Origin of the sequence: Streptomyces olindensis, from assembly GCF_040645895.1 — a bacterium.
Taxonomy (GTDB): Bacteria; Actinomycetota; Actinomycetes; order Streptomycetales; family Streptomycetaceae; genus Streptomyces; species Streptomyces olindensis.
Window position 1 is genome coordinate 56702 of sequence record NZ_JBEYZD010000012.1, and the last position, 57076, is coordinate 113777.

Annotated in this window: 49 protein-coding genes and 1 pseudogene (2 of these 50 cut by a window edge); 17 read left to right on the top strand and 33 right to left on the bottom strand. The window is 72.9% G+C overall.

The window, feature by feature from the left end:
* From ABZ948_RS10030 to ABZ948_RS10060, 7 genes are all read right to left on the bottom strand, one after another.
* Positions 1-2213, bottom strand: the 5' portion of a protein-coding gene (locus tag ABZ948_RS10030; protein WP_359758434.1) for an SAV_2336 N-terminal domain-related protein. 2251 nt of this gene lie to the left of the window's left edge; only the first 2213 of its 4464 coding nucleotides appear in the window; its start codon is at positions 2211-2213; its stop codon lies beyond the left edge, outside the window.
* Positions 2203-3213: an AAA family ATPase gene (locus ABZ948_RS10035; protein WP_359758435.1), complete on the bottom strand. Its 1011-nt coding sequence runs from the start codon at positions 3211-3213 to the stop codon at positions 2203-2205. Before ABZ948_RS10035 ends, ABZ948_RS10030 begins: the two co-directional genes overlap by 11 nt.
* Positions 3214-3281: 68 nt before the next feature.
* Positions 3282-4970 (bottom strand): VMAP-C domain-containing protein, encoded by a 1689-nt coding sequence (locus tag ABZ948_RS10040; protein ID WP_359758436.1) that lies wholly within the window; start codon positions 4968-4970, stop codon positions 3282-3284.
* Positions 4967-5305, bottom strand: coding sequence for a CU044_2847 family protein (locus tag ABZ948_RS10045; RefSeq protein ID WP_359758437.1), 339 nt, complete (start codon positions 5303-5305; stop codon positions 4967-4969). Before ABZ948_RS10045 ends, ABZ948_RS10040 begins: the two co-directional genes overlap by 4 nt.
* A gap of 80 nt (positions 5306-5385) precedes the next feature.
* Positions 5386-6726 carry a carboxyl transferase domain-containing protein gene (locus ABZ948_RS10050; protein WP_359758438.1) on the bottom strand — a complete coding sequence of 447 codons (1341 nt, stop codon included), beginning with the start codon at positions 6724-6726 and terminating at the stop codon, positions 5386-5388.
* Complete coding sequence (locus ABZ948_RS10055) at positions 6719-8164, bottom strand: acyl-CoA synthetase (protein WP_359758439.1); 1446 nt, start codon at positions 8162-8164, stop codon at positions 6719-6721. Before ABZ948_RS10055 ends, ABZ948_RS10050 begins: the two co-directional genes overlap by 8 nt.
* Before the next feature lie 49 nt (positions 8165-8213).
* Entirely contained in the window at positions 8214-9521 is a 1308-nt protein-coding gene (locus ABZ948_RS10060) for an SLC13 family permease (RefSeq protein ID WP_359758440.1), read from the bottom strand.
* A gap of 195 nt (positions 9522-9716) precedes the next feature.
* Between ABZ948_RS10060 and ABZ948_RS10065 the strand changes: the two genes are divergently transcribed.
* Positions 9717-10424: a FadR/GntR family transcriptional regulator gene (locus ABZ948_RS10065; protein ID WP_359758441.1), complete on the top strand. Its 708-nt coding sequence runs from the start codon at positions 9717-9719 to the stop codon at positions 10422-10424.
* Positions 10425-10428: 4 nt separating this feature from the next.
* Here ABZ948_RS10065 and ABZ948_RS10070 read toward each other — a convergent pair whose 3' ends face one another.
* Together ABZ948_RS10070 and ABZ948_RS10075 are read right to left on the bottom strand one after the other, a co-directional pair.
* Positions 10429-10728: a hypothetical protein gene (locus tag ABZ948_RS10070; protein WP_359758442.1), complete on the bottom strand. Its 300-nt coding sequence runs from the start codon at positions 10726-10728 to the stop codon at positions 10429-10431.
* A gap of 82 nt (positions 10729-10810) precedes the next feature.
* Entirely contained in the window at positions 10811-11872 is a 1062-nt protein-coding gene (locus ABZ948_RS10075; RefSeq protein ID WP_359758443.1) for a MerR family transcriptional regulator, read from the bottom strand.
* 147 nt (positions 11873-12019) lie between these two features.
* On the opposite strand from ABZ948_RS10075, the gene ABZ948_RS10080 reads away from it, so the two are divergent.
* Entirely contained in the window at positions 12020-12889 is an 870-nt protein-coding gene (locus ABZ948_RS10080) for an ATP-grasp domain-containing protein (RefSeq protein WP_359758444.1), read from the top strand.
* Positions 12890-12925: 36 nt separating this feature from the next.
* Here ABZ948_RS10080 and ABZ948_RS10085 read toward each other — a convergent pair whose 3' ends face one another.
* The 10 genes from ABZ948_RS10085 to pgfA all read right to left on the bottom strand — a co-directional run bounded on the left by ABZ948_RS10085 (position 12926) and on the right by pgfA (position 24755).
* The gene (locus ABZ948_RS10085; RefSeq protein ID WP_359758445.1) at positions 12926-13537 is read right to left on the bottom strand and encodes a hypothetical protein; all 612 of its coding nucleotides are present in this window, start codon (positions 13535-13537) and stop codon (positions 12926-12928) included.
* A complete protein-coding gene (locus ABZ948_RS10090; protein ID WP_359758446.1) occupies positions 13503-14330 on the bottom strand; it encodes an FkbM family methyltransferase in 828 nt (275 codons plus the stop codon). The genes ABZ948_RS10085 and ABZ948_RS10090 overlap by 35 nt, the downstream gene beginning before the upstream one ends.
* Positions 14327-14548, bottom strand: coding sequence for a Trm112 family protein (locus ABZ948_RS10095; RefSeq protein ID WP_359758447.1), 222 nt, complete (start codon positions 14546-14548; stop codon positions 14327-14329). The genes ABZ948_RS10090 and ABZ948_RS10095 overlap by 4 nt, the downstream gene beginning before the upstream one ends.
* On the bottom strand, positions 14545-15450 hold the full coding sequence (locus ABZ948_RS10100) for a hypothetical protein (protein WP_359758516.1): 906 nt from the start codon (positions 15448-15450) through the stop codon (positions 14545-14547). Before ABZ948_RS10100 ends, ABZ948_RS10095 begins: the two co-directional genes overlap by 4 nt.
* A gap of 15 nt (positions 15451-15465) precedes the next feature.
* A complete protein-coding gene (locus ABZ948_RS10105; protein WP_359758448.1) occupies positions 15466-16200 on the bottom strand; it encodes a class I SAM-dependent methyltransferase in 735 nt (244 codons plus the stop codon).
* Positions 16197-17444 (bottom strand): condensation protein, encoded by a 1248-nt coding sequence (locus ABZ948_RS10110; protein ID WP_359758449.1) that lies wholly within the window; start codon positions 17442-17444, stop codon positions 16197-16199. Before ABZ948_RS10110 ends, ABZ948_RS10105 begins: the two co-directional genes overlap by 4 nt.
* A complete protein-coding gene (locus ABZ948_RS10115) occupies positions 17441-21613 on the bottom strand; it encodes an alpha-(1->3)-arabinofuranosyltransferase domain-containing protein (RefSeq protein ID WP_359758450.1) in 4173 nt (1390 codons plus the stop codon). Before ABZ948_RS10115 ends, ABZ948_RS10110 begins: the two co-directional genes overlap by 4 nt.
* Complete coding sequence (locus ABZ948_RS10120; protein ID WP_359758451.1) at positions 21610-22383, bottom strand: class I SAM-dependent methyltransferase; 774 nt, start codon at positions 22381-22383, stop codon at positions 21610-21612. Before ABZ948_RS10120 ends, ABZ948_RS10115 begins: the two co-directional genes overlap by 4 nt.
* 8 nt (positions 22384-22391) lie before the next feature.
* Positions 22392-23543 carry a glycosyltransferase family 4 protein gene (locus ABZ948_RS10125; RefSeq protein ID WP_359758452.1) on the bottom strand — a complete coding sequence of 384 codons (1152 nt, stop codon included), beginning with the start codon at positions 23541-23543 and terminating at the stop codon, positions 22392-22394.
* 216 nt (positions 23544-23759) lie between these two features.
* Positions 23760-24755, bottom strand: a complete 996-nt coding sequence (gene pgfA / locus ABZ948_RS10130) for a cell envelope lipid trafficking protein PgfA (protein WP_359758453.1) — start codon at positions 24753-24755, stop codon at positions 23760-23762.
* A 214-nt stretch (positions 24756-24969) separates the two neighbouring features.
* On the opposite strand from pgfA, the gene ABZ948_RS10135 reads away from it, so the two are divergent.
* Together ABZ948_RS10135 and ABZ948_RS10140 are read left to right on the top strand one after the other, a co-directional pair.
* Entirely contained in the window at positions 24970-25122 is a 153-nt protein-coding gene (locus ABZ948_RS10135; protein WP_010042314.1) for a hypothetical protein, read from the top strand.
* Between the two features lie 3 nt (positions 25123-25125).
* Positions 25126-26370, top strand: coding sequence for a PucR family transcriptional regulator (locus ABZ948_RS10140; protein ID WP_359758454.1), 1245 nt, complete (start codon positions 25126-25128; stop codon positions 26368-26370).
* Positions 26371-26412: 42 nt separating this feature from the next.
* Here ABZ948_RS10140 and ABZ948_RS10145 read toward each other — a convergent pair whose 3' ends face one another.
* Positions 26413-28551, bottom strand: coding sequence for a TerD family protein (locus ABZ948_RS10145; protein ID WP_359758455.1), 2139 nt, complete (start codon positions 28549-28551; stop codon positions 26413-26415).
* Positions 28552-28789: 238 nt separating this feature from the next.
* Here ABZ948_RS10145 and ABZ948_RS10150 point away from each other — a divergent pair, with 238 nt between their 5' ends.
* Positions 28790-29563 (top strand): IclR family transcriptional regulator, encoded by a 774-nt coding sequence (locus ABZ948_RS10150; RefSeq protein ID WP_359758456.1) that lies wholly within the window; start codon positions 28790-28792, stop codon positions 29561-29563.
* On the top strand, positions 29560-30408 hold the full coding sequence (locus ABZ948_RS10155; protein WP_359758457.1) for an SMP-30/gluconolactonase/LRE family protein: 849 nt from the start codon (positions 29560-29562) through the stop codon (positions 30406-30408). The genes ABZ948_RS10150 and ABZ948_RS10155 overlap by 4 nt, the downstream gene beginning before the upstream one ends.
* A 107-nt stretch (positions 30409-30515) precedes the next feature.
* On the opposite strand, the gene ABZ948_RS10160 is transcribed toward ABZ948_RS10155, so the two are convergent.
* From ABZ948_RS10160 to ABZ948_RS10170, 3 genes are all read right to left on the bottom strand, one after another.
* Positions 30516-31916 carry an NAD(P)/FAD-dependent oxidoreductase gene (locus ABZ948_RS10160; RefSeq protein ID WP_359758458.1) on the bottom strand — a complete coding sequence of 467 codons (1401 nt, stop codon included), beginning with the start codon at positions 31914-31916 and terminating at the stop codon, positions 30516-30518.
* Positions 31917-32134: 218 nt separating this feature from the next.
* Positions 32135-33364 (bottom strand): MAB_1171c family putative transporter, encoded by a 1230-nt coding sequence (locus ABZ948_RS10165; protein ID WP_359758459.1) that lies wholly within the window; start codon positions 33362-33364, stop codon positions 32135-32137.
* Positions 33361-33969 (bottom strand): toxin-antitoxin system, toxin component family protein, encoded by a 609-nt coding sequence (locus ABZ948_RS10170; RefSeq protein WP_359758460.1) that lies wholly within the window; start codon positions 33967-33969, stop codon positions 33361-33363. Before ABZ948_RS10170 ends, ABZ948_RS10165 begins: the two co-directional genes overlap by 4 nt.
* Before the next feature lie 233 nt (positions 33970-34202).
* On the opposite strand from ABZ948_RS10170, the gene ABZ948_RS10175 reads away from it, so the two are divergent.
* Genes ABZ948_RS10175 through arfA form a run of 5 tightly spaced genes read left to right on the top strand, consistent with a single transcriptional unit; the run spans position 34203 to position 39851 of the window.
* Complete coding sequence (locus tag ABZ948_RS10175; protein WP_359758461.1) at positions 34203-35561, top strand: extracellular solute-binding protein; 1359 nt, start codon at positions 34203-34205, stop codon at positions 35559-35561.
* Entirely contained in the window at positions 35558-36499 is a 942-nt protein-coding gene (locus ABZ948_RS10180) for a carbohydrate ABC transporter permease (RefSeq protein WP_359758462.1), read from the top strand. Before ABZ948_RS10175 ends, ABZ948_RS10180 begins: the two co-directional genes overlap by 4 nt.
* Positions 36500-36501: 2 nt before the next feature.
* Positions 36502-37344 (top strand): carbohydrate ABC transporter permease, encoded by an 843-nt coding sequence (locus ABZ948_RS10185; protein ID WP_435857477.1) that lies wholly within the window; start codon positions 36502-36504, stop codon positions 37342-37344.
* Positions 37341-38309 carry an arabinan endo-1,5-alpha-L-arabinosidase gene (locus ABZ948_RS10190; protein ID WP_359758464.1) on the top strand — a complete coding sequence of 323 codons (969 nt, stop codon included), beginning with the start codon at positions 37341-37343 and terminating at the stop codon, positions 38307-38309. Before ABZ948_RS10185 ends, ABZ948_RS10190 begins: the two co-directional genes overlap by 4 nt.
* 21 nt (positions 38310-38330) lie before the next feature.
* Positions 38331-39851: an arabinosylfuranosidase ArfA gene (gene arfA / locus ABZ948_RS10195; protein WP_359758465.1), complete on the top strand. Its 1521-nt coding sequence runs from the start codon at positions 38331-38333 to the stop codon at positions 39849-39851.
* Between the two features lie 10 nt (positions 39852-39861).
* Here the strand turns inward: arfA and ABZ948_RS10200 are convergent, their stop codons facing one another.
* Entirely contained in the window at positions 39862-40974 is a 1113-nt protein-coding gene (locus tag ABZ948_RS10200; RefSeq protein ID WP_359758466.1) for a hypothetical protein, read from the bottom strand.
* Positions 40975-41065: 91 nt separating this feature from the next.
* Positions 41066-44059, bottom strand: coding sequence for a glycoside hydrolase family 35 protein (locus tag ABZ948_RS10205; protein WP_359758467.1), 2994 nt, complete (start codon positions 44057-44059; stop codon positions 41066-41068).
* Positions 44060-44367: 308 nt separating this feature from the next.
* Between ABZ948_RS10205 and ABZ948_RS10210 the strand changes: the two genes are divergently transcribed.
* On the top strand, positions 44368-45021 hold the full coding sequence (locus tag ABZ948_RS10210; protein WP_359758468.1) for a DUF4360 domain-containing protein: 654 nt from the start codon (positions 44368-44370) through the stop codon (positions 45019-45021).
* A gap of 71 nt (positions 45022-45092) precedes the next feature.
* On the opposite strand, the gene ABZ948_RS10215 is transcribed toward ABZ948_RS10210, so the two are convergent.
* Positions 45093-46202: an FAD-dependent oxidoreductase gene (locus tag ABZ948_RS10215; protein WP_359758469.1), complete on the bottom strand. Its 1110-nt coding sequence runs from the start codon at positions 46200-46202 to the stop codon at positions 45093-45095.
* Between the two features lie 72 nt (positions 46203-46274).
* Between ABZ948_RS10215 and ABZ948_RS10220 the strand changes: the two genes are divergently transcribed.
* On the top strand, positions 46275-47000 hold the full coding sequence (locus ABZ948_RS10220) for a TetR/AcrR family transcriptional regulator (RefSeq protein WP_359758470.1): 726 nt from the start codon (positions 46275-46277) through the stop codon (positions 46998-47000).
* Here the strand turns inward: ABZ948_RS10220 and ABZ948_RS10225 are convergent.
* Positions 46961-47112: pseudogene (locus ABZ948_RS10225) on the bottom strand (alpha/beta fold hydrolase); the annotation flags it as partial. The gene ABZ948_RS10220 and the pseudogene ABZ948_RS10225 overlap by 40 nt on opposite strands.
* A gap of 67 nt (positions 47113-47179) precedes the next feature.
* Here ABZ948_RS10225 and ABZ948_RS10230 point away from each other — a divergent pair.
* Positions 47180-47731 carry a YciI family protein gene (locus ABZ948_RS10230; RefSeq protein ID WP_359758471.1) on the top strand — a complete coding sequence of 184 codons (552 nt, stop codon included), beginning with the start codon at positions 47180-47182 and terminating at the stop codon, positions 47729-47731.
* Between the two features lie 105 nt (positions 47732-47836).
* Here the strand turns inward: ABZ948_RS10230 and ABZ948_RS10235 are convergent, their stop codons facing one another.
* The 4 genes from ABZ948_RS10235 to ABZ948_RS10250 form a co-directional block, all read right to left on the bottom strand.
* Complete coding sequence (locus ABZ948_RS10235; protein WP_359758472.1) at positions 47837-49720, bottom strand: caspase, EACC1-associated type; 1884 nt, start codon at positions 49718-49720, stop codon at positions 47837-47839.
* Positions 49717-50178: an effector-associated constant component EACC1 gene (locus tag ABZ948_RS10240; RefSeq protein ID WP_359758473.1), complete on the bottom strand. Its 462-nt coding sequence runs from the start codon at positions 50176-50178 to the stop codon at positions 49717-49719. Before ABZ948_RS10240 ends, ABZ948_RS10235 begins: the two co-directional genes overlap by 4 nt.
* 184 nt (positions 50179-50362) lie before the next feature.
* The gene (locus ABZ948_RS10245) at positions 50363-50545 is read right to left on the bottom strand and encodes a DUF397 domain-containing protein (protein WP_359758474.1); all 183 of its coding nucleotides are present in this window, start codon (positions 50543-50545) and stop codon (positions 50363-50365) included.
* Positions 50542-51384: a helix-turn-helix domain-containing protein gene (locus ABZ948_RS10250; RefSeq protein ID WP_359758475.1), complete on the bottom strand. Its 843-nt coding sequence runs from the start codon at positions 51382-51384 to the stop codon at positions 50542-50544. The genes ABZ948_RS10245 and ABZ948_RS10250 overlap by 4 nt, the downstream gene beginning before the upstream one ends.
* Before the next feature lie 130 nt (positions 51385-51514).
* Here ABZ948_RS10250 and ABZ948_RS10255 point away from each other — a divergent pair, with 130 nt between their 5' ends.
* The 3 genes from ABZ948_RS10255 (at position 51515) to ABZ948_RS10265 (ending at position 54527) form a co-directional block, all read left to right on the top strand.
* Positions 51515-52018, top strand: a complete 504-nt coding sequence (locus ABZ948_RS10255; protein ID WP_359758476.1) for an ATP-binding protein — start codon at positions 51515-51517, stop codon at positions 52016-52018.
* Positions 52019-52113: 95 nt separating this feature from the next.
* Positions 52114-53109 carry an arabinan endo-1,5-alpha-L-arabinosidase gene (locus ABZ948_RS10260; RefSeq protein ID WP_359758477.1) on the top strand — a complete coding sequence of 332 codons (996 nt, stop codon included), beginning with the start codon at positions 52114-52116 and terminating at the stop codon, positions 53107-53109.
* Positions 53091-54527 (top strand): family 43 glycosylhydrolase, encoded by a 1437-nt coding sequence (locus tag ABZ948_RS10265; RefSeq protein ID WP_359758478.1) that lies wholly within the window; start codon positions 53091-53093, stop codon positions 54525-54527. Before ABZ948_RS10260 ends, ABZ948_RS10265 begins: the two co-directional genes overlap by 19 nt.
* 92 nt (positions 54528-54619) lie before the next feature.
* Here ABZ948_RS10265 and ABZ948_RS10270 read toward each other — a convergent pair whose 3' ends face one another.
* Both ABZ948_RS10270 and ABZ948_RS10275 read right to left on the bottom strand, forming a co-directional pair.
* The gene (locus ABZ948_RS10270) at positions 54620-56425 is read right to left on the bottom strand and encodes a pyridoxal phosphate-dependent aminotransferase (RefSeq protein WP_359758479.1); all 1806 of its coding nucleotides are present in this window, start codon (positions 56423-56425) and stop codon (positions 54620-54622) included.
* Positions 56426-56600: 175 nt separating this feature from the next.
* Positions 56601-57076: the end of an aldose epimerase family protein gene (locus tag ABZ948_RS10275; protein WP_359758480.1), read on the bottom strand. It continues 673 nt past the right edge of the window; the window shows 476 of its 1149 coding nt (coding positions 674-1149); the start codon falls outside the window, past its right edge; its stop codon occupies positions 56601-56603.

A 57076-nucleotide genomic window follows, 5' to 3' on the forward strand; every position in this document is an offset into this window, starting at 1 on the left:
CGCGACGGCGGCCACGGGCCCGTCGAGTCCAGGCGGGTCGCGTAGCCGGCTGCCTCGGCCAGCCGGTGCCGGTCGATGAGGTCGACCAGTTCCCGGTGCTCGGCGGGCACCCGCACGCCCGCGGCCAACTGCTTGAGCAGCCACCGGAACTCGGCGAGGTCCGACTCGGCGTCCTTGCCCCGGGACTCCTCGCCCAGGGCGAACCGGCTCAGCAGCAGCGATCCGTCGGGCCGCAGCAGCAGGCCCGTCGGTCCCCGCTCCCCGCGCACCAGGCCCTGGTCGTGCAGCGCGCCGAGGCCGGCCACGCCCTGGCCGACCAGGCGGGTGAAGGTCCGGAAGTCGAGTCCCGACAGCACCTCCGACACCGACAGCCCGTCCATGAACTCCGTCACCAGGTAGGGCGTGTCGCCCTCCACCCCGAAGTCGAGCACGGGCACCACGTTGGGATCATCGATCCCGGCCAGCGCGCCCGCCTCCCTCAGGAACCGCTCCCGCGGCGCGGGCTGCTCGCGGTACCGGCGCACGATCACCTGCCGGTCGGTGACGGTGTCCACGGCCTGACGCCGCCCGATCAGCCGGTACCGCCCGGCGAACAGCGTCTCCCCGCCGAGCCGCCGCACGGTCTCCTCGCTGACCGTCGCGAACGCCGGTCCCGCGCCGCCCCGTCCGCCGTCCGCCTCGGCCCGGAACTCCCCGGCCGCGAGCCCCGCCCGCTCGTCGATGAGACCGCCGACCCGGGCGAGCAGGTCCCGGGTCCGGCCCCGGGCCGTGCGGGGCAGGGAGCGCTGCAGCAACTCCCGTACGCCGGGCCGGAACGCGTACGAGCCGGGCGGGCCCGGGACGGCGGTGAGCATGCCGCTGAGGATCACCTCGGCGAGGTGCTGGGGCCGCGGGTCGCGCTCCACGGCGCGCTGCACGAGGCGCATCACCGGCACCGAGGGGACCGCCAGCGCGAGGTGCCCGGCGAGGCGGAAGGCCTCCGGGGACGCGGTCGCGCGAAAGCGCAGGACCAGGTCCTCGGGGGCGGCGGTGGTGAGGTCGGGGGCCGGTTCGGCGGGCGGCGTGGGGGCCGGCGGCAGCCAGGCCGCGGCGCCGGGGGTGCGGGCGCCGCCCGGGTCGGCGACCAGGGCCGCCCAGTGGGCGAGCCAGGGGGCGTCGGGCTCCAGGACCGGCAGGGGGAGGGCCTGTTCCGGGGGTGGTGCGTCGTCGTACGGGGTGAAGGTGAGGCAGGCCGAGGGCGCCGCCGTGGACGGGGGCGTCAGCAGGCCCGGCTCGGCGGGCAGCGCCGTCGTGGGCCACAGGTGTTCGGGCAGCGGCTGGACCACGGCGAGCGGCATGTGGCGGGCCCAGTGGCGCAGCGTGCGGTACCAGCGCTCGCCCGCCGCGCCCGGGCGCCACTGCGGGCCCATGCAGTCGCTGACGACGAGGGTGACCGTACGGCCGTCGTCCAGGACGGGGACGTGGCGGGCGCGGCCGTCGGGGGTGGCGGGGTGCAGGGTGACCGTGCGGAAGATGCCCGACTGGGCGAGCGCCGTGTGCAGTTCGCTCACCAGGGGGCGCCACACCGGCATGGTGGGGCCGGTGTCGTGCACGAGGTTCAGGCGCAGCCAGCGGTCGGGGGCCGGGCGCAGCACGGGCAGCCACACGTCGGGGTGGGCGCCCAGCCTGGCGATGCGGTCGGCCGTCGCCCGCTCGTCCAGCACCCGGACGTGCGGGGAGGGCACCTTGCGCTTCAGCGGGCGCAGGGCGCGTTGCAGCGCGAGGGGGTGGGACAGCATCGGGGGCGCGGGAGCGAGGAGGGCGGATCCGCCGCCGCCCGGGCCGTCGTGCGGCGGCGACGGGGAGCGCGGAGCCGGGAGGGTCAGCGGGACGCGGCCGGGCGTCCGCTCCGCCGGCTGCCGCGGCGGGGAGACGGGCGCGTCCTCGGCCACGGGCGCGGCGGGCAGCCCCTCCCGCGCACCGGCGGCCCGGCCCACATCCCCGGACCGCTCCCCGCGCTCCGGCACCTCCCTATGCCGCGGCCCGGGACCCAACTGCTCGGCCAGCCACAGCAGTTCCGCGATCTCCCGGGGCGTCGGCGACCCACCCGCCGCCGTCAGGACCGCCGCGAGCCGGGCGACGGCGGACGGCCCGGGAACCTCCCGTGGTGTCGGCGAGCCGCCCGGTGCCGGCCGGGTCGTGGGGGACGGCTCGGGCTCGGCGTCAGAAGCCATCGCCGTCCGCCGCGGCGCTGAGGTACGGCATCAGCTGTTCGGCCAGGTCGTCGCGGGACTCGGCGTCCAGGCCCGCGACGCCCGTGAGGTAGAGGGCGTTCAGCAGCTGGTCCGTGGCCAGTTCGCCGCCGCCGGCCCGCTCCAGGAAGCGGGTGATCAGCCGGTCCGCGTCGCCGCCCGGGGCATCGAGGTGGGCGCGGACGATGTCGGTGAGCTGGTCCCGGTCGGGGCGCCGCAGCTTCAGCCGGACGCAGCGGCGCAGGAAGGCGGGCGGGAACTCGCGCTCGCCGTTGCTGGTCAGCACGACGAACGGGAAGGCCCGGCAGCGGACCCGGCCGCGGTGGACGGTGACCGGCGTGTCCGTGCCGTCCGCGAGGACCTCGGCCGTGCCGCCGCCGGAGTGGCGGGCGGCGCGCACCAGCTCGGGGATCTCGTACTGGCCCTCCTCCAGGACGTTCAGCAGGTCGTTCGGCAGGTCGAGGTCGCTCTTGTCGATCTCGTCGACGAGCAGGGCGCGGGGCCGGCCGTAGGGGAGCAGGGCCGTGCCGAGCGGGCCGAGCCGGAGGTGGTCCTCGACACCCCCGGCGGCGGCGTCGGAGCGGTCCCGGGCCGCGTACAGCCGGGACAGCGGGTCGTACTGGTAGAGGCCGTCGGCGAGGGTGCTGCGGCTGGTGATGTTCCAGCGCAGCACCGGCCCGAGCCGCAGCTCGCGCGCGACCGCGTAGGCCAGCGAGGACTTGCCGGTGCCGGGCGGGCCGGTGACGAGCAGCGGCCGGCGCAGGCACAGCGCGGCGTTGACGAGGCGGACGGTCTCCGGCGTGGCGACGTACGACTTCGCCCGGTGCACGCGGTCGGGGGAGACGGCCGAGGCGTCGTCGGTGTCGTCCGGCGGCGGCAGCGCGGGACCGCCGTCGAAGGCCCGCCAGGGCGGTGGGGCGGGGAGGTGGTCGATGCCGTCGTGCGGCTCGCTGTCGCCGGTGTAGACGGACCAGTGCGGCATGGGGGGTTGGTCTCCGCTTTCCGTTTCGTGCTGGGGTTCCTCGGGCGCCCGGACCGTGTCCGGGTGGGTCAGGCCACCGGCGACTCCGCGTGCGCCGGGGCGACGGCGTGCGGGTCGGTGAAGACGCGCGGGTCGTCCCACAGCAGCTGGATGCCCCGGGCCCAGTGGTCCTCCTCCGCGTCGGCCTCCTCGCGCAGCGCGAGGATGTGGCGGGGCAGTTCGGCGGGCGGCACGGCCGCCACGCAGGCGTCCAGCGCGTCGAGGAAGGCCTTGCCGGTGCAGCCGTCCGCTCCGTCGCACTCCTCCTGCCCGGAGCCGCAGCCGCCGCGCGACCACACGATCACCGGGGCCGGCGCGGTGAGCGAGGTGTCGAAGTGCGGCCGGGTCCGGGAGGCGGCCGGGGCGGTGCCGAACCCGGCGAGGCAGGCGTCGGGCCGCCGCAGCCGCATCCGCAGCCGCCCGGGCTCCTCCGGCCCGTAGCACTCCACGCGGTGCATCCGCGCGCCCGGCAGGGCGTCGAGCCGCTTCCAGGCCCGGGTCAGCACGTGCCGGGTGCTGGCCTTGCGCCGGGCGTGGTCGGTGACGACCAGCGGGTAGAGGCAGCCGAGCGGGGTGGCGTCGTCGGGGTCGCTCTCCCAGCGGTCCACGGGCCAGTCCAGCCAGTCCCGGGGCAGTGCGAACGCCACCAATTCGTCGGCGCCGGGCGTCAGATACCGGAACGCCGCCTCGATGCGGTCCCGCACGTACGCGTGCAGCCGGTGCTGCTCGACCGTGCCCGAGTCGACCGGGTGCCGCCGCCCTCCGCTGTACGCGGACACCTCGACGCGGACCAGTCCGTCGCCCGCCCCGCTGTGCCCGAGTTCGACGAGGATGGGCGACCAGTCGGGCGCCGCCGGCTCCACGGCCGGGACGTGCAGCAGCGCCTCCACCCGGTCGGCGAACCGGGCGACGGTCCGGGCGGCGCCCGGGCCGTCGAGTTCGCACAGCACGAACAGGGCCGCCGACCACAGCGAGTCGAACCCCTCCTCGGGCGGCGGGGGGTCGAACGGATCGGCCGCCGCCGTGTAGAGCCGTACCGGGTCGCAGTCGACGCCCGCGCGGGCCGCCTTCTCGACCAGGGCGCGCAGCCGGGCCCGGTCGGCGGTGGTGTGGTCGGAGGTGGGGACCAGGCTCTGCAGGCCGGGCCAGTAGCGGGCCATGACCTGCGTGGGCATCATGCGGCCGGTGCGCACGTCCCGGCCGGCGGCCGCCGCCGTGACCATGCCGACGACCTCACCGGTGTCGGCCAGGGCGACGGCGGCCCCGCTGAAACCGGGGGCCAGGGGCTGGCCGCCCGGGTGCCAGGCCTCCAGCTGGAGCCACTCCCGCTTGATCAACTGGGGTGCGGTGACGCGCTGTTCGGTGAGGGTGCCCTCGTCGAAGCCGGCCGGGAAGCCGTAGACGACGAGCTTGCGCGGTGCCGGACCGTGGGCGGTGTCGACCGGGGCCAGGGCGGCCGGGGCGATGGGCACCTCCTCGTCCAGTCGCAGCACGGCGAGGTCACCGAGGTCGGTGGCGCCGCCGGTCCAGCCGCCGTGGGCGACGACCCGGGCGGGCACGGGCGGGGTGCCGGGCCGCTCCGTGAAGGTCACCGTCAGGTCCTCGCCGTCACCGACGACGTGCGCGCACGTCAGTACCGTGCCGGGGGAGACCAGGAAACCCGCCCCGGTCACCCGGCCGCCTGACTCGATCCGGGCGTGCCACTCGGCGCTGTTCATGAGGCGGGGCTTGCCTCCGGGGCGTCCGGGGACCAGGTCAGTCTGACCACCAGGTGGCCCTCGGCGGTGCCCTTGGCGATGATCGCGCCCGTCTCGGCGGAGAGTCTGACGCCGAACTCGATCTCCACGCCGTCGGGTTTGAGGGAACCGTCGCGGAAGACGCGCAGCGCGGACTCCGCGGCGGCCCGCACCCCGTCCAGGGCGCCCTCGAAGGTGCGGGTCGCCTGGACCGTGCCGTCGCCCCGGGAGACCAGGCGGGAGCCGGACCGCTCCTCCACCGCCTCGACCGCGACCACCGCACCGTCACCGGTCCTGAACTCGACCACCCCGTCCACGGCACCCCCGTCGTCCTCGCTTTGGGCATTCCCGTTGTGACGGACGGTACTTGATGATGCGTGGGCCAGCCACCGGGAACTCACGGCCCGACGGTTCCCCGGACCACCCCCAGCTCCACCAGGTCCTGCGGCCGGATGCGGAGCCGGTCCGCCGTCGCCTCCACCTCGCGCGGCGGCCGCTTGAGGATGGCCGCCGCGAGTTCCGGGGCGATCACCGAGAAGTAACTGTCGGGCGTGGCCCAGGTATTGCCGGGCGCGGCCAGGGCCAGCGCGCCGCCGGAGCCGCCCTCGCCGATCACCAGCGAGGTCACCGGCGTCCGGGCACCCGCCACCGCGGCGAACAGGTCCGCGATCGCCGCGCCCGCGCCCTGCCGCTCCGCCTCCGCGTCGTTGGCGGCGCCCGGGGTGTCCACGAGGGTCAGCACCGGGATGCCGAGCCGGTCCGCGAGGCGGATCAGCCGTGCGGCGGTGCGGTAGCCGGCCGGGCGGGTCGCGGTCCCGGTTTGCGCGGCGTACGCGACCGTGCGGCCCCGGTGCTCCCCGAAGCCGCACAGCACGCCCTCCGGGTCGGTGCCGCCGCAGCGGTCGCCGCTGATCGCGACCCGGTGGGTGAAGTAGGCGTCCAGGTAGGCGGCGGCGCGCGGGCGCCGGGGCGAGCGGGCGCGCCGGACGGCGTCCCAGCCCGTGGCGGGCAGGACCGCGGTGTCGCCGAGCGCGTCGGGCGGCGCGGCGGGCGTGGTGGACGGGCAGGTCAGCAGCCGCAGCCACCGCCCCAGCGTCTCCCGCAGCTCCTGCGGCCGTACGACGGCGTCCGCCGCCCCCGCCGCGACCTGCGCCTCGGCCGTGTACGCCGCCGGGTCGGCGTCGGCCGGCCGCACCCGGGAACCGGCGAACCCGACCTGCGCCCCGGGCAGCGCCAGCACCACGTCGGCGCCCGCGCCCAGCGTGGCCCAGCCGCCCCCGGTCGTCGGGTCGCGCAGCACCGCCACCTGGGCGAGTCCCGCCTCCCGGGTGAGCGCCGACTGCCGTGCCACGCGCTGGAGTTGGGTCAGTGCGAGCATGCCCTCCTGCATCCGGCTGCCGCCGGTGGCGACCAGCGGCACGACCGGGAGGCGGCGCTCACGGGCGTACGCGTACGCCGCCTCCAGCCGGTCGCCGGTGCGCTCGCCGAGGGAGCCGCCGAGGAAGCCGAACTCGAAGGCGATCAGCACGGCCCGGGTGCCGCCGACGCGGGCGGTGCCGCACACCACGGACTCCTGCTCGCCGGTGCGCTCCGCGGCACGGGCGAGAGAGGCGTCGTAGCCGGGCCAGGCGAGCGGGCCGTCCGGCTTCGACGGCCGCGTGGGGGCGGGGAGTTCGTCGAAGGTCGAGTCGTCGGCGAGGGCCGTGACGACCTCGCGGGCGGAGAGGCGCTCAGCCATGGGTCAGTGCCCGCTTCATGATCTTCCCCATGTCGTTGCGGGGCAGCGCGTCGAGGTGGTGGACGACCCGGGGGCGTTTGTGCGGGGCGAGCCGCCGGGCCACGTGGTCGGCCAACTCGGCCAGGGCGGGCGGCTCTTGGGGGTTGTCCGGCACGATCCACGCCACGATCCGCTCGCCCAGGTCGGGGTCCGGCTCCCCGGTGACGGCGGCCTCGCGCACGCCCGGGTGCTCCAGCAGCGCGTTCTCGATCTCACCGGCCCCGATCTTGTAACCGCCGCTCTTGATCAGGTCGGTGGCCTTGCGGCCGACGATCCGGACGTAGCCGTCGGGGTCGCGCACCGCCATGTCGCCGGTGCGGAACCAGCCGTCGGCGGTGAAGGCGGCGGCGGTGGCGTCGGGCCGGTTGAGGTACTCGGTGAACAGGTTCGGGCCGCGCACCTGGATCTCGCCGACGGTCTCCCCGTCGTACGCGGTGACCTCCGAGCCGTCCTCCTCGACCAGCCGCAGCTCCACGCCCGGCAGCGGCACGCCGACCGTGCCCGGGCGGGCCTCGCCGTCGGCGCGGACGCTGGTGTTCATCAGCGTCTCCGTCATGCCGTACCGCTCGATCACCCGCCGCCCGGTCGCCGTCGCGATCCGCCCGTGGTCGTGCACGGGCAGCGCGGCGGAACCGGAGACCAGCAGCCGCGCCCCGGTGAGGGCCTTCACCAGCTCCGGGTCGCTCGTCACGGCCTCCGCGATCCGGTGGTACATCGTCGGCACGCCGAACAGCATGGTCGCGCCCGTGTTCAGCTCGCGGGCCACGCCCTGGGTGCTGAACCGGCCCAGGTGCCGCACCGAGCCGCCGCGCCGGAGCGGGCCGAGGGTGCCGAGGACCAGGCCGTGGACGTGGAACAGCGGCAGCCCGTGCACGAGGACGTCGTCGCCGGTCCACTGCCAGGCGTCGGCCAGCGCGTCCAGGGTCGAGGCGATCGCCCGGCGCGGGATGACGGCGCCCTTGGGCGGGCCGGTGGTGCCGGAGGTGTAGACGATCAGGGCCGGATCGGCGTCGTCGGCGTGGTCTCCGGGGACGGGGCCGCCCGCGTGCACGTCGACGTCGACGCGGGGGAGGCCGTCGAGGGGCCCGGGGAGCTGGTCGTCCGGGGCCGCGAGCACCAGCCCGGGCGCGCTGTCGGCCAGGATGTGCCCGAGTTCCTTCTCGCCCGACTTCGGGTTGAGCGGCACGGCGGGCACGCCGGCCAGCAGCGCGGCGACGACGGCGACGGCCGTCTCCATCGTGGGCGTCGCCCAGACGGCGACCCGCGTGGCCCCGCCGAGGCGGTCCGTGAGCGCTCCGGCCGCGGCGGCGAGCTGCGCGTAGGTCAGGGAGCGCTCACCGAACCGCAGGGCGGGCCGGTCGGCCGGGGCGTCGGTCAGGGCCGGGAAGAGAGGGGTCACGCGTCACATCTCCTTGAGCGTTGCGTCCGGTTGCCGGTGCACGGCCGGGTCACCCCCAGCCGGGTACGACCATCACGAGCCAGGCCGCCGCCGGTACGACGGCCACCACGATCCCTCCGTACACCATCAGCTGCCGGAAGAAACGCTCGCGGTCCACGTCCGGGGCGGCGGCCAGGACGAGTGCGCCGTTGGTCGAGAAGGGGCTGACGTCCACGACGGTCGCGGAGACCGCGAGGGCCGCGACCATGCCGACCGCTCCGATCTCGCCCCGCTCCAGGAACGGCACGGCGAGCGGGATCAGGGCGCCCATGATCCCGACGGAGGAGGCGAACGCCGAGACCAGGGCGCCGATGTAGCAGAGCAGGACGGCGGCGAGCAGGGGGACGCCGATGCCGCCCACGCCCTCGCCGGCCCAGGTGATGGTGCCCATCTCGTCGAGGACGCCGATGTAGGTGAGGACGCCGCAGATGAGCAGGACGGTGGGCCAGGCGATCTGGCCCACGGCCTTGCGGCTGTCTTCGGGCCAGAGAGTGCTCAGGACCACCGCGAGGGTGATGGCGGTGAGGCCTGCGTCCAGGTCGAGGACCAGGACGGCGATGACCAGGGCCAGGAGGGAGGTGAGGGTGGCTGTGCGGGCGGCCGTGAGGCGGGTGGTCCCCGGTGCGCTCACGCCGCCCGGGGCGTTCACGTGGCCGTCGGTGCCGTCGGTGCCGTCGGTGCCGTCGTCGCCGGGCTCGTCCACCGCTCCCCGCGCCCACAGCTTCAGCCCCCCGCACACCACGAACACCACCCCCGCGATCACCAGGTTCGCCGCCAGTGACGCCAGGAACAGCACCAGCTCGTTTCCGGGGAGCTTCTCGCGTTCCACGATGCCGTTGACGATCGTGCCGTAGATGCTGATCGGGGAGAAGCCGCCGGCCTGGGCGCCGTGGACGACCATCGCGCCCATCAGCAGCGGGCTGATCCCGTACCGCGCGGCGAAGCTCAGCGCGATCGGGGCGACGATCGCCACCGCGGCCGGGCTGACCGCGCCGATGGCCGTGAGAGCGCCGGTCAGGGCGAACATCACCCAGGGGATCAGCGCCACCCGCCCCCGCACGAGCCGGACGGCGGCGTGCACCAGCCAGTCGGTGGTGCCGTTGGCGCGGGCGATCGCGAAGAGGTACGTGACGCCGACCAGGACGACGAACAGGTCACCGGGGAAACCGGCGAAGATGCCGTCCGCGTCGAGGTCGGCGACCAGTCCCCCCACCCCGAAGGCGGCGGCGAAGGCGAGCGCGCCCATGTTCACGGAACGGGTGGTGGCGATGACGAACACCACGACGAGGACGAGGATCGAGATGAGTTCGGGGGACATACGGGCTCCCGTCGTTGGGCCCCGGAGCGGCTGGGAACACCTCGGCAGTGGACGAGTGGCTGAGCCACTTGAGGTGCGTTGGTCGAACAGCGTGGGCGCGGGCCGGGCGCCCGTCAAGGGGGTGCGCAGGAATTGGCTCAGCCACTCCGCCACTGTGAAGGTCCGGTGTTACGCTCCCGGCGAGAGGGGGACCCCGTGACCGACGCCCTGCGCCCCATGACCAAACAGCGCCTCTACGAGCAGGTGCTGGAGCGGCTGCGCCAGTACGTCGCCGAGGGCGGTCTGCGCGCCGGCGACCGGCTGCCGCCCGAGCGGGACCTCGCGCAGCGGCTCGGGGTCAGCCGCGCCTCGGTGAAGCAGGCGATCGTGGTGCTGGAGGTCCAGGGCCTGGTGGAGGCCCGGCACGGCGGAGGCACCTACCTCGTGCGGGACAGCCTGGAGACCGAGCCGGTGGAGCGGATGGTGGAACGCCGCCGGCGCCTGCCCGACGTCCTGGAGGCGCGGGAGGCGCTGGAGACGAAGCTCGCCGAACTGGCCGCCGAGCGGCGCACGGAGGAGGACCTGGCGGCGATGCGCTCGGCGCTCGCCCACATGACGGAGGAGATCGAGGCCGGCGGTCACGGCGTGGAGGGTGACCGGCTGTTCCACGCGGCGGTGACGGCCGGGGCCCACAGCAGCCTGCTCGCCGAGTTCATGCGCTCCATCGCCGAGCAGATCGCCGAGAGCCGCACCGAGTCCCTCCGCCAGCCCGGCCGCCCGTCCCGCTCCCTGGCCCAGCACCGGGCCATCCTCGACGCGATCGCCGCGCGGCAGCCCCGCCAGGCGGCCGCGGCCATGCGCCGCCACGTCCGCACGGTGGCGAAGGTGCGGCTGCTGGACTGGGAGCCGGAGGACGAGGGGTAGGGGCTCAGGCGCCCCCGCCCGTCCCCGGCGGGATGAACCGCCGGTGGGCCGGGGAGAACGTGACGTCGGGTTGGCCGGCGAGCCCGACCTCCTGCACGGCCGGGGCGAGCCGCTCGGCGAAGAACCGCCGGAAGTCCTCTTCGGCGTTCCACACGTCGTGCACGTGCAGGCCGTCCGCCTCGAACCAGGCGACGTGCAGGACGAGACCGTCCGGCACCCGCTCCTCCCAGCGCACCGTGTCCAGCATCGCGTCGTACTGCTCGGGCGTGATGCCGGCCCAGCGCAAGGACAGCACTACAGCCATGGGAGTCCCTTCCTTCGTGCGGCGTCCCTGCCCAGTAGACCGGCAGGCGACCGCCGCGGCCCCCGGTCCTGGGCCGTCCGGGTCAGACCTCCACCACGTCCGCCACCACACCGCTGACGTTGTCCGGTCCGCCGGCCTCGTTCGCCGCCGCGACCAGGGCCGCCACCGTCTCGTCGGGTGAGGCGGGCGAGGCGAGGAGCTCCCGGATCCGGTCCTCCGCGACGACCCCGTACAGCCCGTCGGAGCACAGCAGGTAGCGGTCGCCGGGGTGGGCGTCGTGGAGGCGCAGGTCGGGGACGGCGTTCGTGCCGTCGCCGGTCAGCGCCTTCAGGAGCAGGGCGCGCTGGGGGTGGGACACGGCCTCCTCGACGGTCAGGCGGCCCTCGTCGATCATCGACTGGACCATCGTGTGGTCGTGCGTGATGCGGAACAGCTCGCCGTCGCGCAGCAGGTAGGCGCGGGAGTCGCCGATGTGCACCAGGGCCAGCCGCGAGCCCGTCCACAGCAGCGCGGTCAGGGTCGTGCCGGCGTCCTCCGAGCCGGAGGCGGCGTCCCGGACGGCCTGCTCGGCGCCCCGCACCGCGTCCTCCAGGAGGTTCAGGACGCCCCCGGCCGGGATCTCGTCCGTGTCCAGGAAGCGCAGGGCCTCCACGGCGGCGCCGCTCGCGGGCGCCCCCGCCGGTCCGAAGCCGTCGGCCACGGCCAGCAGCCGGGTGCCCGCGTACGCCGTGTCCTGGTTGGCGGGGCGGACGCGGCCGGTGTCCGAGTGGGCGGAGTAGCGCAGTTCCAGCATGGCGGTGTCCTCTCCGGACCCTTCGGGGTCCGTCGTCAGGTGATCGACCAGGAACGCGGCGAGGTCCCGCCGTACCGCCGTCTCCGCCTCGACCCGCGCCCAGTAGGCGCGGATCTCGCGGGCGGCGGCCGCCGGGTCGAGGGCCACCGTCCGGCGGATCTCGGCCAGCGGCATGCCGAGCCGCCGCAGCCACGCCACCAGGCGGGCCCGCTCCAACTGCGCCACCGCGTAGTACCGGTAACCCGTGTCCGGGTCCACCCGGGCGGGCCGCAGCAGGCCCAGCTCGTCGTACAGGCGCAGCGCCTTGGGCGAGAGCCGGCAGGCCTTCGCGAACGCGCCGATCGTCAGCATGTCCCGGGGCACCTCACCACCTCCCTCCGGTTCCGTCACCGATGCTGGGGCTTCACCGAAGGTGAAGGTCAAGCGGGCTGTCCTGGTTCCGGCAGCGGTTGTTAGCCTGCCGGTCGATCACCCGATCGAACGAAGAGGGAGCCCATCGTGCCCCGTATCGCCCTTGTCACCTACGACTCCGGCCCCGAGCCCAGCAAGGACCGGGACCTTCCGCTGCTGGTACGGGCGCTGCGGGAGGCCGGTGCCGAGGCCGCCGCCGTGCCCTGGGACGACCCCGGCGCCGACTGGGGCGCCTTCGACCTCGCCGTGATCCGTTCGACCTGGGACTACAGCTGGCGGGCGGAGGAGTTCGCGGCGTGGGTGGAGCGCTGCGGGAAGCTGACGCGGCTCGCCAACCCGCCCGCGGTCGTGCGGTGGAACGCGGACAAGCGGTACCTCGGGGACCTGGCGGCCGCCGGCGTGCCCGTCGTCCCCACCCGGTACATAGCCCCCGGCGAGCCCGCCGACCTCACCGACCACCCCGAGTACGTCGTCAAGCCCACCTCCGGCGCCGGCGCCCGTTTCGCCGCCCGCTACACGCGCGACGAGCACGACACGGCCGTACGCCAGCTCGAGCGGATGCACGCCGAGGGCTTCACGGCGATGGTGCAGCCGTACGTGCGCAGCATCGACACCGCCGGCGAGCGGGCCCTGCAGTTCTTCGGCGGGAGCCTGCTGCACGCCGGCGTCAAGGGCGCCGTCCTCGCGCCGGGCACGCCGTACGACGCGGACAAGGTCGCCCACCCCGACCTGCGGCCCTGGCAGCCGACCGCCGCCGAACTGGCCGTCGCACAGCGGGCGCTGGCCGCCGTGCCCGGGGGCGCGGAGCTGCTCTACGCCCGGGTGGACCTCGTCACCGGGCCGGACGGGGAGCCGTGCGTGATGGAGCTGGAGCTGATCGAGCCGAACCTTTTCCTGTGGCTGCACCCCGACTCCCTGCCGCGGGTCGTGCGGGCGGTGCTGGCCGCCGCCGGGTGACCGGACCGCTCGCACCCCGGCGGGCCGGTGGATGGGTCACGCCTCCGCCCGGCCGGTGACCGCCACACGCTGCAGCAGCCCCCAGGTGAACTCCGCGACGACCTCCCACCGCACCCCCTCCGCGTCCGGCGCCGCGAACCTCAGCCCCCACCGGGTCGGAGCCGTGCCCTCCAGGGGGCGGGCCGGGGCGAAGGCGCGGGACGCCTCGTCGACCGTGCAGGACCAGGGCGTGAGGTCGTCCAGGGTGCGCAGGCCGGGGCCCTTCGCGCCCGGGGCGCGGACCAGCCACTCGTTCCACACGGCGCCGGTCGGGGCGGTCAGGACCTCGAAGCGCAGGTCGGGCCAGAGGGGCACGGGCCAGAGCCAGGCCTCGCAGTCGAGGTCGCCGATCCGGCGGGCGGTACGGGACTCGGGGTCGCCCAGCACCTGGCGGTAGCGGGACAGGGGCGCGCGGGAGCGCGGGGAGCGGACCATCGCCTGCCACCGCTTGTTGGCCTCGCGCATGTCGGCGATCGAGACGCCCAGCTCACGGCGGGCGTCCTCCACCGGGCCGGGGTTGTGGTCGGCCATGCGGCGCAGCAGCACCAGCTGGAAGTCGAGCGGGGTGAAGGGGCTAGCGGGGCGCTTCGCGGAGGGCATGGGACCCATCGTCGCCCACCCGGGCCGGTCCGGGGCGGCGCCCGTCGGGCAGGAACAGCACGGAGTTGACGTAGCGCGGCCCCCTGAGCAGCGGGGACGGCAGGACGCGGCGGAGCAGGCCGTGCGAGACGACGTACGAGGCGCCCGCCTGGTGGTCCTCCAGGGGGAACTTCGCCAGCGGCACCCAGTCGTCGCCGGGCAGCACCCAGCCGTCGTAGCCGAGCAGGGACAGGTACGTCACCACCGGCGCGATCGGCTGGATGCGGGACTCCAGTTCCACGAACAGCGCCGGCCGGTCGCGGGCCAGCAGGCCCGTCGCCCCGCGCAGCACCGCCGGCTCGTTGCCGTCCACGTCGATCTTGATGAAGCCGACGTTCCGCAGGCCCAGCTCGTCCAGCGTGACGCAGGGGACGTCCAGGGCCCGGCCGTGGATGTCACGGCGGACCAGCGAGGACACGCCCCGCTCGCCGGAGTCGTCGGACGGCAGCCACAGCCGGGCGATGCCCGGACGGTCCGAGGCCGCCGCCCGGATCACGCGCACATTGGGCGGGGCCGCCGCGGCCAGCAGCCGGGCCAGACGGGGCACCGGCTCGATCGCCACGACGTGCTCCGCGCGGCCGGACAGCCGCCGCGTCCAGGGGCCGTACCAGCCGCCGACGTCCACGGCCGTACCGCAGTCGGACGGGCACAGCTCCGCCAGCCGGGCCAGCTCCGGCTCGAACCGGGGGTAGAGCGCCCGGGCGGTCGCGGCCACCAGGCGGGCGGGCAGGAAGGGCGCGAGGCGCGCCGCCAGGCTGGTCACGGTGCCATCCTCTTCAGGAGTTCCTCGTGCACGTCGTCCGGGACCTGCTCGCCCGAGGACGGCAGCAGCTGCGGGATGCCGTCGACGATCGGGTAACGCCGGTGCAGGCGCGGGTTGTACAGCGCCTCCTCCTGCCCGTCCTCCTCGGCCAGCAGGTGCAGCGGGCCCTTGTCGAGCGGGCAGGCCAGGATCTTCAGCAGCGGGTCGTCGGGCTTCATGGCGATGCCAACTCCTTGGCTGGTGCGGGGGGCTGGGGAGCGGAGTCGTGTTTGGGCATGGTGAGCAGGACGGCGACCGCCAGGGCCGTGCCCGCCACGCGCAGGGCGAGCCGCAGCGGCTCGTCGGGCAGCGCCTCGCCGAACGACAGCGTGCCGAGGACGGCCGTGAACAGCGAGGTCACGGTCGTGCACACGGGCACGATCAGCGAGGCCCGGCAGCGCTGCAGCGCCGCCTGCGACATCACCAGGCCGAACACGCCGGTGAACAGCAGCAGGTACGGGTACGGGGAGCCCAGCAGGTCCAGGACGGCGCCGCCGATCCCGTCGGTCGTCAGGTGGCTGGAGACGCCCTTGATGGCCAGCGAGCTGACGCCGTACAGCAGGCCCACGGCGACGCCGTACTCGACGCCGGTCGTCGGACGCCGGTGCCGGTTGCGGGCGCGCCGCTCGGCGGAGCCGTACAGCCACAGTCCGGCGGCCAGCGACGGCACGCACACCAGCAGGATCAGCGGGTAGGGCGCGTCCTGGCTGACGGTGTCCGAGCCCTCGCGCAGCGACAGCACCACCATGAGCAGGGCGAGCAGGATCGCGCCCAGCGCGTACCGCTCCCGGCCGCTGGTCTCCTCGCCGAGCAGCCGCGCCGACAGCAGCACGAGCAGCACCAGGCCGGAGACGAAGATGCCCTGCGCGGCGGCGATCGGCAGGGTGCGGTAGACGACGAGCTGTGCGGCGAACCCGGCGGCGAGGGCGAGGGAGCCGCCGATCCACAGCGGGCTGCCGAGGACGAGGCGCAGCAGCCGGGCCGGCTGCCGGATGCTCACCTCGGGCAGTGCGGTGAGCGCCCGTTTCTCCAGCACGAAGCCCAGGCTGTACAGGGTGTTCGCCAGCAGGGCCGCGGCCACTCCCCACCACATGGGCTACGTCCTCCTGGCGTGCAGCAGCAGGATCGACGCCAGTTGCGGCCGGGCGCAGGCCAGCCGGTCCAGCGGCCGCAGCGGGCGCGGCACGCCGTGGAAGGGGGCGCCTTCGAGCCGTACGACCGTGAACCCGGACGCGGCGACGAACTCCCGCAGCGCGCGCGGGGTGTAGAGCCGCAGGTGGCCCACGACCTCCTTGCCCGGGCGGCCGTGGATGCCGCGCAGGCTGACCTCCGAGAAGACGGGCTGCACACCGGCCAGCAGCAGGGCGCGGTTGTACCAGGCGGCCAGGTTCGGGGTGGACAGCATCAGGTGGCCTCCGGGGCGCAGGATCCGCCGGATCTCGTCCAGCGCGGCGTCCGGGTCGACGAGGTGCTCGATGACCTCGCTGAACAGCACGGCGTCGGCCGCCCCGGAGGCGAACGGCAGCCCGCCGCCGGTGAGTTCGCCGCGGACGGCGTACGGGATGCGGGTGCGGGCGCGGCGCAGGGCGTCCTGCGACCAGTCGACGCCGATGACGCGGTGGCCGGTCAGCAGGGGCGCGGCGGTGGCGGCGGCGGTGCCGTCCCCGCAGCCGATGTCGAGGACGGTGCCGGGACGGCCGCCGGCCGGACCGAGGGCCCGGGCCAGCATGCGGGCCTGGCGGAGGCTGCGCGGGGTGCCGGAGGCGACCGGCACGGCCGGGTTCTCGTAGAAGTCGCGCAGCTCGCGGGGTTTCACCGGGGAGGTCGTCACGGGGTGGCCTCCGTGGTGTGCAGATGGTGCTCGAACAGGTCGCGGAGGTGGGCGCCGTCGCCGGGGCCGAGCAGGGACCGGGACCAGCGCAGGGCGAGGTGGAGGCGGCCGGCCGTGGAGGCGGTGGTCACGGTCAGGCCGCGCGGCATGCGGGCCGGGGCGGAGAACCAGACCGCGTGCGCGCGGCCCGTCTCCTCGCCGAAGTCCAGGGGGTAGGGGATGCGGCCGATGTTGCTGAGCAGGGTCGTCGACGTCCAGGGCGCGGCGGCTCTGCGCAGGGCGCGGGTGAGGGCGGCGCGGGCGGCGACCGGGGCCCAGGGGGCGGTGAGCAGGGCGGCGCCGTGCCCGAGCTGCGGCCGGGGCAGGGACTTCAGGGCGCGGGTCCGCTCCGCGGTGCGGCGCAGCAGGGCGGGCAGGTCCGGGTCGGTCAACTCGCCCGGTGGGAAGGGTACTTCCACCAGCCGGGTGCCGTTTCCGATGGGCATGCTCGCGTCGCGGGGGCGGTCGTCCACGGGCATGGTGATGCGCAGCGGGCGCGGGCGGGCGCCGTGTTCCCTGTTCCAGTGGGCGATGGTCAGGGCCGTGGCGACCATGAGCTGGTCGTTGACCGTGTAGGGGGATCCCTTGGGGCGGTGGGGGAGGGGGAGTTCGGTGACGAGCATGCCGTTGCCTGGTGAGGGGTCGGGCGTGCCGTGCGCCACCCGGGCCGGGGGTGACCAGTTGGCCGGGGTGTCCGGGGGTTCCTGCCGGGGCTCCGCGGGGCGGACCGGGGGCGCCGCGGGGGAGTTGTCCCGGCCGCCGTAGAGCTCCGCGGCCGTCGCCAGCACGCGGAGGCAGGCCGGGCCGTCGAGGGCGGTGTGGTTGATGGTGAGGAAGAGGACCGAGTCCACCACCTCCAGCCGTATCGGCGGGGACAGCGACAGCGGCGGCGCCTCCGCCAGGGCCCGGGCCCTGGCGTCCCGCAGGGCCCGGGGACCCGACGGGGCGAAGGACACCACCTCCACGTCCGGCTCCGCCGTCAGCTCCCACTCGTAGCGCCGCCGGTACCAGGGCCCCCGCGCCTCCCGCATCAGGATCCGCGGATGCCGGTACAGGGCCTCCGTGAACGCCTTGCGCAGCCGCGTCGGGTCGAGCGGCCCCGGGAGGTGGACCTCGATGTGGACCGTCTCCGGTTCCTCCTCCTGGAGGCAGTGCCGGGAGACCTCGTCCACCACCGGGAACGGAACGCGCACCGGTGTCGTCATGCGGCCTTGCCCTCCCCGGTCTCCGTCCTCGGCAGCTCCCGGGTCGGCGCCTGTGCCGGTGGCCGCTCACGCAGGCTCACCAGTCCCGCGAACAGCCCGATCAGCGCGAGCAGTTGGGCCAGGTGCCCGAAGGCGCCCCCGCCCGCGCCCACCGGCTCCCCGGCGCCGAAGGCCGCGACGATCCCCGCCGCCGCGAGGGCCGCGAAGGCGATCGGCACCAGCAGCGCGTGCCGCCGCGCCGCGAGCAGCGCCAGCGCCGGGACCAGCAGCGCGAACCAGCCCGCGATCACCGCGCCGACCAGCGTCAGCGCCACCGTGCCGAGCCACAGGCCGGGCAGCGGCGGCACCGGCTGCGGCGCGTCCGGGTTGGGGGCCCGGCGGCGCCAGACCGCCAGGCCCAGCAGGGCCGCGATGCCGACGCCGCTGCCGATCAGCCCGGCGTCGTAGGTGGTGGCCGGCTCGTACGACAGCTTGACCGAGCCGCCGGCCCCGGCCGGGACCCGCCAGCCCTGCTGCCAGCCGTCCAGCCGGACCGGCGTCAGCTCCTTGCCGTTCAGCGTGGCCCGCCAGCCGTCGTTGAAGTTCTCGTACGTCGTGAGGTACGAGGCCGCGCCCGAGCCGACCGTCACCTCGCGCCGGTCGCCCAGCCAGTCGCGGATCCGCAGCTCGCGCCCGGCCGCGGCCTCCTCGGGGACCGTCCCGCGGGTCAGGGTCACGTCGGTGAGCGCGAGCGGGCCCGCGTCACCGCCCTCCAGCCGGTGCTCGCCCGCGGCCAGTCGCACCTCGGCGTCCCCGCGGCCCTCCTGGCAGAGCGTCACCTCCACGCCCCGCCGCTCCACCAGGTCCCGCACGGTCCCCTTCACGCTCGACTGGTACAGCTCGCCGTCGAGCGCCACGTCCGGTCCCTTCCCGCAGGGCAGCGAGAACGCGCGGGTGCCGTCCGGCTGCGGGGTGCGGTACTGGTCGAGGGACGGGATGTACGCCTCGGTCAGGCCCACCGGGAGGCGCAGGTCCTCGTCGGCCACCGGGTTGTGCAGGGTCAGCGGGGCCGTCTCGGTGACGGTGATGTCGAGCCGGTCGGTGGTGATGGGCGGGAAGCGGACCCAGCCGTTCTCGTCGACGCCGGCGATCGCCGCGCCGTCCGGGGAGCTGATGTGCACCTCGGACGCCCGGGCCGACAGGCCGCCCGCCGGGGCCAGGACCAGCTCGCCGACCGGCTGCTTGCCCTCCCAGCGCAGGTGGACCGTGGGCCGGTCGCCCGCGATCCACGCCGTCGTCAGGTCGCCGTCGGTGAGGTTGCGCGCCCCGAGGCCCGCGCCGAGCCGTGCCGTGGAGTCGGCGGTGGCGACGATCCTGGCCTGCTGCTCGGGAGCCACCTCGTACAGCAGCTCGTCGAGTTCCTCGCCCGGCACCGGCACCGCCGTCGCCTTCACCTCGTACGTCCCGGCGGCGGGGGTGCTGAAGCGGCGGTGCAGACCGGCCTCGGTGCCGGTCGCGGAGAGGCCGGTCGGGTCGGAGGCGCGGTGCAGGGAGACGACGGTGGCGGACGCGGTGGCGTCGTCCGCGTCGGAGGGCAGCCGCAGCATCCGGGTCACCTGCACGTCGGGCAGGTCGATCTCGGAGAAGCCCGCGCCGGTCAGCCCGGTCCGGCGCTCCACCGAGTCCGTGATCGTCAGCTTCATCCACCGCGTGGCACCCTCGGGCGCCTTGACGCTCTGCGTCGTGCCGTTCGGCCGGAGGAAGCTGGTCCGCGCGCCCTTCTCCGTCTCCACGCGCACCTTCGTCGCCGCCGCCCGCACGCTCTCCTGCGGCAGCGGCGTGACCTTGAAGGAGGACGGCATGTCGTAGGAGCCGGTGAAGCCGATGCGCAGCCACTGCCCGTCCGGCGTGTCCGGGGCGCCCTCGGCCCACGCGGTGTCCGGGTTGCCGTCGAAGGCGTTGACCGGGTCGTACTGCGGCAGGTGGAACAGCCAGTTGCCGTACGAGGACGCCGTCACCGAGCGGGCGCCGCGCAGCTCGGCCACCGTCTGGTGCTCGACGCCCTCGGCCGGCAGGATCTGGCGCGGCTTCTCGCCCGGGTCCTGCTGGGCGTCGGGCGCGTTGCGCTCGTCGCGCGTGTACGTGTACGAGGTACCGGCGTTGACCACCCCGAACCGGGTGTCGGCCCGCCGCATCCCGTCACCCACCACCTGCACGGCCGGGGTGCCGAGCCCCGGGTGGTTGTCGCCGGTCAGGACGGCCGCCCGGCCGCGCAGCCCGGACGCCAGCGGCAGCAACGCCTCGGGCCCGCCGGACACCACGGCCGTGTCGGCGACCGGGGCGAGCCCGGCCTGCCCGGGCCGGATCACGTCGTCCCCGGCCGGCCGGTAGATCTCCACGGCCCGCTGCCGCGGGTACAGCCCCTCGACCTGGAGCGGCGCGTCCTGCGCGATCCGCCCGCCGGTCATCACCGGCCCGAGCCCCGTCACCCGCTCGTACCCCGACTGTTCGAGGGTGCGCTTGACGGTCGCGGTCGGCACGGAGCCGATCTGGTCCGGGTCGAGGTCGTTGCGGACCACGACGTAGTACAGCCCGGCCCGGCTCAGGTAGTCGGCGAGGCCCGGCACTTCGGACCCGGACAGCAGCGCCTGCTCGACGGCGTCCATGGCGCGCCGGTTGCCGGGCGTGCCGAAGGGGACGTAGTCGCGCTGCGCCCACCGCGACTCGGCGAGCACGTCGAGGGGCTGGTCGATGGGCGAGCCCCAGGTGTAGATGCCGTGCGCGGTCGCCGGGACGACCAGGGCGCGGGAGTCGGGGGAGTACTTCTCCAGCCAGTCGGCCGTGGCCTGCCAGTAGGTGGGGAGCTTCCGGAAGGAACCCGGGTTGAGGATCGAGCCGTTGAGGTACGGCCACAGCAGCCCCGGCAGGATCAGCACGGCCGCGACCAGCGGGGCGAAACGCCGGCCGCGCACCTGCCGGGCCCCGCGCGGCTCGGCCGCCACACCGACCAGGTGGGCCAGACCCAGCACGAGCGCCAGGGCGAGCCCCGTCTGGAACTTGTAGATGTTCCTGAACGGCGACAGCCACCCGTCCAGCCAGCCCTGCATCACGTCGTGGAACGGCGCCCCGAACGCCCCGCCGTACCCCGCGAGCAGCACCAGCGCCGTCACGAGCACCGTCAGCACCAGCCACCGCCGCTCGGGCATGTCCCGCCGGGCGAGTCCGGCCAGCCCGAGCCCGGCCGCCAGCGCCGAGCACACGATCACCAGGACCGACGAGGCCACGGCCCACCCCGCGGGCAGCCAGGCCTCACCGAAGTGCAGATAGGCCACCCAGTTCCCGGCGCCGCGCAGCGCCTCGGTCGCCGACATGGTGTCCGTCGTCGTCCGCGCGGTCTCGATGTACGGCAGGAAGTTCTCGCCGTAGACGCCGAGCAGCAGCAGCGGCACCCACCACCAGGCCGTCACCACGATCACCGCCGGGGCCCACCAGGCGATCAGCTTGCGCATCCGTGGCCCCGGCGGCCGGGACAGCAGGTACAGCCCGACCGGCAGCAGGGACGCCAGTGTCGCCGACGCGTTCACCCCGCCCATGAACGGCACGAGCAGCGCCGAGCGCAGGGCGGCGACCCGGGCCGCGAACCGCTCGTCGGCCAGCGGCAGCAGCACCCACGGCAGGAACGCGCCGGGCAGCGCAGCGGCCGACGTCGACCCGATGACGGTCGTGAACAGCGGCCACAGCGCGTACGCCGCGGCCCCCAGCAGCCGGGAGGCGCCGCTGCCCACCCGCAGCCGTTCGGCCAGCCTGAGCGCCCCCCAGAAGGCGACGGAGACGATCAACGACATCCACAGCCGCTCGGCCAGCCACACCGGCAGCCGCACCAGGTCGGCCAGCCAGTAGAACGGCAGCATCGGCCACAGATAGCCGACGTACTGGTCCTGGATGCCGCCGAACCCGGCCCGGTCGTGCCACAACTGCCCGAGGTCGGCGAGGAACTGGCCCGGGTCGGTGGTCACGCCGAGCTTGGTGTCGAAGGTCTGCCGCCCTGGCCGCACCACGAGGAACAGCACGAACACCACGGCCCAGAAGCCCAGCAGCCAGCGCCGCGACCGCGGGCCCTCGGGGGGCCCCGACGCGGTCGCGGTGGTGGGGACGGCTGCCGGTGGAGGAGCCTGGACCGTGGTTGTCATGTAGGACACCGCCGCAGAATGAGGAGGAGGTTCCAGGTGGCGAACTCGCGGATGCCGGGCGCCTTGACGACGGCCTCCGCGAGGAAGGGCCAGTAGCGGGAGCGCGCCGAGACGACCGTGACGTCGTCGCGGGCCCGCACCTGCCGCAGGGTGGAGCCGATGTGCACCGCGAAGAGGTTCTCGCCGAGCGTGTGCTTGGCGGGCCTGCCGGTCCGCCGCAGGTAGCGGGCCCGGGCCCGCTCGGCGCCGAGGTAGTGCCACGGGGCCCACTCGTGCCCGCCCCACGGCGACAGCCAGTTGGTGAACGACACGTAGATCAGCCCGCCGGGCCGGGTCACGCGGGCGAGTTCACTGAGGAACGTCTCGGGGTCGGCCACGTGCTCCAGCACGTTGGAGGAGAAGGTGACGTCCGCGACGCCGTCCCTGAGGGGCAGCAGGTACCCGTCGGCGACGACGGCGGAGTCGGGGGGCTTCTCGCCGAGTTCGGTGACGTCCGGCTCGAAGAGGAACGCGTGCGCCCCGCGTCTGCGGAACTCCTCGGTGAAGTACCCGCTGCCGCCGCCGACGTCCAGGACGGTACGCCCGGCGACGGGCCCGTCGTAGGCCTCGACCTGGTCGACGGCGTCCCGGGCGAGCAGGGAGTAGCAGCTCTCGGGATCGTCCTGTTCGTGGAGGAAGGCGCGGAACAGGGCAAGAGATCTACGAAACGAGGGGTCGTGTCGATAGGGGCGCGGTGCTGAGACAGGTGCGGCTCCGCCGCGTCGGCGCATGGGTGGTATCACGGCCCCCAGCCCCTCACCGCCTCCGCGGCCACCACCCGGAACTGCCGCACGGTCCGGTCCCACCGGAACTGCGCCGCCCGCTCCCGGGCCGCCTTGCCCATCAACTCCCGCCGCCGCGCGGACAGCGCGAGCGCGCACCACGCGGCGGCGAACGAGGACTCGCCCCGCGCGAGGACGCCGGTCTCGCCGTCGATCACGGAGTCCTTCAGCCCGGGCACGTCGAAGGCGACCGCCGGTGTCTCCCGCGCCGCCGCCTCCGTCACGACCAGTCCCCACCCCTCGACGGCGGAAGGGTGCAGCAGCAGCCAGGACGCGCACAGCAGCCGGTGCTTCTCGGCCTCCGTCACATACCCGGTGAACTCCACACCGGGTCCGGCGAGCCGCTCGAGACGGGCCCGCTCCGGCCCGTCCCCGACGATCACCAGCCGCCCGCCGGTCACCGGCCGCACCCGCTCCCACAACCGCAGCAGCAGATCGATCCGCTTGTACTCGACGAGCCGCCCGACGGCGACGAACAACGGCTCCGGCGAGCGCTCGGCCCGCGGCCCCGGCTCCTCCACGCCGTTGTGCACGACCCGGATCCGGTCCCGCTCGACGCCGATCGCCCGCAGGGCGTGCGCCGTCGAGGAGGACACGGCGACGAGCAGGTTCCGCTGCTGCGCCCCGGTCAGCGCCCAGTGCTCGAGTCTTCGGCCGATCCGCGCCGCCGGGGCCAGCGGCCCGCCGAAGCGCATCTTCCACAGGTCCGTGTGGACGTGGTTGACCAGGCACAGCGTCGGCCCCTGGTGCCACAACGGCGCCAGGTAGGGCATGCCGTTGCACACCTCGACCAGCAGATCGCAGTCGCCGACCTGCCGGGCGAAGGCCGACCGGGCGCGCAGGTAGTGCCCGTACGGGCCGCCCGCCGACACGACCCGGTAGTCGCGGAAGGCCGCGGGACCCCCGCACAGCAGGGTCACCTGGTGGCCCAGTCGGGTCAGTCCGTCGGCGAGCTTGTCGACCAGCAGCTCGGAGCCGCCGGCGGACGGGTTGTCCAGGTCGCGGTGGGCGAGGAACACGATCCGGCGCGGATGTGGGGGGAGCGCCGGGGGGTGCTGCGACGCGCTGGGGGACGCGGTGCGCAGCGAGGACGGCACGTGCTGGGGCATGGGTGCTCCAACTCGTCTCGGGGTGCGGAACTCAGCGTGGGGAACACGTGGGGGGTCTGCCCTTGCGGGGGTCGGCCTGTGGGGGGCCTGAGCTCTTCCTGGGAGGGGAGTGTGGACGGGTTGTGCTCGGGTGGGGTTGGACAGTTTTCGCCCGGACGTTCGCCACGGCTACTCACCGACGTGACAATTTCGGGCTTTGTTAGAGCTGACGTCACATCACATCGTGAGGGTGGGCTGGGGCATATCCGATGAATCGGACGGAGCGGGGTGCTCCGGCTCCTTCCGCCCACGCGCCACGAGAACGACACCGACCACCGCGAGCACGAAACCGCCCACGGCCGCCCCGATCGGCAACGTCACGCCCACCAGCCGGAGTTGGCCGCTGTCCCGCTTCGCCTGCCGTACCGCCTCCCGCTGTGTCTCGGTCGTGAAGGAGATCTTCCGGCTGTCCAGCAGCACGGCCGCGTCCTTCTTCCCGCCCGGCGCCCGCAGGGTCCGCTTCGGCCCGGTCTGCGCGTAGATCACCCGGCCGGTGGCCTGGTCGACGACGAGCTCGAAACCGTGGTTGGAGTACCACTCCTCGGCCAGCACCTGCGGCCGGTTCGGCTGGTCGACGAGGGTGCCGGGCACCATCCGCGTGCCCGTCCTGGTCGGCGGCACCGAGCCGGTGAACTTGTAGCCGGTGTAGCCCTGGACCTTCTCGGTGCCCCGGTAGCGCAGCACGACCGTGTCGCCGAGGGTGTTGTCCCACCACTGGTAGGAGCGTTTCTGCACGTCGAACGGGAACTTGAGGTAGGCCTCGCCCTCGATGTACGGCTTCTCGCCGCAGCAGTGCACGGGCCGGGTGGTCTTCCGGTCCATCACCCAGCGGTGCGGGGTGAAGTCCAGCGCGTCGTGCGGGTCGGCGGCCGGCAGCGACTTGTCGGTGTCGACCGTGGTGGTCACGTCCCAGACGGCCTTGCCGCTGCGTTCGCTGTCGGCGACGTTGCCCCGCACCCGCTGGGTCACGGTGATCTTCCGGTCGGGCACCGTCTCGATCCGGTCAGTGTCGAAGACGCTGCCCCGGCCTTCGTAGACGGCGGTCGTGTCGATGTCGATCGGGTTCACCGCGGCCCGCGGCTGCACGTACCAGGCGAGCAGGGGCGCCAGCACCAGCAGGAACGTGCCGAGACCCAGCAGGACCAGGGAAAACGGAGAGGTTGTACGGCGCATCCGGGCACTCCAGTGGCTTGGGACGGCTCGACGTACGAGAGGGCCGGCACGGCGGCGGAATGCTCGCGTGCGGCTGGGCCGGGAACCGTAGGCGGCTCTTGACGGGGTGTCAATGCTTGTCGAGACTGGGCGCGACAGGCAGGGACGGGGTGCCGGGGTGGGGCAACCTCCGGACCGTATCCGGACGAATCCGGACAGAGAGGCTGACCCTGCGATGTCCAGACTGCTCGCTGCCGCGCTGACCGTCGCGCTCGCCGCCGCCCTCGCCGTGGGCGCCGCGCTGGGCGTGGTCGCGCTGCTCGAAGCCACACCCGACCAGCCGAACACGCCCTTGATCACCTACGAGCAGGCCGGCCAGGGGAGTTGACGGATGACGGCCGCCCGCACCGGAACCGTCACCGCACGCTCGGCCTGGCACGACGTACCGCGCTTCCAGGTGCGCCGGTTCGCCGCCATCGCCATGGCCGAGGCGCCCGAGCTCGCCGAGGAGATCCTCCGCGAGATCCAGCGCGAGTACCCGCACCTGCCCGTCGTCCTCGACGACTCCGGCGAGCCGATGGCCCTGGTCGGCATCCGCCGCGCCATCGAGGTGTTCGTGCAGCACCTGGAGCACTCGGAGGGGCGCCCGACCGTCCCGCCGGGCGTCTTCCAGGACTTCGGCCGCGGCGAGGGCCTGAACGGCCGCTCCCTCGACTCCCTCCAGGCCATCTACCGCATGGGCGTACGCCTGGCCTGGCGCCGCTTCGCCGACATCGGCCAGCGCGTGGAGATCCCGCCCCCGGCGATGTACGAACTCGTCGACGCGGGCTACGAGTACCTGGACGGCCTCGTCGACCAGTCCGTGCGCGGCTACGCCGAGGCGGCGGCCCGCCAGGCCGGCGAACGCCTGCGCCTGCAACGCCGTCTCATGGAACTGCTGCTGGCCGAACACCACCGCGGCGACCCCACCGAGGCCCTCACCGAACGGGCCGCCCGGATCGGCTGGCCCCTCCCGGCGAAGGTCGCCGTCGGCGTCCTGCTCCGTCCCGCCCGCGAGGCGATGGCCCCCGCGGTCGGGCAGGGGGTCCTGCTCGACATGGAATACGAACAGCCCCGCATGGTCGTCCCCGAGCCGGACGCCGCCGGCCGCCCCGAGCTGCTGCACCGGGCCCTGGCCGGCTGGTCCGGCGCGATCGGCCCGCCCGTCCCGCTCACCGACGCGGCGAAGTCCCTGCGCTGGGCGGAGGCGGCGGTACGCCTGATGGAACGGGAGCTGCTCCCCTCGGGCGAGGTCCTCTACTGCACGGAACACACCGAGGCCCTGGTCCTCCTCCAGCCCGAGGAACTGATCGACGACCTGGCCCTGCGCTGCCTGGCCCCCCTGACCCACTGCGGCCCCACCCACGGCCGCCGCCTCGCGGAAACCCTCCTGGCCTGGCTGGAAACCCGCGGCGGAGCCCCCGAGGTCGCCACCCGCCTGGGCGTCCATCCTCAGACGGTCCGCTATCGCCTCCGTCAGATCCGCGAACTCTGGGGCGGCGAGATCGACGATCCCGACCGGCGCTTCGAACTGGAACTGGTGCTGCGGGCGCAGCGGCTGCGGGGGGAGCTGGGGGTGGTGCGGGGGCGGCGGTGAGCGGGACCGGCGGACCCGGCGAAGCGCACCGCCACCGCGCTGTCACACCGTGGCCCGCTCCCTCGCCGCCCGCCCCGACGCCGGAGCGTCCAGGTGCGCCACCACCGAGTTGTGGAACCGGTGCACGGCGTCGTCGACGCTGCGGATGAAACCGGACTCGGCGCTGCCCCGGCCGCTGCCCATGCCCTTGAACAGGGACAGCCGGAAGCCGGTGATGCGGGTGGCGCCGTCCTTCGGGAGGAGATCGCCCGGTTCGGGCCGCAGCCGCTCCAGCGTGCCCCGGGGGCCGCCCGCCTCGCCCTCCACCAGCGTCTCGACGTGCAGGTCCGCCGGTGCCTCGGCGAGACGGCGGATCAGGCGCTTGGCCCAGGTCAGGGGATAGCCCTGCTCGGGAGCCGGGATCTCGACGGACGTACGCAGCTTGGCCGTCCGCAGATCCGCGCTGATGCCGAGCAGCCCGGGTACGCCCTCGACCCGCAGCTCCGCCTGGAGCCTGCCCTCCAGGCACAGTTGGTCCGCCAGGCGAGCACGGCGGGCCCCGGGGTCGGTGCCGCGCCGGGCACGCTGGGCGGGCAGCACCTTCTGCCCGAGTTCACCGCCGAGCCGCAGGCAGACCTGGCGGATGAGCCGCTCCCAGCTCTCGACGACCTCCAGGGCACGGGGGTCGCCCTGGCAGAGGGTCTCGTCACTGATGCCGTTGCGGACCGGGACCCAGGCCGAGCCCATGTTCTGGAACCCGTGGCACCCGGAGTTCTCGTGCTGGAGGTAGTGCAGGAGGTCCTGGAGCAGCCAGGTGCGCGCCGCGTTCCCGACACCCTCGTGGCGGATCAACATCTGCGCCTGGTGGGCCACTTCGGCCCACGACAGGTGCCAGAGCGCCACCTGGTGCTTGCGCCGCCGGTCGATCTTGACGTCGACCAGCGGGCTGCCCTCCAGCGCGACGTCGTTCGACAGCGTGATCACGGCCTCGTAGCCGCGCCGGGCCGCGATGTCCATGTAGGCCTGCACCTGATCGGACTTCAGGGGGTTGCCGTTGGTCTTGGTCTCCACGAGCGCCGTCCACAGCTTCCCGGCGCGCTCCACGCGGATGATCCCGTCGGGGCGCCGAGGCGTGTCCCCGTGCGGCAGGGAGACCTCGGTGAAGGTCTCCATGCGGCCGGACGGCGCGCCGAAGGGAGCGGTGATCCGCCTGCCGAACCGAGGCACCTGGGTCATCACCGACAGCAGGACCGATGTGGAGCGCATCTCCCGGTCCCGGTCACTCTTGAGCGCCGACACCGGAAAGAGCCGGGCCTGCTTCCAGGACTCGTTCTCCGCGAGGCTCTTCACCGGCGCCCTGGGTGGCGTGACCTTCTTCTTCGCGGTCCGGGGCCGGGCCGCCCGCTTCCTCGGGGCGACCTCCTCGTCGGCGGGCGGACGCGGTGCCGGGACGGCGCCCAGCGGCGTCGCCTGCGGCTGGGCATCGAGGGCGGGGGCGTCGGCGGGCTCCTCGTTGACCGGTTCTTCCGTGACCGGTGGTTCCGTGACCGCCGTCCCGGACTCCGCCTCGTCTTCCGTCCCGGACTCCGCCTCGTCGTCCGTCCCGGACTCCGCCTCGTCGTCCGTCCCGGACTCCGCCTCGTCTTCCGCGCCGGGCTCCGCCTCGTCGTCCTCGATGTCGACGCCGAAGTCCGTCGCCAGCCCCGCCAGCCCGCTCTCGTATCCCTGCCCGACGGCCCGGAACTTCCACTCCTCCCCGCGCCGGTACAGCTCACCGAAAATGATCGCGCTCACCGGGCCGGGGTCGTCGATGACGAACCGCAGCAGGCTCTCGCCCCCCGCGTCGGCCAGCGTCACCCGCAGGTCGTCCAGTTCGGCGAAGCGTGCCTGCTCGTAGCGGCTCGCGGCCACGACGATCCGCTCCACGCCGGCCGGGACGGCGGTCAGGTCGAAGCTGATCCGGTCCTCGCTGCCGTCCGCCGTGGGTTCCTTGCCCAGCAGTTGCACGCTGCCGTCGGAGGCCACGGGGTTGTTGTAGAAGTAGAAGTCGGCGTCGCTTCGAACCTTGCCGTTCGCGTCCAGCAGCAGCACGGACACGTCGGCGTCGCCCTCACCGGTCGGGCTGGACCAGCCCAGGCTGACGATCGCGGAACCGACGTTCTCGCTCAGAGCCGTCAAAGAGACGTTCGAGCCCATGGTCATGTCGTGCACAGAGATCCCCCCACCCTGCGACACCTGTGACGTGTCGCACACTGCGCACTTTAATGTGCACGGAATGTGCTCGTGGTGCGCTCGTCGGTTTCCGCCCGCTGCGTCTCTCCCCATTGCCCGGGCAAACCTCTATGGCTAGCCTGTGTTCGTCATGCCGATCGCCTGTTGATATCTCGAACGTCGGTTTCCGGAGCACAGGCGCCTGAGACACATAGGGAGGGGGCCGGTCGTGGGACGCCTCGTACCAGCAGTGACCCGGGCTCTCGACATTCTCGAGCTCTTTCTCGACGGGGACGGGACGCTCTCCGCCCCGGACATCGTGCGCAAGCTCCAGCTGCCGCGCACCACCGTGCACGAGCTGGTGACCACGCTCGCCGCCCGGAAGTACATCGTCCCCGTGCCCGGACAGCCGGGACGCTACCGGCTCGGCGTGCGCCCGTACCAGCTCGGCGCCCGTTACGCCGAGCAGCTCGACCTCGCCGCCGAGGGGCAGCTGGTCGCCCGGTCCGTCGCCGAGACCTGCGACGAGACCGTGCACGTGGCGATCCTGGAGGACACGGACGTCATCTACATCGCCAAGGTCGACTCCACGCACGCCGTGCGGATGGTGTCGGCGGCCGGCCGCCGGCTGCCCGCCCACTGCACCTCCGTCGGCAAGATGCTGCTGGCCTCCCTTCCCGAGCAGGAACTCGCCGCGCGGATCCCCGACGGCGCCGAACTGGTCGCGATGACCCCCAACAGCATCACCGACCCGGCCGCCCTGCGCGAGACCCTGGCCGAGATCCGGGAGCGCGGCCTCGCCGTGGAGCGCCGTGAGTCCAATCCGGACGTGAGCTGCGTGGCCGCCCCGGTCCGCGACCGCACCGGGCAGGTCGTCGCCGCCCTGTCGATCTCCGTGCCCATGATCCGCTGGAGCGAGGACCGCCGGAGCGAGCTGGAGCAGCTCGCCGCGAAGGGCGCCGCCGAGCTGTCCGAGCACCTCGGCCACCGGAGCCCGGCATGACGAGGCCGTACGAGGTCGCGGTCCGGGCCGAGGCCGAGCTGGGCGAGGGGCCGACCTGGGACGCGGCGGCCGGCCGGCTCCTGTGGATCGACATCCTCGGCTCCCGGGTGCACACCTACGACCCGGCGACCGGCCACCGCACGCTCCGGCGCACGGAACAGCACGTCGGCGCCGTCAAGCCGCGCGCCGGCGGCGGGCTCGTACTGAACCTGCGCGACGGGGTCGGTCTCCTGGACCCCGACGGCACCTTCCGCTGGCTGCACCACGAGCCCGTCCCCGGCCGCCGCGCCAACGACGCGGCCGTCGCGCCCGACGGCACGCTGTGGGCCGGCACGATGCGCTACGACGAGGCGCCGGGGGGCGGCACGCTGTCCCGCGTCACCGGCGAGGGCACCGTGGACGTCGTGCTCGACGACGTCGCCGTCAGCAACGGCACGGGGTGGAGCCCCGACGGGCGCCTGATGTACTACATCGACTCCCCGACCCGGCGCGTCGACGTCTTCGACCACGCGGACGGGCGGATCTCCGGGCGGCGCACCCTCGCCGAGATCGAGGAGGGGGCCGGTTTCCCCGACGGGCTGACCGTGGACGCCGACGGGTGCGTCTGGGTGGCGCTGTGGCAGGGCGCCGCGGTGCGGCGGTACACCCCCGACGGCCGGCTGGACCGGGTGGTCGAGCTGCCGGTGCCGCTGGTGACGGCCTGCGCGTTCGGCGGGGCCGACCTGACCGACCTGTACATCACCACCGCCCGTACGGGGCTCACCGAGCCGCCCGCGCTCGCGGGTTCCCTGTTCGTGGTGCCCGGGGCGGGCAAGGGACTGGCACAGCCCGCGTTCGCCGGCTGACCGGAGACAGAGCAGAGGGGGCGGGCCCCCGGGGCGTCCGCACACGAGGACGCGGACGGGGGGCGGACGGGGGGCGCACCGCCCCGCCCCCGGGTCTCACCCCCGTCTCAGCGCCCCGTCCGGTCCAGCCTTCGCAGAATCGCGCGTTCGTCCTCCGTCAGCGGCGCCCCCACCGCCGCCGGCAACGGCGGCCCGTTCAGCGTCGCCAACACCGTCGAGGGCCGGAGCAGCCGCGTCGGCCCCGTCGTCATGCTCATCACGTCCCACAGCGCCGACGCCGCCGGGTACGAGCCGGTCGCCGTGCGGATCAGGCGGCGCGTGTAGGCGGTGACCAGACGGTCGGCGACCCCGGGCGAGCCCCCGCGCGTCCCGGGGTACCAGACGTCCTGGCTCACCGCCATCGTCCACGCGGCCTCCACCGGCGCGGCCACCCGCCGCTGCACCCGCCGGGCCAGCCCGGGCGCGTCGAGGCCGGACCGGCGCAGCTCCCCGTCCAGCTCCCGGGCGCCCAGCGCGGCCACCGACATGCCCTGCCCGTAGGCCGGGTTGAACGTGGCCAGCGCGTCACCGAGCACCACCAGGCGGTCGGGCCAGGAGCGCACCTTCTCCAGGTACCGGCGGTGATTGCTGGTGCTGCGGCTGACGTGGACGTCGGTGAGCGGCTCCGCGCCGGAGATCAGCCGGCCCACGATGGGGTCGGGCAGGTCCAGGGTGTACCGCAGGAACGCGTCCGGGTCGGACGGCGGTTCGCCCCCGCCCCGGGTGCCGGCGAGGCTGACCATCCAGCGGTCGCCCTCGATCGGCAGCACCATGCCGCTGCGGCCGGGCCGCCCCTGGTACGGGTCGCTCTGCACCATGGTCAGGGGGAAACGGCCGGCTCCCTCGGGAGTGCGGTAGAGGCGGGTGGCGTTCACCAGACCGGCGTCCACGGTCTTCTCGCGCACGTCGCCGACGCCCAGCCCCGCCAGCCAGGTCGTGATCCGCGAGCCGCGTCCGCTCGCGTCCACCACGAAGTCCGCGGCGAGTTCCTCCTCGCCGCCCGCGGCCGACAGCCGCACCCCGGTCACCCGCTGCCGCGAGCCCGTCAGCTCCAGCACCCGCGCCTTGCGGATCTCCACCCCGGTGCCGTCCAGCACGGCGCCCCGCACCGCCCAGTCGAGCAGCGCCCGGGTGCAGGTCAGCATGCGCGGTCCGGGGTGACGCCAGCGCCGCAGCCAGCCCTCGGGCGTGAGGGCGACCATGCCCGAGCCGAGCGGTATCTCGTGCGCGCCGGCGGCGAGCAGGTGCTTGCGCATGCTCACGCCCGGCACCAGGTCCTCCATGGAGGCCAGTCCGCCGGCCATGAGGAGGTGCGCGTGACGTCCCTGCGGCAGGCCCCTGCGGTGCTCCGGCCCCTCGGGCAGGTCGTCGCGGTCGAGCACGATCACCTCGTCCGCGACGGCGGACAGGGCCGCCGCGGCCAGCATGCCGGCCAGACCCGCACCGATGACGACAGCTCTACGCGACATGCGACTCCTCGCACTCAGCCATGAAGGCTCCTTTGCCCTGCGGGCATTCCCCGATGCCCTGCGGGCATTCCCCGACGTCCGGCCGCGGCCGTGCGACGCACAACACCGGCCGCGGACACCGGTGTCGAGCCGTGCGGGCCTCGTCCCGGACAGCTCTCACCGTACCTTCACACACCGTGTCCGCGGCTTCCCGTGCGAAGCCGTTCCCGGCGGCGCGGTCAGCCGGTGAGCGACCGGCCGTCCGTGCGGTCGTGCGCCAGGTCCCGGATCGCCCGCAGGTCCTCCGTGCGGCGCAGGGCCCGGGACAGGGCGCGGATCTCGCGCAGCAGGTCCGTGGTGTCACGGGCGCCGGAGCCGTCGTCCTCCCGGGCCTGGTTCCTGGCGTCGACGGCGTCCAGGACGGCCGCCGTGGCGGCGAGCGCCTTCGCCAGGCCGGGCGGGTGACCGAGGGCGAGGGCGGCGGCGTGGTACCGCTCGCGCCGCTCCTCGTCGATGTGGCGGGCGAGCGGCAGCAGCACGTCGCGGATGAACGTCTCCCGGCGCACCAGCCGCAGTTCCGGGGACGCGCGCAGCAGGAACGGGACCCCCGTGCCGTTGACCGTCCTCATCAGCAGGTACAGCGGCCGCAGTTCGTGGTGGGCGTGCCGGACGTGCCAGCGGCCGTGCAGGTACTGACCGGCGTGCGGGAGGATGAACCCGATCGCGATGAGCACCGCCGACAGGCACGCGAGCGGCGGGGCGACGGCCGTGCTCAGCCAGTCCACGTTCCGCCCCGACCAACGGGCCACCACGGCGCTGATCTTGGCGGCGTCGAAGAGCAACTGCGCCGCGTAGCCCACGCCGAGGAACTTCAGCCCCCAGCGCAGCAGCGAGTCGAGCCCGTCCGTGCGGACCCAGTTCCAGATCAGCCCGTTGGTGACCAGGGCGGCCACGGTGTGCGCGAGCAGGTACAGCACGATCATCTCGCGCATGTACGGGGTGTTCGCGTAGTACGTGTCGAGGTCCCGCAGCCGTTCCTCCGGCACGTCCGCCAGGGCGAACAGCACCCACATCGCGACGATCACGCCCGAGTAGACGGCCACCACCCCGCGCATCGCGCGCCGGGTGCGGTCCGAGCGGTCGGACAGGCCGTTGCGCCAGGCGATGATCAGCAGCAGGCAGAAGGCGCAGAACGCGGTGAGCAGCGAATACACCCAGGGGCCGGAGAAGTTGGCCACCCCGGTGAGCCGGTTGACCCGGGCGATCGTCGACGGCGCGACGAAGACGAACACCGCGCAGGCGAGCAGCAGCAGTCCGCCGACCGCGCGCAGCAGCGGGTCCTTCCACAGCCGGATGATGCTCGGCAGCTTGATGGCCAGGGCGGCGGCCAGGACGCCCGCGGGGACCCACCAGAAGTTCGGGTAGAACTGGTTGACCAACTCGACCGGGCTCAGCGCCACCGCCGTCACGGCGCCGCACCCCCTCGCGGCCCCCGGTAGTACAGCGACCGCTGCACGGGTTCGAGGGGCACGTCCGGTCCGCGTCCCCCCGGCAGCAGGGGCCGGCACCCCGCCGCCAGCCGGTGGCCGAAGGCGTCGGCGTCGGCCTCGTCCCGCTCCCGGGAGCCGTTGCGGGCGGCGACCGCCAGCGCGACGTCCTCCCACCCGGGCCGGTCGGCGAACGCGTGGACCGCCGCGCCCCCGCCCAGGTCGTGCCGGTGCCCCGCGTGCAGGTGCCACAGTTCGTGCCCGAGGATGACCAGCTGCTGCACGGCCTCGGCCCGCTCCTCGACGATGACGAGGTCGAAGTCCTGGAACTCCACCCACAGGCCGGTCACTTCTATCTCGTCGGGGAAGCGCTCGAAACGCAGCTCGACGGGCCGCCCGCCGCGCCGCGCGCTCATCTCCTCGCACAGCGCCCGGCACAGCGACCGCACGTCGGCGGGCGGCTCGGGTCTCGCCCGGACCGCCGCGGCGAGCTGGGCGGCCAGGCCGCGCATGGCGGAGCCACGGCGCGAGCGCCTGAACGCGGCGGTGACTCGGGCAGCCATTGTCCGCGCGCCCGCGATGTCCATCGCTCCCCCTTCTCACCACCGGCCGACGGCTTGGCAGCGCGTCCGAGACTACGCGCCCGAAAGTGTGCGCGTCATGCGATCCGATGTCCGTAGTTCAACGGGGAACGACCGAAGTCGCCCAAAAGTCCTGCGCGAACTTCCTGTCCGACCCATTGACGCGCAAGCGCTTCCTCTTTACGGTCCCGTTCGAAGTTACGAGCGCTATTCGGTATATCGAACAGTAAGGGCAGGGCATGGGACGACCTGACCTGAACCGCAGGCAGCTTCTAGGGGGGCTCGGAGGACTCTTCGTCGCGAGCAGCTTCGGCTTCGCCGCACTCGGCACCGGAGCCGACGCACTCGCCTCGGACGCGGAGACGCGGGTGCGGTACTGGAACCTCTTCAGCGGCGGCGACGGCTCCAACATGATCGCGATGCTGGACGCCTTCCGCGCGGCCAACCCGGACATCGCCGTGAAGGACTCCACCCTCCAGTGGGGCAACCCCTTCTACACCAAGCTCGCCATGGCCGCCGCGGGCAACCGCGCCCCCGACCTCGGCGTCATGCACCTCGGCCGCGTCACCGGCTTCGCCCCCGGCCGCCTCCTCGACCCCTGGGACGTCGGCCTCCTCGCCAAGTACGGCGTACGGGAGGAGGACTTCAACCCCGCGCTGTGGAAGCGCGCCGTCATCGACGGCGAGCTGTACGCCCTCCCGCTCGACATCCACGTCCAGCTCTGCTTCTACCGCAAGGACGTGCTGAAGAAGGCGGGCCTGCTCGGCGACGACGGGCGGATCGTGCCCGTCACGTCGACCGACGAGTGGTTCGACGTCCTCAAGGAGGCCAGGAAGGCCACCAAGAAGGGGCTGCAGACCATCGGCTTCTGGCACAACGACCAGAACTTCCAGTGGTGGTTCTTCGTCGCCTTCTACACCCAGCTCGGCGGCACCTGGTTCAACGCCGCCGGCACCGAGGTCACCTTCGACACCGACAAGGCCCAGCAGGTCCTGGAGTTCCTGCGCCGGCACGTCAGCGACGGATACGCCAACCCCGGCTTCGGCGGCGGCGCGGGCGCCGAGCAGTTCCTCAACGGCTCGCCGTTCGTCTGGGAGGGCAACTGGTCGGTGCCCGTCTTCTCCGGAGCGAAGCTCGACTACGGCGCCACCCCGCTGCCGCCCGTCTTCGGCAAGCCGGCCACGCACGCCGAGTCGCACGCCTTCGTCCTGCCGCACCAGTCCGACCGCGGCGGCGCCACCAACGAGGCCGCCCACCGGCTCGCCGCCTACGTCGTCCGGCACGCCCGGCAGTGGGCCGCCGGCGGCCACATCCCCGCCTACACGCCCACCCTGTCCACCGCCGCGTACAAGGAGCTGACCCCGCAGAGCGAGTACGTCTCCGCCATGGACCATCAGGCCACCGAGCCCAAGGTGTGGTTCGCGGGCTCCACCGGCATCCTCGCCCAGCGCGTCGGCCCGATCGTCGTCGCCTCGACGATGGGCTCCGCCACACCGGAGGCCACCGCCCGCCGCATGAAGGGCGCGCTCACCCAACTGCTCGCCATGAAGAACCCCATGGACGGCAAGACCGCCGCAGAAGGAGGTCCGGCCGCATGATGGCCACCAGCGCCCAGACCATCGCCGCGCCCGCACGGGCGAAGACCGCCGCCGCCGGCGCCACCCTCCGCCGAAGACAGGGCTTCCAGCACGGCGGCTGGTTCGTCGCCCCGTTCCTGGCGCTGTTCACCCTGTTCGTGATCTGGCCGCTGCTGCGCGGCGTCTACCTCAGCTTCACGGACGCCAACATCACCGGCGAGGGCGCGAGCTTCGTCGGCCTCGACAACTACCGCGAGGCCCTCAAGGACCCGCTGATGTGGGACTCCCTCGGCCACAGCGCCTACTTCACGGCCCTGGTCGTGCCCTGCATCACCGTCCTCGCCTTCCTCCTCGCGATGCTCGCCCACCACATCGAACGCGGCAAGTGGCTCTGGCGGCTGTGCTTCTTCGCCCCGTTCCTGCTGCCGTCCACCGTCGCCGGCAACCTGTGGCAGTGGCTGTTCAACCCCGGCACGGGCATGGTCAACCACGTCTTCGGCCTGGAGACCCCCTGGCTGACCGACAAGTCGTACGCGATGCTCGCCCTCGTCATCATGACCCTGTGGTGGACCGTCGGCTTCAGCTTCCTGCTCTACCTCGCCGCCCTCCAGGGCATCCCCGGCCACCTCTACGAAGCGGCCAAGCTGGACGGCGCCAACGCCTGGCACCGCATGGTCCACATCACCCTGCCGATGCTGCGCAACATCACCGGCCTCGTCATCGCGCTGCAGATCCTCGCCTCGCTCCAGGTCTTCGACCAGGCCGTGGTGATGATGGACTTCGGCCCCGGCCCCGAGAACTCGACCCGCACCTTCGTCCAGTTCACCCTCGAAGAGGGCTTCACCAGCTACCGCGTGGGCTACGCCTCCGCGATCTCCGTCATCTTCTTCGTGATCATCGCGGCCGTCGCCCTCGCCCGGATGTGGCTGCTGCGCAACCGTGAGGAGGCCGCCCGATGAGCATGGCCGCACAGCCGCGCAAGCCCTGGACCCCCAGCCAGATCGCCCTCACCCTGCTCGGCACGGCCGTCTCGGTCGTCTTCCTCGCCCCCTTCGCCTGGGGCCTGTTCACCTCCCTCAAGTCCGAGACGGAAGCCGTCGAGGTGCCCCCGCACTGGCTGCCGAAGGACTGGACGGGCCAGGCCTGGGAGGCGCTGTTCGCGTCCGGCAACATCACCAACTGGTTCGTGAACTCCCTGGTCGTCTCGGTCTGCGTGACGTCCGTGGTGCTCCTCGTCAGCGCACTCGCCGGCTACGGCTTCGCCCGCACCGAGTTCCGCGGCAAGAGCGCCCTGATGGGCCTGGTCATGGCGGGCCTGATGATCTCGCCCGCCGTCCTCGGCGTGCCGCTGTTCACCACCGTGCAGCAGATGGGCATGGTCGACACCTACTGGGGCATGATCCTGCCCCAGTGCGCGCCCGCCGCGATGGTCTACATCCTCTACAAGTTCTTCCAGGGCATCCCGCGCGAGCTGGAGGAGGCCGCGTTCATCGACGGCGCCGGACGCTGGCGGGTGTTCTTCACCATCGTCCTCCCGCTCTCCCGCCCCTCCCTGGCCGCGGTCGGCATCTTCACCTTCATCGCCTCCTGGAACAACTTCCTGTGGCCCTACATGGTGACCAACAACCCCGACCTGATGACCATGCCGAACGGCATCGCGACCGTCATGAACTCCTACGGCATCCAGTGGGCCCAGCTCATGGCCGGCGGCCTGATGGCCGGCCTGCCGCTGATCATCGTGTTCGTCTTCTTCCAGCGGCAGATCGTGGCGGGCGTCGCCCACACGGGATTGGCGGGCCAGTGAGCGCACGCAGAGCGATCACCGCCGTGGGGGCGGCGCTCCTCCTCGCCCTCCTCCCCGGCACAGCCCAGGCGGACGCCGGTTACCCCCAGCCCCAGCCGATCACCGGCCAGCAGATCATCCACGACCCAACGGTGATCCGCCTCAAGTCCGGCGGATACGTGGCCTATTCGACGGGCGGCGTCATCGGCGCCCGCACGTCGAAGGACACAAAGCAGTGGGACGACGCGGGCAACGCCTTCGCCACGCCCCCGAGCTGGTGGTACGAGTACAACGACACCGGCGACCCGTGGGCCCCGGACATCTCCTACCGGGCGGGCCGGTACTGGCTGTACTACGCCGTCTCCTCCTGGGGCACCAACCACTCCGCGATCGGCGTCGCCACCTCCCGCACCGGCCTGCCCGGCACCTGGACCGACCACGGCAAGGTCTTCAGCTCCGAGACCACCGACACCTGGAACGCCATCGACCCGGCGATCATCGAGGACCGAGGCCGGCTGTGGATGTCCTTCGGCTCCTACTGGACCGGCATCCGCATGATCGAGCTGAACCCGGCCACCGGCAAGGCACTCCCCGGCGCCGACGTCCACCACCTGGCCACCCGCCCCGACGCTCCGTACGCGGTGGAGGGCCCGTACATCGTCCGGCACGGCCGCTACTACTACCTCTTCGCCTCCTACGACGCCTGCTGCTCCGGCGTGAACTCCACGTACCGGATCAAGGTCGGCAGGTCGACGAGCGTCACGGGCCCGTACGTGGACAGAACCGGCAAGTCGCTCCTGGAGGGGGGCGGTGACCTGCTGCTGGAGGGTCATGGAAGATACATCGGTACGGGAGGCCAGTCGGTCTTCCGGAACCGGGGCCAGGACTGGCTGGCTTACCACTACTACGACGCAGAGGACAACGGCACACCGAAGCTGGGCCTGAACCGGCTCGCTTGGGTGCATCACTGGCCTGTTGTCAAGTAATCCCGTTCTGGAAAGGCCCCCATGAGCAAGCCCACCGCCCGATTCACCCTCGACCCCGCCTTCACGGTCGGCGAAGTGAACCCCCGCCTCTTCGGCTCCTTCGTGGAACACCTCGGCCGCTGCGTCTACACCGGCGTCTTCGAACCCGGCCACCCCACCGCCGACGCCAAGGGCCTCCGCCAGGACGTCCTCGACCTCGTCAGGGAACTCGGCGTCACCGCGGTCCGCTACCCCGGCGGCAACTTCGTCTCCGGCTACAAGTGGGAGGACTCGGTCGGCCCGGCCGAAGAACGCCCGCGCCGCCTCGACCTCGCCTGGCACTCGACGGAGTCCAACCGCTTCGGCCTCTCCGAGTACATCGACTTCCTCCGCAAGATCGGCCCCCAGGCCGAACCCATGATGGCCGTCAACCTCGGCACGCGCGGCGTCGCCGAGGCCCTGGAACTCCAGGAGTACGCCAACCACGCCGAGGGCACCGCCCTGTCCGACCTCCGTGTCGCGCACGGCGACAAGGACCCCTTCGGCATCCGCCTGTGGTGCCTCGGCAACGAGATGGACGGCCCCTGGCAGACCGGCCACAAGACCGCCGAGGAGTACGGCCGCCTCGCCGCCGAGACGGCCCGGGCCATGCGCCAGCAGGACCCCGGCGTCGAACTCGTCGCCTGCGGCTCCTCCAGCCAGTCCATGCCGACCTTCGCCGCCTGGGAGGCGACGGTCCTCGAAGAGACCTACGACCTCGTCGACTACATCTCCCTGCACGCCTACTACTGGCCCGAGGACGGCGACCTCGACTCCTTCCTCGCCTCCGCCGTCGACATGGAGTCGTTCATCGACAACGTCGTCGCGACCGCCGACCACGTGGGCGCCCGGCTGAAGTCGAAGAAGCGGATCAACCTCTCCTTCGACGAGTGGAACGTCTGGTACCTGCCCGAGTGGGAGGCCCGCGCCAAGACCTTCGAGCAGGACGACTGGCCCGAGGCCCCGCGGCTGCTGGAGGACAACTACAGCGTCACCGACGCCGTCGTCTTCGGCTCGCTCCTCATCGCCCTGCTCCGGCACGCCGACCGTGTCACCGTCGCCTGCCTCGCCCAGCTCGTCAACGTCATCGCGCCGATCATGACCGAGCCGGGCGGCCCGGCCTGGCGGCAGACCACGTTCTTCCCCTTCGCGCAGGCCTCGCGCCACGGCCGCGGCCAGGTCCTGGACGTCCGCGTGGACTCCCCGACGTACGAGACGAAGAAGTACGGCGAGACCGACCTGCTGCACGCCACCGCCGTGCGCGCCGAGGACGGCACGGTCACCGTGTTCGCCGTCAACCGCAGCCGTACCGAGGCGCTGCCCTTGGAGGTCGCGCTGAACGGGCTCGACCTGAGCCGCGTCGTCGAGCACAGCGCCCTCGCGGACGCCGACCCCGACGCCCGCAACACCCTCGACGACCCCGAGCGGGTGGCCCCGCACACGGTCGACGGCACGGCCCTCCAGGACGGCACGCTGAGCGCCGTCCTGGAGCCGCTGTCCTGGAACGTGATCCGGCTGGCCTGACAGCCCCCGGTCAGCGTTCGATGCGCGGCTGGGCGGTCGTGGACGGCGGGGGCTCCGTCGTGCCGACCGCCCAGTAGCCGTCCGCCCCCGGCACCGTCGCCAGGGCGTTGACGACGACGGGGGTCGTGGCCAGCGGCCCCCGCTCGCTCACCCACGCCGCGCCGTCCCAGCGCAGGTAGTGGGCCCGGGTCTGGTCCCAGAAGTCCCAGCCGGAGATACGGTCGGGCCGGCCCTGCGCGTCGCCCACGATGCCGGTCAGCACTCCCACGCCGAACGGTGCCTTCACGTACTCCCAACCGGTGCCGTCGCCGTGCAGCAGCCGGACGCCGGGGGGCTTGCCGGGCGGGCCGCCGATGCCGTAGTCGTAGCCCGTCATCCAGATGTCGTCGCGGGCGACCGGGAGCAGCCCGGTGAAGCCGGCGCGGATCCCGCCGGGCGTCGGCAGCACGGTCCAGGCCGTTCCGTCCCAGCGGGCGACGAGCTCGGTGCCGTAGACCCAGATGTCGCCGCAGGGCGCTCGGTGGATGCCGTAGGGCGGGATGGTGGTCGTGGCCGGGGGTGCCTCCAGCCAGGTCCACTTGCCGCGGTGGCCGTGCAGCAGCACCGAGCCGTCGCTGTTCCGGCCGGAGACCCAGACGTGGCCCCGCGGGCCGGTCGTGACGGCGGCGAGGGAGGTGCCCGGCGCCCCGCGCCCGGGGAAGTCGGCCTCCCGCCATGTCGGTCCGTCCCAGGCGAGCAGCCGGGCGGTGCCGGAGGTGTCGGTGCCGACGGCCCAGGCGCGGCCGTCGGACGCGGCGGCGACGGAACCCAGATAGCCGGCGAAGCCGAGGCCGGTGCGCTGCCAGGCCGTGCCGTCCCACACGAGGGCCAGCGCCGTCCCCCGTTGATGGCCGTAGCGGCCCTGCTCGCCCACGGCCCAGGCGAGGCCGGGGCCGGCGGCCGCCACGTCGAGCAACTGGGCCGCCGGGGCGGCCTCCGGCGCGGTCACCGCCTCCCACTCGCGTGGTGCGCCACGGTCCCGGACGGCCGCCGCGGCCGGTCCGGCACCCGCCGGGACGAGCCCGAGCCCGGCCCCGGCACCGACCAGTCCGCCTAACCCACCGATGAAACGCCGTCTTCGCACGAGGTTCCCCTCCCTGTCGACAAGCCCTGAAGGGCCCACACGGTGAACCAGCGTCCCGGAGAAGGCAAGGCACGGGTACGGCTCGATCCGGTCACACCGGCTTGACGGGCACTCCTCCGGCCGCCGCGCCCAGCAGCGTCAGCCGCACGTCCCCCGGCCCCGACGGTGTGGTCCCGTCGGACAGCACCGCCAAGGCCAGTGTGTTCGCGCCACGTGTGCGCAGGATCCCGTTCGGCAGCACGAACGTGTGCTGCGGCCCTACGTCGTTGATGTACTGCCCCATGTTCCAGCCGTTGAGGAAGATCTGGACGCGGTAGGCCCGCTCCGGGTCGTCGTCGAGGACCAGTCCGACGGAGGCGTCCACGCCCGGGTCGACGTCCAGCCGGAAGCGCGTGCGGTACCAGGTGACGCCCTGCCTCCGGCCGGCCCCGGGGGAGCCGGTCTCGTCCCAGTCCCCGTCGTCGTGCTCCGGCAGGTGCCAGCCCTCGCGCTCCCCGTACAGCCCGCCGTTGTTCATCGGCCCGCGCACGGGGTCGGGTGTGGACGCGCCCTGGATCCGCCACGTCACCTCGGGGGAGGCGCCCTCGAAGGTGACGGCGGTCAGTCCGCGCGCGGCCTTGTGCGTGTCGAGCGCCCTGCCGTCCATGTCGTGCTGCATCGGCCGGACGAGCACGGACAGGACGTGCCGCTCCCGGCGCCCCTCCCGGCTCTCCTCACGGCTCTCCTCCCGGAATCGCTTCCGCATCTCCTCCGGCAGCCGGAAGGCGGCCTTCGCGGTCCACGTGCCCTGTCGCGCCCGCTCCTTGTCCGGCACCGGCATGCGGTGCGTGCCCAGCGGCTCGCCGTCCAGCCAGGCCATCAGCAGGCCCTGCGTGCCCGTGCTGTAGGAGAGGGCGACGGACGCGAGGGCGCTGTCACCCTCCCACTCGCCCCGGTACCAGACGTCGCCGTAGTGGAAGCCGTAGTCGTCGGCGAACAGGACGGGCTGTCCGTCGGGCACGGGGGTGGTGCTGAAGGTCGTCTTCCGGTCGGCCGTCGTCCAGCCCGAGTCGTCGAAGTCGGGGGCGGCCTCCGGGTTCTCGGTCCGCCGCCGCCAGCCGTCCAGGGCGGGCAGGGCCGGCCGGATCACGCCGGGCAGCGGCTTCAGCGCCAGCAGACTGCCGGAGGCGCTGATGCGGCAGGGCACCGGGCGCCCGTTCCAGGTGACGTGGGTGATCCCGCGCGGCCCCCACACCTCCAGGCCGGTCGCGCCGATGGTGTCGCCGGTGAGGTGGACGGTGGAGCCGCGCAGTTCGGCCGAGCGCAGCAGGGCCGGGCCGTAGACGAGGAGCGGGCCGGACGGCGTCTCCCAGGGCCACAGCCGCAGGGCGGTCGCGTCGTCGGCGAACAGCACCAGCATCGGCGTGTCCACGCCGTCGCCCTCGACCCGCACCCGGCTCAGCCCGCCGGCGCCGAGCGGCGCCGTGATGTTCAGCTTGCCGAGGTTGTAGGCCCAGGCGGGCTCCGCGTCCAGCCGCATGGGCGTCGGCTCGTCCGCGCACTCCAGCACGACCTGTGCCATCTCGCCCCGGCGGCCCGCGAAGACGGCGATGTCCTGCCGCCCTGCGGTCAGGCTCACCATGGGCTGCACGGTGGAGTGCACCAGCGTCCGCCTGCCGAGCTTCAGCCCGGCGGCGAGCAGCTTGGCGTCCCGCGCCGGGACGGTGACCGGCACGTCGATCCCCGCGTCCGGCAGCGTCGTGGAGACCGCCTCGCCGGAGTCGTTGCGCAGGACGTAGACGTGGGCGCCGGTGTCCGGGTTGGCCAGGTGGTAGACCTTGACCCGCTCGTCGGTGGCGCGCACGGTCCTCGCCCGGTTCAGCTTGGCGAGATCGGGCACGTGCCGCAGCAACTGCCCGATCTGGTGCATCGGGGCGAGCTTCGGGGTGGCGTTGCGGGCCTCGTCGAAGGCGGCGCCGTAGTCGTACGACGTGTAGACCGCCGGCGCGGGCAGCCAGCCCCAGGAGGTGCCGCCGAAGGTCATGTAGACGTTGTGCAGCGTGATGCCGTTGGCGAGGTTGGTGAGGTAGAAGCGCCGCTCGTACGCCGCGTCCCTGGTCCGGCGCGCCTCGGCGTACCCCTTGCCGTCGAACCAGGACCCGCCCCACGGGTCGAACCAGCCGCCGCCGAACTCCGGCACGAACCCGGGGGTGCGCGGACTGGCCGTGGCCCCGCCCTTCGCCCCGCCGGTCCCGAAGTGGCCCCAGTCGGGCGGCACCTCGTCCGGCTCCGGGTACCCGTCGAAGCCGTACAGCCAGCGGCCCTTCTCGCCGCCGGTGCCGAAGGACCCGGGCGCCCAGTACCCGTTCCTGCCCTTGTCGTTGTGGAACAGCGGCACGTCGATGCCGTCGGCGCGGACCTTCTCGTACAGGTACGACATGTAGGCGCGCCCGCTCGGGTCGTCGACGTGCGCGTCGTACTCGTTCTCGATCTGGTACAGCAGCACCGTGCCCGTGCCCCGCGTGAACAGCCGTTTGGCGACGATGGCGTTGACGGCGGTCAGCCACTCGTCGACGTAGCGCAGATACGTCGGGTCGGAGGTGCGGGCCCTGCCCTCGGTGGCGGTCAGCCAGCCGGGGAAACCGCCGGCGTCGACCTCGGCGTTGATGTACGGGCCGGGCCGCAGGATCACGTACAGGCCGGTCTCGGCGGCCGTGCGCAGGAACAGGTCCAGATCGCGCACCCCGGTGAAGTCGTACCGCCCGGGGGCGGGGGAGTGGTGGTTCCAGGCGACGTACACGCTCACGGCGTTGTAGCCGTGCGCCCGCATCTTCTCCAGCACGTCCCGCCACAGCGACGGGCTCGGCAGCCGGAACGGGTGCATCTCGCCCGACCAGAGCACCAGGCGCCGGCCGTCGATGACGAGGGAGTACCGGTCGAAGCCGATGGTGTGCCGCCTGCCGTCCGCGCGCGGCACGGGCGGCGGCGGGCCGGTGGGTACGCTCCGTGCCTGGTTGGCGGAGGTCGGCGACCCGCTGCCGGTCAGCGCGAAGCCGAGTGCGGCCGTGCCGGCGAGGGCGTGGAAGGTACGCCTGCTGAGCTCCAAGGGAGCGCCTCCTGCTGTGCTGCACGTGATCCTCATCGCGTGGAAGGCACCTTATGCGCCCGGGGGCATGGCTCGCCCGGCGGGCACGGCGGCTGCTCCCTCGGGCCGGCCCGGCCGCTGTGAATCACCGCCGGTGTGAATGGCCGGAGAGCGACCTGGCCGGACCCCGTTCCGCTGCGTACGATGCGACCGCTCCCGGCCTTCACAGCTCCTCCATGGAATGGTCACAGGTCGGGGGTGCGTGCGCTGTCGCCTTGTCATGCGCATGCCATTCAACGATCCACCCCCCACGAACGGATGGGAGAACCATGGCCGGTGGCCTGCTCCTGAGCGGCGCGATCGCCGCGCTGCTCACCAGCGCACTTCCCGCGCAATCCCCGTCCTCCGGGTTCGTCGACCCGCCCCCGGACAAGATCGTCATCAAGGTCGCCACGGTGAACGGCTCCGGCTGCCCGCAGGGCACCACCGCGGTCGCCGTCTCCGAGGACAACACGGCGTTCACGGTCACCTACAGCGATTACCTCGCGCAGGCCGGCGGGGGCTCCGACCCGACCGCGTTCCGCAGGAACTGCCAGCTCAGCCTGATCGTCCACGTGCCCCAGGGCTTCACGTACGCCATCGCCAGCGCCGACTACCGGGGCTTCGCCTCACTCCAGCGCGGCGCGAGCGGCTCCCAGCGGGCCTCGTACTACTTCCAGGGCTCGCCGAGCACGGTGACCAGGAACCACCCCTTCAACGGCCCCTACAACGACAACTGGCAGGCCACGGACGAGACGGACTGGGCCCAACTGGTCTACGCGCCCTGCGGAGTCCAGCGCAACTTCAACATCAACACGGAGCTGCGGGTCAACGCCGGTACGCAGGCGGCCGACAAGGTCAGTTTCATGACGATGGACTCGACGGACGGGGACATCAGCACGGTGTACCACATGGCGTGGAAGGAGTGTCCGGGGAAGTCCTGACGGGGTGAACGCCCGTGGTCCGGAGTCGAGACGGTTCCGGACCGCGGCGGGGTGAGCGCGTGTGAGGTGGCTCAGTCGGGACGGAAGAACGCGAGCATCTTCCGGGCGGCGTCCGGTGACGCCAGCAATGCCTGCATGTTCGCGGACATCCGGGCGGCGGCGGCGGTGCGTTGGAACATCTCGCGTTCGTATTCCTTGACGGCGGTGGGAAAGTCGTCCGGGTGTGCGGCCAGCGCGAGACCGAGCAGGGCGCCGTCGAGCAGCGCCATGTTGGCGCCCTCTCCCACCGGCGGCATCAGGTGCGCGGCATCGCCGACCAGCGTGACCCCCGGCGTCGACGGCCAGGTCAGTCCGGGCGGGAGTGCGGTGATCGCCCGGGGCACGACCGTGTCGTCGCAGGCCGCGATCAGCGCGGTGAACCGCGAGTCCCAGCCGGGGAGCAGCTCGATCAGCCGCGCCCGGGCGGCAGCCGGGTCGTCGAACGGGATCCCGCTGGTGGCGAACCAGTCCTCGGCGGTGTGGTAGAAGCCGATGCCGATGCGAACGCGGCCGTCGCCGTTGCGCTGCGCCGCCAGGGATATCCCGTCGCCGAGCACCCAGTAGGTGCCGCGCCCGACCATCGCCGCGAGGTCGGGGTGCGTGCGGTCGATGTCGGGGATGCCGATCTCGACGACGTTGTGGCCGGTATGCGCCGGGCGGGCGTCGGTGAGCAGCGCGCGGACCCGGGACTGCGCGCCGTCCGCGCCGACCAGCAGGTCGTACGTCGCACTGCCGCCGTCGGCGAAGTGCAGCAGGCCGTTGTCGGCGGATCGGAACGCGTGCCCCCAGCGCACCATGTCCTCGGGGAGCGCGTCCAGCAGCAGCTTGCGCAGATCGGCGCGGTCGACCTCGGGTCGATCGAGCGGGGCGTCGTCGGGTGTGTCCTCCTGGAGCAGCAGGGTGCCGTCCGGCTCCAGAAGGCGCATGTCCTGACCTTCACCGCGGGCGATCGCCTGGAACTCGTCGATCAGTCCGGCCTCGCGCAGCGCTCGCTGGCCGGAATGGATGTCGAGCATGCCGCCCTGATCGCGCGCATCGCGAGACGTCTCACGTTCGTACACGACGGCGTCGATGCCGTTCACGTGCAACACCCGGGCAAGGGCCAAGCCGCCCAGGCCGGCTCCGGCAATAACGATCACCATGGACGCCCTCTCCTCGATACGCCGTACTGATCAATACACTGTATCGCCCCGATGCGATGTATCGTAAGCGGCATGTTGGTGTGGGAAAGGCCAGAGCCGCCGAACCGACCCGTGCCCGCCCCGCTGGATCGGGAGCGGATCGTGCGAGCGGCGATCCAACTGGCCGACGCGGACGGCCTGGAGGCGGTGTCGCTCCGCAAAGTCGCCACCGCGCTGGGCGTCGGGCCGATGCGGCTGTACAGCTACATCGACAGCAAGGAGGAGTTGCTCGACCTGATGGTCGACGCCGCGTACGCCGAGATCCGGCCGGCCGGAGACAGCTGGCGGGAGGTGCTCCGGTCCCTCGCCGAAACCACCCGGCAGGCCGCTCATGAGCACGAGTGGCTCGCCGATCTGCTCGGTGGACGACCGCAGCTCGGGCCGCACGCGCTGGCCAGGGGCGAGGCGGTCGTGGCCGCGCTGGACGGCGTCGACGTGGACGACGTCATGCCGGTGGTCACCGCGGTCGACGCGTATGTGATCGGCGCGGTGCGCCGGGAGATCGCCGAGCGGCGTGCCGAGCGGGCCACCGGGATGGACGAGAAGCGTTGGCAGGCCTCACTCGGGCCCTATCTGGAGCGAACCTTCGCCACCGGCCGCTTCCCCACGCTGGCCACGGTGGTGCGCGATGCCGCCCACCTGGACGCCGACGAGACCTTCCGGATCGGCCTCGGCTTCTTGCTGGACGGCATCGAAGCCCGGGTTGTCCGGGGACCGGTGCCGGTCAGCCGTGGATCGACGGCGACCTCCGTGAAGTAGGCGGGCGAGGTGGCGCCCAGCCCGTGCACATAGACGCGCGGCGGCTCCTGCCCCGGGGCAGCTCGACCCAGCGGATCAGATCGCCCTCGGGCGTAACGGCCGCGCTGTGCACGGTGTGTCTCTCTCTTGTGGTCACGACGATGGGAGGCACGAGAGTAGTCACTGAGGTTGGATGAGCCATGGAGTTCTTCTGCTATCACCGTGACCGGGCCGGCTCTCTGCCGCTGCGTGTGGAGTTGGGGGAGGCGCACTGGGCCTATATGGACCGGTACGAGGCGGAGTTGATCGCCCGGGGGCCGACCTTCGGCGCGGACGGGGAGACGCCTACCGGGAGTGTGCACATCGTCGACCTCCCGGATCCCGCCGCCGCCCGCGCGTTCGCCTTCGACGAGCCCAACTACCAGGCGGGCGCGTACCGGGACGTGCTGATCCGGCGGTGGCGGAATCTGCTGGGGCGGACCATGTGGGAGTTTCCCGGTGGGCGGACCGGCGGGAAGCGGTACCTCGTGCTCGGGTTCGGCTCGGGGGACGGTGTCGACCTCGATGTGCCGGACGACTTGAGGGAAGACCTGATCGCCTACGGGCCGCTGCTGTCCGACGACGGTGCCGTGTGGGTGGGTACGGCGGCACTCGTGCGGGCTGCGGATGCGGAGGCAGCCGGAGCGGTGCTGACCCGGGACGCGTATGCCGGTGTCGAGGTGCACGACTGGGAGTTCGGCGGGCGGAGGTGAGGGACGGGGCGACGGGGTTCCGGCCTGCCCCGCTTATGGGTGCTGGTAGGGCCGCCCCAACCTCGTTGTGGAGTCGATGGTGCGGGCCGCTCTGTCGGTTCGGCTTCAGGAGAGGTCGACCGCGAGGGTGTAGAAGCGGGTCGTCTGGTCCTCGCGGCTGTTGTCGTCCGACACGAGGTACAGCGCGCGGCGGCCCCCGTGCTTGCCCGCGGTGAAGCGCGGGCCGAGGGCCATCCCCTCGGCGTTGTCGAGGAGGGGGTTGCTCTGCGGACCCTTGGCCCTGGCGCCGGACGGTGGGCAGTCGCCCACGTCGACCAGTTCACGTTTGGGCGCGAAGGCGTCGGCCGGTTGGGCCGCCAGGGACGGGACCCGGGTGACGTCCGGCAGCCCCGCGAACGACGTCTCGTAGACCTGGATGCTGTTGCCCTGTCCCTTGACGAAGCCGCGCTCCAGGGCCAGGAAGCGTTCCCCGTCCCCGATCGGTACGAGGTCCGCGAGCCGCAGCCCGGAGTCCGTCTCGTAGGCGATCTCGCCGTCCAGGGAGTACCGGCCGCCCGGCTGCCCGGTGTAGCGCAGGACCCGGATCAGATTGCGTCCCTGGTGCGTGCCGTCGCGGCTGAGCGGGGCCTCCAGGCCGACGTAGAGGTGACGGCCGTCCGGGGTGAGGGCCAGCGACTCGAAGATGGAGTTCGTCGTCGTCTGGCCCGCCGGCGCGATACGGAAACGTTCCGGCACCGGGAAGTCGGCCAGCTTCTCGCCGGTCGTGAGGTCGAAGCGGCTGACGGACGGCCCGGCTTCGGAGGCCACCAGGACGGTGCTGCGGTTCTCTTCCAGGGCGATGGCCTCGCCGTCGAAGTCCTGCGGGCCGAAGGCGCGGCCCCCGCGGTCGGTGAGGCGCGTCATCGCCGCGGGCCGGGGTGTGGGCTTCCCGCCCGGTTCGCCGAGCGACAGGGTGTACAGCACGGGCTGCGCGCTGTCGCTCAGCGACAGCGCGGTCGAGGGTCCGGTGAGTGCGAGCGAGGACAGGCCGTGGATCTGCTGCCCCTGGAACCGCGCCTTGTCCAGTGCGTCGGAGAAGCCGAGCAGCGAGGCTCGCGGCGAACAGACGTCGGACGGGATCCTGCCGCTGTCCGCGGCCAGCGTCACGCCCGGTACGACGGCCGTGGCGAGGGCGGCGGCGACGTACCGCCGCCAGAGCGGGGGCGGCGGGGGAGAGGTGGAGAGCAGCGGGGCGGCGAGGTTGCGGACGAAGGGCAGCCGGCTGATCCGGCCGTTGTCCTGCTGCTGGGGTCTGGGACGCCCCCGGCGCTCCAGAGCGTCCTGGACCTGCTGGTAGATCATGTCCAGGCTCAGGTACGGCGCGGCCTTCTGCCCGTCCGCGCCCGGGATCCCCTGCCGCAGCACCCGCACGAACTCGCCCGTGAACGCCGTGCACTCCTCCTTGCGGGGCGCGAGCGCCTTGGCGTTCGCCTCGGCGGACGTCAGCAGATAACTGTCGGCCATGCCCGGTGCCGCCACCGTCCGCAGCGAGGTCACCGGGCCGGCCATGTCTCCGACGGCGCGTCCGCTGTAGCAGCAGTCCAGGATGATGACGCGGCGACGAGCCCGGCTGTGCTCCAGGATCGCCTCCCGCAACTCGCTGTACAGCACCCCCGTGTGCCGGCGGTCCTCCCGCGACCCGACCATGGCCAGCCGCAGCGCGCCGTGCCGGTCCAGGAAGCCGTGCCCCGCGTAATAGACGATCAGCGTGTCCCTGGTCTCCGCCCCGGCCGCGTCGACGACCGGGTCGATCAGCTCGTCCGCCTTCGTCGGGTCGGGCACGGTGACGCACCGTGCCGCGGGCAGGCCCCAGATGCTCCGGTCCGTGAGCGCCTCCTTCAGCCGCGTCAGGTTGTTCGCCACGGTCGGCAGCTTCGGCATGTGCCGGTAGGAGCTGACGCCGATGAGAACGGCGGCGGAGGCGTGGGGGTCGGGGAGAGGGCCGGTCACCGGCGGTCGCCTTCGGGCGGCTGGTCGTCGGGGTGACGGCCGGTGCCATCGGGGTCGCCAGGACGGTACGGCGATGTCCCGTCCAGCCTCTCCAGGGCCCGCAGGAACGCCTCCACGTCCTCCGGGTCGGCACCGGCCGACAGGGTCATGCGGGTGCCGTCGCGTTCGACGACCACGGACGAGCGTGGCCGCTGGGCCCGCCGCCAGGCGAGGATCGCGATGCCCAGAGAGGCCATCTGGAACCCGGTGTCGAGGGCGAGCGCCAGGATGTCGACGAGGTCACCCATGGTGGTGTCGGAGGCTTCGTCCTCATCGTCCACGCCTTCGTCCGCGCCATGCTCGGTACACAGCGCGATGTCGGCATGGAGGCGCAGTTCGCGGTCTCTGATCAACCAGTCGTAGAGCTGCTTGAGTTCGCCGCCGTCGGGATCCTCGGGCAGCCGAAGTCTGACGTCCATGCCCTTCCTTCGCCCCCTGCCGGGTCGGGTCACGGTGGGATCGAAACGGGGTCAACCTCCTCGCGCAGTACGGAGGTTGCCCCACTCCCAAGCATACGTTCGTACGCCCCGGGGCGCCGCCACCGCGCACACGCTCGCGGACACGCGCCGACGGGTGGTGCCATCGCGGTGCTGTTGGGGGCAGTTACTCGGCGGTGTGCGTGAGGAAGGCGGACCAGGCGGTGGGGGAGAGGTGCAGTTCGGGACCCTGACGGATCTTCGAGTCCCGGATGTGGATCGTGTCCGGGGTTGTCGCGACCTCCAGGCAGTCGCCGGAAGCGCTGCTGCTGTAACTCGACTTGTACCAGGCCAGTTCGCTGGTGTTCATAGCTCTCCTCGCATGCGCTGCAACAGGCTCACGGAGTCTTCGAGGGAGAGAGCCTGTGCACGCATCCTGGCATACCTCCTCTGGAGCACGCTGACCACTTTCCGGTCGGTGACAAGCTGGCCGCTCTCTTGCCCTTCTAGGTAGGCGAACCACTGGTTCTCCGGTGTCTCCAGCAGATGGAACGGGCCTTGGAGTCCCGTGTGGGATTCGCGTACGAGCGGCATCACTTGGATTTCGACGTTGCGTAGCCGGGAGATCTCCAGCACGTGCTCGATGAGATCCCGCGTCACTGCCCCACCGCCTGTGCGTCGCAGGAACGCGTGCTCCTCGACGATGAAGCTGAACGCGGTGTTCGGCCGTTCCCAGAGCAACCTCTGCCGCTCGGCTCGTGCTGCCCATCGTTCCTCGATCTGCTGGTCGGCGAGTGGCGGCAGATTGTCGGCGGCCAGCGCCCGCACGTAAGCCTGCGTCTGCAACAAGCCGGGGACCATGCGGCACTCGTAGGTGCACATGGTGATCGCGGTCCGCTCCAGTGCCGCCCACCGCCGAAACCAAGCCGCCAACCCCGGCTGCCGCTCCAGACACCCCGCCGCCCTCTGCAACGCCCCCGTCCTCCCGAACACCTCCTCCGCGCGCTGCACGAACTCCGCATCCGGCATGCGCCGCCCCAACTCCACCGACGCCACCGTGTGTTTGGAGAACCGCACCAGCTCCCCGAACTCCTCCCTGCTCAACCCCGCGTGCTCGCGCAAGCCCTGGACCACCGCTCCGAACGTCCGCAGACTGTCCGACGACTCCGGCTCGCCACCCGTGCTCGTCCCCACCACGCCATCGACCACCGTCCGTCACCTCCCGCAGGCATGGTTACGGCTAGTCACCGGTACTGTCCAGTCCGTGACCGCGTACGCCGCCGCAGCGTACGCGGCGTCAGCCTGGAGAATCACCCTTCCCGGCCGCCAGATTGGGCGCATGACGCCACAGTCGCTCTCCCAAAACGCGGTTACCGTACGTGTGTTCAGGCAGCGCCTCAGCTCCACACCGCGCGGCGCCCGCCTCGCCCGCAGCCTCACGCTGAACCAGTTGCACACCTGGGGCATCCCCTACGGGACGGACGTCTCCGACGCGGTCGGCGCGATCGTGGCCGAGTTGGCGGCCAACGCCGTGACGCACGGGCGCGTGCCGGGGCGGGACTTCGAGCTGCGGCTGGGGCTCGTCACGGGCAGCGTCCGGGTGGAGGTGGCCGACACCCGCAGTGGGCCGCCGTATCCGCCCGCCAGGGGCGCCGTGCGGCAGCCTCGCCCCCTCGACGAGCACGGCAGGGGCTTCGTCCTGGTCGACGCGCTCGCCGACCGCTGGGAGGTGCTCGACCGGGAGCCGCCGGGCAAGACCGTGCGTGCCGAGGTCGATGTGCCGGGGTGGCTGTCCCTGCGCGGAGAACCGGCCGGTGACGACAGGCGCTGCGCGGACCATTGACGCGCAAGGGGTTCGATTCTACGGTCCGTTCGAACTTGCGATCGTTGTTCGAAATGCCGGACGGCGTTGTCACCCCCACCGCAAGGAGGACCCGCATGAGCCGCAGTCCCCGCACGCCCCGCCCCCTCCGCAGGCGAACCGCCCTGCTCGCCCTCCCCGCCGCGGCACTGCTCGCCCTGATCCCGAGCACGGCGTCGGCGTACCCCAACCCCGGCCGCGTCACCGGCGACGTCGTCACCCACGACCCGTCGATGATCCGCACCTCGTCCGGCCAGTACCTGCTCTACGCCACCGGCGGCGGCATCGCCAACAAGACCAGCGGCGACCGCACCGCCTTCAGAAACGGCGCGGACGCCTTCTCCAGCCGGCCGAGCTGGTGGCGGAACTACTCGTCCGTCCCGGAGGCCTGGGCGCCGGACATCTCGTACCAGGGCGGCAAGTACCTGATGTACTACTCGGTCTCCAAGTTCGGCTCGAACACCTCCGCCATCGGCCTGGCGACCTCCAGCACCGGCCAGCCGGGCAGCTGGACGGACCAGGGCACGGTCTACACCTCGAACTCCGCCAGCGACTTCAACGCCATCGACCCGAACCTCTTCGTGAACGACGACGGCAAGTGGTGGCTGTCCTTCGGCAGTTGGTGGACCGGGATCAAGATGATCCAGATCAATCCGTCCACCGGGAAGCAGCTCGGCACCAACACCACCCGCTACTCGCTCGCCTCCCGCCCCACCGGGACCAAGGCCGTCGAGGCGCCCTTCATCGTCAAGCGGGGCGGCTACTACTACCTCTTCGCCTCGTACGACACCTGCTGCAACGGCACCAGTTCGACGTACAAGGTGAAGGTCGGACGCGCCTCCAGCGTCACCGGGCCCTACCGCGACAAGAACGGCGTCGACCTGATGAACAACGGCGGCACGCCCGTCCTGGAGTCGCACGGCAGCGTCATCGGCCCCGGCGGCCAGTCGATCCTGAAGGACGCCGACGGCGACCTGATCGTCTACCACTACTACGACGGCAACGACAACGGCACGCCCAAGCTCGGCATCAACCTCCTGACCTGGAGCAGCGGATGGCCCGTCGCCTACTGACCCTGCTGGCGGCCCTGCTGCTCGCCATCGGCCTCGGCCAGCCCTCCGCGAGCGCCGCCTCCTTCTCGAACCCCGTCAAGGCCGTCAAGGGCGCCGACCCCTGGATCTCGTACCACGACGGCAACTACTACCTGGTGACGACGAGTTGGACCGACGTCCTCACCATCCGCAAGTCCGCCACCCTGGCCGGGCTCGCCACCGCGCCCAGCGTGCAGGCCTGGAAGGGCGACGCCGCCTCCCGCTGCTGCAACATGTGGGCGCCCGAACTGCACTTCCTCAACGGCCGCTGGTACCTGTACTACGTCGCCGGGCAGAACGTGTCCGACTACAACCCGACGCAGCGCAGCCACGTGCTGGAGAGCGCCGGGTCGGACCCCATGGGGCCGTACACCTACAAGGGACAGCTCAGCAACGCGTGGATGCTGGACCCGAGCGTGCTGAACGTGGGCGGCCGGCTGTACATGCTGGGCAGCGCCATCACGGGCGGCACGCAGAACCTCGTCATCGCCCCGATGTCCAACCCGTACACCGTCAGCGGCGCCTACTCGACGATCTCGACACCGACGCACGCCTGGGAACGCCAGGGCGGCACCGTCAACGAGGGCGCGGAGGTGCTCCAGCGCTACGGCCGTACGTTCCTGATCTACTCGGCCAGTGGCTGCTGGACGCCCGACTACAAGCTGGGCCAGCTCGAACTGACCGGCTCCGATCCGCTCTCCGCCTCCTCCTGGACGAAGAAGTCCACGCCCGTCTTCCAGCGCAGCGACGCCAACGGGGTGTACGGGCCCGGCCACAACGGCTTCTTCACCTCACCCGACGGCCGTGAGAACTGGATCGTCTACCACGCCAACGACTCGGCCTCCGAGGGCTGCGACAACGGCCGCACCACCCGTGCGCAGAAGTTCACCTGGAACTCCGACGGCACGCCGAACTTCGGCACGCCGGTGCGGCTGGGCGCCTCCCTCGCCGGGCCCTCCGGCGAGCCGGCCTCGGCCTCGACCACCTACACCGTCACCAACCGCAACAGCGGCAAGTGCCTGGACGTGGCGGGCGGTTCGGCGGCCGACGGCGCCAACGTCGCGCAGTACACCTGCAACGGCAACGCCAACCAGCGCTGGCGCCTGGAGGACCTCGGCGACGACACCCACCGCCTGGTCAACGTCGCCACCGGCAAGGTCCTCGACACCACCGGCTGCTCCACGGCCGACGGCGCCGACCTCCGCCAGTGGTCGTGGCTGAACAACACCTGCCAGCGGTTCCAGTTCGTGGCGACAGACGGTGGCCATGTCCGCATCGTCAACAAGGCCACGGGAAAGGTGGCTGACGTGGCCAACTGCTCCACGGCCGACAGCGCCGACGTACGCCAGTGGACCTGGCTCAACAACACCTGTCAGCAATGGAGACTGACGGCGGGGTAGTCACCCCTCAGGGGCGCGGGGAACTGCGCGACAAGCCACAATCAACCCCGCGCCCGCCCACTCACAGAAACCGCTACGGCGAAAAGGCGCTGTCACCCGGTCGCCGCATTGGGCCAACTCTGCGCGGCGGGCCACCCCGTGGCCGGCGCGGGCGACAACCCGTTGGTCCCCCGGACCTGCGCGGCGGTCAGCCCGCCCCGGGCGGGAACGCCGGGCGGCGTCGGCCCGCCGAACGGCGCGGGGGCCGGCGCCGGAGCAGGGACCGGCGCCGGGGTCTGGGCCACAGGGGCCAGGGGCGGAGCAGGCGCGGCCACCGGCTGCGGCGCGGGCTGCGGCACCTGCGGCTGCGGCATCTGCTGAGGCGGCTGCGGCTGCGGCATCTGCGCCGCGGCCGGCATCGGCATCCCACCGCCCGCACCCGCCGGCACGGCGGACGCGGCGGCGGGGAGCGGCATGCCGATGCCGGCGGCCGGTGCGGGCACCGGAGCGGGGGCCGGAGCCGGGGCGGCGGGCGCCGGCGCCGGGGCGAGCCCCGGACCGCCCAGGCCCGCGGCCGCCGGCATCGGCATGGGCGCCGGCGCCGGACCGCCGAGACCGGCACTCGCGGCGGCCGGAGCCGCGGCGGGCCCCGCCCCGCCGGCGACGGCCCCCGCCCCGACGGCCTGCGCCGCCAGCCCCCGCATGCCGGACCCGTTCGTCTCGCTCACCAGCCGGTCCACGGCCGCCGTACCCGAGCTGTAGCTGGTCCCATTGCCCAGCTCGGGTACGGCGGCTCCCCTCCTGGACGTCCCGTAGAGCACCTGTTCCAGGCCGGACACCAGGCGACGCACGTCCACCTGGGGGCGCACCACGAGACGCAGGAAGCGGCTGGACGATCCGATCTTGTTGCCGCACTCGCGGACCAGGATCCGGTGCTCGGTGAGCATCCGGTCCCGGACCACGGTGCCCTCGGCACCCACGGGGAGGCGCACGAAGAGGAAGTTGCCCTGCGAGGGGTAGACCGTCAGACCGGGCAGCGCGGAGAGCTGGCTCGCCATGTCGAGGCGGTCCCGGCGCACCTGCTGCAGGCTCTGCGCGTACTCGGCGCCGTGTTCCTTCAGCATGAAGACGACGTGCTCGGCGAAGGAGTTGAGGTTCCACTTCGGGAGCATCGAGCGGACCCGGCCCGCGAGCGCCGGGTTGGCGACGAGGTAGCCGAAGCGGATGCCGTGCAGGCCGAAGTTCTTGCCGAGGCTGCGCAGCACGACGACGTTGGGCCGCAGCATCGCCTCCTGGACGACGGACGGCTCGGCCTCGGCGTCCGCGAACTCCAGGAACGACTCGTCGATGACGACGAGGTCCAGGTCGGCCATGGCGTCCATGAACTGCACGATGGCGTGCTTGTGCAGGAAGCCGCCGTCGGGGTTGTTCGGGTTGCAGATGACGGCGACGCGCGTGCCCCGGGCGCGGATGAACTCGGCGTACTGGGCGAGGTCCAGGGCGAAGCCGCTGGACTCCTGGAGCGGGAACATGTCGACCCGCTTGCCCGTCTCCATCGGCTGGTCGGTCCAGCGGCCGAAGGTGGGGACGGGGACGGCGAGGGACTCGCGCACGAGCAGGTGGTCGATCCAGGTGATGAGCTCGGTGGAGCCGTTGCCCATCGCCACGCACTGCGGCGGCAGCTGGAGGAGGCTGCACAGCTCGGCCGTGATGGTGTCGGCGCTGCTCGGGTAGTACGTGATGATGTCGCGGAGCTTGCCCGCCATGTCGTCGAACATGGCCGGGGTGGGGAAGTACGGGTTGCACGGGATACAGAAGTCCACGGGGCCGGCGCCCTCGCCGCCCTCACGTGTCAGAGCCGCCATCGACGGGCTGTGAGCCGCGGTGCTGCGGAACAGCGACGTGACGTTGTCGGCCATGGAACCTCCGTATGAGGCGGGTCCGTTGGGGACGGCCGGACCCGACGTTTAAGGGCGGCCCGCGCGGGGGAGCGCGGGCCGCCCTTAGATACGGAGGCCACTGTGACACCGTTCAACCGTCGGGAAACCGGTCAGAACTTGTGTGCCACCTGTGAAGGGTTGTCAGCGGCCGGCGTCAGCAGCCGAACGAGTGGACCGTCGTCGTGCGGTACGTCTGCCCGGGGCGCAGCACCGTCGACGGGAACGACGGCTTGTTCGGCGAGTCCGGGAAGTGCTGCGTCTCCAGGCACAGCGCGTCGCCCTGCCGGTAGGTGCGGTCGGACGGGCCGGTGAGCGTGCCGTCGAGGAAGTTGCCGGAGTAGAACTGCAGGCCCGGCTCGTTCGTGGCGATCTTCATCGTGCGGCCGGAGGCGGGGTCGCGCAGGGTGGCGACGTGCTCGGGCCGGGCGGTGATGCCCTTGTCGAGGACCCAGTTGTGGTCGAAGCCCTTGGCGGTGACCAGCTGCGGGTGGGAGACCCGGATGTCCCGGCCGATCGGCTTGGCCTTGCGGAAGTCGAAGGGGGTGCCCGCGACCTTGGCCAGCTCGCCGGTGGGGATCAGGCCCGAGTCGGTGGGCGTGTAGCGGGAGGCGGCGATGTGCAGCTCGTGGT

Coding starts and splice junctions, on each gene's coding strand:
- ABZ948_RS10035 (WP_359758435.1), bottom strand. CDS start 3,213: ATGCCGCACTGGTCCGTCTACACCGGCGACAGCGAGCCGCACGACGGC.
- ABZ948_RS10040 (WP_359758436.1), bottom strand. CDS start 4,970: ATGAACAGCGCCGAGTGGCACGCCCGGATCGAGTCAGGCGGCCGGGTG.
- ABZ948_RS10050 (WP_359758438.1), bottom strand. CDS start 6,726: ATGGCTGAGCGCCTCTCCGCCCGCGAGGTCGTCACGGCCCTCGCCGAC.
- ABZ948_RS10060 (WP_359758440.1), bottom strand. CDS start 9,521: ATGTCCCCCGAACTCATCTCGATCCTCGTCCTCGTCGTGGTGTTCGTC.
- ABZ948_RS10070 (WP_359758442.1), bottom strand. CDS start 10,728: ATGGCTGTAGTGCTGTCCTTGCGCTGGGCCGGCATCACGCCCGAGCAG.
- ABZ948_RS10075 (WP_359758443.1), bottom strand. CDS start 11,872: ATGCTGACGATCGGCGCGTTCGCGAAGGCCTGCCGGCTCTCGCCCAAG.
- ABZ948_RS10085 (WP_359758445.1), bottom strand. CDS start 13,537: ATGGGTCCCATGCCCTCCGCGAAGCGCCCCGCTAGCCCCTTCACCCCG.
- ABZ948_RS10095 (WP_359758447.1), bottom strand. CDS start 14,548: ATGAAGCCCGACGACCCGCTGCTGAAGATCCTGGCCTGCCCGCTCGAC.
- ABZ948_RS10110 (WP_359758449.1), bottom strand. CDS start 17,444: ATGACGACACCGGTGCGCGTTCCGTTCCCGGTGGTGGACGAGGTCTCC.
- ABZ948_RS10115 (WP_359758450.1), bottom strand. CDS start 21,613: ATGACAACCACGGTCCAGGCTCCTCCACCGGCAGCCGTCCCCACCACC.
- ABZ948_RS10120 (WP_359758451.1), bottom strand. CDS start 22,383: ATGCGCCGACGCGGCGGAGCCGCACCTGTCTCAGCACCGCGCCCCTAT.
- ABZ948_RS10125 (WP_359758452.1), bottom strand. CDS start 23,543: ATGCCCCAGCACGTGCCGTCCTCGCTGCGCACCGCGTCCCCCAGCGCG.
- pgfA (WP_359758453.1), bottom strand. CDS start 24,755: ATGCGCCGTACAACCTCTCCGTTTTCCCTGGTCCTGCTGGGTCTCGGC.
- ABZ948_RS10135 (WP_010042314.1), top strand. CDS start 24,970: ATGTCCAGACTGCTCGCTGCCGCGCTGACCGTCGCGCTCGCCGCCGCC.
- ABZ948_RS10140 (WP_359758454.1), top strand. CDS start 25,126: ATGACGGCCGCCCGCACCGGAACCGTCACCGCACGCTCGGCCTGGCAC.
- ABZ948_RS10145 (WP_359758455.1), bottom strand. CDS start 28,551: ATGACCATGGGCTCGAACGTCTCTTTGACGGCTCTGAGCGAGAACGTC.
- ABZ948_RS10155 (WP_359758457.1), top strand. CDS start 29,560: ATGACGAGGCCGTACGAGGTCGCGGTCCGGGCCGAGGCCGAGCTGGGC.
- ABZ948_RS10160 (WP_359758458.1), bottom strand. CDS start 31,916: ATGTCGCGTAGAGCTGTCGTCATCGGTGCGGGTCTGGCCGGCATGCTG.
- ABZ948_RS10170 (WP_359758460.1), bottom strand. CDS start 33,969: ATGGACATCGCGGGCGCGCGGACAATGGCTGCCCGAGTCACCGCCGCG.
- ABZ948_RS10175 (WP_359758461.1), top strand. CDS start 34,203: ATGGGACGACCTGACCTGAACCGCAGGCAGCTTCTAGGGGGGCTCGGA.
- ABZ948_RS10180 (WP_359758462.1), top strand. CDS start 35,558: ATGATGGCCACCAGCGCCCAGACCATCGCCGCGCCCGCACGGGCGAAG.
- ABZ948_RS10185 (WP_435857477.1), top strand. CDS start 36,502: ATGGCCGCACAGCCGCGCAAGCCCTGGACCCCCAGCCAGATCGCCCTC.
- arfA (WP_359758465.1), top strand. CDS start 38,331: ATGAGCAAGCCCACCGCCCGATTCACCCTCGACCCCGCCTTCACGGTC.
- ABZ948_RS10210 (WP_359758468.1), top strand. CDS start 44,368: ATGGCCGGTGGCCTGCTCCTGAGCGGCGCGATCGCCGCGCTGCTCACC.
- ABZ948_RS10215 (WP_359758469.1), bottom strand. CDS start 46,202: ATGGTGATCGTTATTGCCGGAGCCGGCCTGGGCGGCTTGGCCCTTGCC.
- ABZ948_RS10220 (WP_359758470.1), top strand. CDS start 46,275: ATGTTGGTGTGGGAAAGGCCAGAGCCGCCGAACCGACCCGTGCCCGCC.
- ABZ948_RS10230 (WP_359758471.1), top strand. CDS start 47,180: ATGGAGTTCTTCTGCTATCACCGTGACCGGGCCGGCTCTCTGCCGCTG.
- ABZ948_RS10240 (WP_359758473.1), bottom strand. CDS start 50,178: ATGGACGTCAGACTTCGGCTGCCCGAGGATCCCGACGGCGGCGAACTC.
- ABZ948_RS10245 (WP_359758474.1), bottom strand. CDS start 50,545: ATGAACACCAGCGAACTGGCCTGGTACAAGTCGAGTTACAGCAGCAGC.
- ABZ948_RS10255 (WP_359758476.1), top strand. CDS start 51,515: ATGACGCCACAGTCGCTCTCCCAAAACGCGGTTACCGTACGTGTGTTC.
- ABZ948_RS10260 (WP_359758477.1), top strand. CDS start 52,114: ATGAGCCGCAGTCCCCGCACGCCCCGCCCCCTCCGCAGGCGAACCGCC.
- ABZ948_RS10265 (WP_359758478.1), top strand. CDS start 53,091: ATGGCCCGTCGCCTACTGACCCTGCTGGCGGCCCTGCTGCTCGCCATC.
- ABZ948_RS10270 (WP_359758479.1), bottom strand. CDS start 56,425: ATGGCCGACAACGTCACGTCGCTGTTCCGCAGCACCGCGGCTCACAGC.